The sequence below is a fragment of the Bacillus gaemokensis genome (assembly GCF_001590835.1).
Classification (GTDB): Bacteria; Bacillota; Bacilli; order Bacillales; family Bacillaceae_G; genus Bacillus_A; species Bacillus_A gaemokensis.
This window is the reverse complement of sequence record NZ_LTAQ01000056.1, coordinates 239,833-297,503: the sequence shown is the minus strand read 5'-3', so window position 1 is coordinate 297,503 and position 57,671 is coordinate 239,833. Positions and strand designations below refer to the sequence as shown.

Genomic DNA, 57,671 nt, shown 5'->3' with positions numbered 1-57,671 from the left:
TCTTTAACTTTGCAATATACAGTAATTGTTCTTTTACATTTAAATAGGGAACAAGATTTGCAAACTGAAAAATGAATCCAACCTTTTTTAAACGAATATCTGTCATTTCCTTTTCTGATAAATGGGTAATATTTTGTTCACGGATGTAAATGTTTCCCTTTGACGGTGATAATAATGCACCAGCAATCGATAATAAAGTACTCTTCCCTGATCCAGAAGGACCAACAATGCCGATAAATTCTCCCGCCTTCACATCAAGTGAAATCGGATGAAGGGCAGTTACTTCCGTATTTCCTTCTCCATACACTTTACTTACTTCCTCTAATTTTAATAATGAAGTCATTACATGCCACCTCCAATTGCTTCTAGTGCATCAACTTTTAATACTTGATATAAGGAAATAAGTGTTCCTAGTATACTAATGACAATAAAGATTCCTGCATATTGGCCAATCATTGTCGTCGTTAATAAGAATGGCATACTCTCTGGTAAAACTCTTTGTAAACCTTGTACTAACACAATGCTTATAACCATTGCGACAACAGATAAGAATAATGCTTGCACAACTAAACTATTTGCTAAATACGAATTTTTTGTTCCAATTGCTTTTAATACGCCTAATTGCTGCGTTTTTTGTAATGTAATGACGTAGAAGAACACACCAATTAATAAAGCAGCAATCACAAGCAAGAACGCAATAATCATTGTTAACGTTCCTTGTTCTTCTTTATATCCTGGAATACTTTGAAGAACTTCTTTTTTCTCTATGACATGTGCATTTTTCACTTCTTTATCAGTGCGAAGTGCGATTGCGCTATAATCCTTTTGATTTGGCTGCGCAATTTCTCCCCATACATCTTGGTTAACGTAGACGACAGGTGTATGACTAAACATTTGATCTTTCGTAAATCCAACGATTTTAAATTCTTTTTTAGAAACTGGATCGATAATTGTATCTCCAATGTCTATCCCTTTTTCTTTCATTGATTCGTCAGCAACCATTTCATCTTGTGCTGTTCCTAATGCATTCCCTTTCACAATCTTTGGTTCCAAGAACGTATCATGTTCGCTTGCAAAAATTGCAATATCAACCTTTTTTGAACTATCCTTCTTCTCATACGTTGCAACTTTCACATGGAATGGTACGGCATCTTTTGCATCCACTTGCCCTACTACATCATCCACATCCTCTTTCTTCATTTGTGAACGAAGTAATTTATTCTCCGCATCATTTGCTAATACAAATTTTGTTGCATCCATATTTTGAATTGATGATGCATTATCATACGATAAGCCATTTGCTAATCCAGAAATCACAAGGACTAAAAATGATAATAAAATCATGATAAGTCCGATTAATCCATATCTTAATTTTGATTGTTTTAATTCACGCAGAGCTAAAAACATTTCGCTCGCTCCCTCCTATTTCTTTCTATGCCCTAATCTTAAAAAAGAAATATGAACGGAATATGAACAGAACATTACAGAAAAAAATGGAATTGTTCAAAAATTTTATCAATCTGTAGCAAGAGGATTTACTCCTGCTGCAGAATTGCTCCCCCATCTAGATGTTGTAAGTGAATCATCTAGACAAATCTTCCTGCAAATGGCTGAAAGAACAAAAAGTCATATTCTCGCTGCACCAGAAGAGGCCTTTACACTTCAACAAGCAAGTGAAGATCCGTCTGATTGGAATTACGTTTCATCTATGTGGGAATTTTCCGCTACGCCAGAGCAATTTCAGATATGGATAAAAAAATTCTATAAACTGATGGGAGAATTACACGAAATAACAGAAGGTGCAGACGAAAATCCAAATAGTAAATCCTATTACATTTCAACTACTGCCCTACAAATTGATGAACCCGCTATGCAGCGCTTTATAGAAAAAGAAGAAAAAAATCGTAACACGATTTTTTTTATGATAACAGTCAATTTTTTTTGACTGATTAAATTTATTCTAAAGGAGTGGAGAAAATGGACATATTAAAAAACCGAAATTTTTTACTGTTATTTTTAGGGAGAATCTTAACGAACATTGGAGATAGCTTATATTACGTAGCAGCAATGTGGCTCGTATATAAACTAGGCAGCAATGCCTTTTATTCAGGACTAGCAGGATTTGTTACATTACTTCCTTCTGCATTTCAATTTCTTACTGGGCCATTCGTTGATAGGTGGTCAATAAAAAACACCCTCATCATTACACAAGTTTTGCAATGTATTTTAATCCTAATCATCCCTATTACATACCACTTCGACATGTTAACCATCCAACTTGTACTCATCATTATGCCTATCGTATCCTTTATTGAACAATTCACATATCCCGCACAAACAAAGGCTTTACCTCTTCTATTGAATAAAACACAATTATTAAAAGGAAATTCTCTTTTCTCATTTGCCTATCAAGGAATAGATTTACTATGTAATACAATTTCAGGAATCTTAGTAGCAGTGTTAGGTGCTATCACTTTATACATGATAGACTCTTTCACGTTCGCCATTACTGCACTTTTATTCAGTTTATTAAAAATCCCAGTCCATAAAAAAAATAGTGAGGAATCTACTTTCGAACGAAGTAATTCGCTATCAATCAAACAATATTTTTCAGATTTAGCAGAAGGATTTTCAATTGTTTTTCGTTCTTTAATGGTTATTTTTTTAATTGGTTCTATCGTAGCAAATTTTGCTATCGGTATGACAATGGCGATTTTGCCCTCCTTTTCAGATACTTTAGGCGGAGTAAAGTTGTATGGATTCTTTCTAGCTGCAATATCTGCTGGCTCTTTCATCGGGGCGTTATTGGGATCTTGGTTTGGAAAATTTAAAGTTGGTTATGTAGCTATTATTAGCTTTACTGCTGGAGCTTTCTTCTGGTTCTTATCTGCCTGGATACCATTTAAGTGGATGGCGATTTGTTTATTCGGTTTAGCCTGGATACCGATTGGTGCGATCAACGTATTATTTGCAACTATTAGTCAGCTCGTAATACCTAATAGATTTCTTGGAAGAATTAATTCAGTCACACGTAGCATAAGTACAATTGCCATGCCATTCGGCTCTTTAATCGGAGGATATGCAGCCACTCTTGTTAGCAGTCAAATTATCTTTGCATGTGCTAGCATTGGAATCCTTTTTATTTCGATGTTGTGGCTCCTTCATCCAAAGTTACGTTCATTACCAAAAGCAAATAGCATAACTTCAGAAACATTTCAGTTGTATTTTAAAGAGGAGCGTAGAAAAGAAGACAAATTCCTTGTTATGAATTTGCCTTCTTTTTTCATCTATTTTATTTAATCATTCTATTGAATCATACGGTAATGAAATTCGAATCGTCGTACCCTCCCCTTTCCTACTCTCCACCGAAATGTTCCCGTGATGTAATTCAACAATTTTCTTCACAATAGATAACCCTAAGCCACTTCCTTCCACATTACGAGACCTTGCTGTATCCACCTTATAAAATCTATCGAAAATCCGATCCACTTCTTCTTGTCCCATACCGATTCCACTGTCCGAAATAGAAATCATTACGCCAGTTTCTAATTCCCTTGCAGCAAATGCAATATTTCCACCACTATCTGTAAACTTAATACTATTTGTAAATATATTTGTCCACACTTGATGAAGTAAATTCTCATCACCTGTTATAGATATGTTAGGAACGTCAAATTCAACTGCTATGTCTTTTTCACGCCATTTCCACTCCAGCATAAAAATGGCATCTTTCATTTGTTTTTGCAAATCAAATTCTTTTATTTGAAGAACTTTTTCCTCTTTATCTAGAGAGGCAAGCGTAAGTAACTGTTTGCACAAACTAGACATTCGCTTACTTTCACCCTCAATAATTTGCAAATAATGTTTTCTCTCATCTTCTGTCATCTTCTCTGACTGTAATGTTTTCGAAAAACCTTGAATCGAAGATAGTGGAGATTGAAACTCATGAGAAACATTAGAAACGAACTCTTGTCTCATTTGATCTAACTCTTTTATACTTTTTGTCATTTTTTTGAAACTAGTAGATAATATCCCGATTTCATCTTTTCGTCTTTCTTCTAATTCAATATCGTATTCACCATTTGCAATTTTTTGAGTGGCCTTTGTAAATGTCTGAATCGGACGAACAATATAACGCGCCGCAATCGCAATAAAAATGATACTTAATCCGATGATAAAACCAAGTAATACCGCTAAGAAAATTCTCATCTCACCGAATTGTTGCTGAATATCAGGACGAATAAATAAAGCATATTGTTTATCCCCATTTCGCACCGGAACCCCTACACTATTGATTAATTCATTATCAAAAAATCCAGTTATAAAAAGACGGGTTGGATAGGTAGAAACACCATTGTATGTTTTCCCTTGCAATACTTCTTCAATTATACCATCGCTAATTTTCGTATTACGAAAGGCATTTCCAATACGTTTCCCATGTCTTTGATCATCTACTACATAAATCTCATAGCCTAATTTCGCAATGGAATGTAAATATGCCTCTCTATTTTCCTCGTTCTGTTTTTCATATAAGTGCTTTACTTCATCCGCATAACTTAAAATCTTTTCACTATTATACGGCTTTAACTTCACCTGATAATACACATTTGTCAGCAAAAATCCAATTACACTACTAAGCAACATAATTCCAATTGAGACTAGTACAAACCTAGAATATAATGACTTCATCCTATTTCAACTCCAACTTATAGCCAAGTCCGCGCACTGTTTTAATTTGAAAATCATCCGTTCGTTTTGAAAAACGATCTCGAAGACGCTTAATATGAACGTCAACTGTACGCTCATCCCCTTCAAAATCCATACCCCAAACAAGTTCAATCAACTCTTCCCTTGAAAATGTTCTACCAGGGTAACTTGCAAGCTGTGATAATAATTCAAATTCCTTTAACGGGAGTAAAATCGTTTGTTCCTTACATTTTACCTCAAAGCTTTTTCTATCAATCGTTGTCCCATGTAATGTGATAACATCCGCACTAAGCATCCGGTAACGACGTAGTAAAGCTTTCATACGAAAGATAACTTCTGCTGGTTCAAATGGCTTTACAATATAATCATCCGTTCCTGAGATAAACCCTTTCTCTTTATCCACCAATTGATCTTTGGCAGTTAATAAAATAACAGGTATATCATGATACTTTCTAATTTCTTCACATAATGTATACCCGTCAACAAACGGCATCATGATATCGACAATAGCAAGGTGAATATTTTCTTTTTCTAATATAGACTGTGCTACCTTTCCATCCTCGGCTTCAAAAACTTTATAGCCTTCCTTTTGTAAGTGGTATTGCAGTAATTCTCTAATGTGCCCGTCATCATCTGCTAATAAAATATGTATCATATTCATTAAATCCTTCCTTGTTCATCCTTCTACACCATTACATTAAGAAACATTTGTGTTTTTTGCAAGACAAAAGACAGCACGTAATATGCTGTCTTTTTCTATTCTAAAGAATGTATAATCAGTCCGCTCCGAAGTTTTGGTTCAAACCAAGTTGACTTCGGCGGCATAACTTCTCCCGCATCCGCAATGGCTAATAAATCTTCCATTGATGTCGGATATAAGGCAAAGGCTACTTTATAATCTCCACGATTTACAAGGCGCTCTAATTCTTCTAAACCACGAATACCACCAACAAAATCAATGCGGCTATCTGCACGTGGGTCGTGAATTTGTAGTACTTGACTCAATAAATGATCTTGTAAAATAGATACATCTAAACGTTTTACAACATCATGGGCATCGAATGTTTCTTCTTTCACAGTTAATTTGTACCATAGATGATTCAAATACATACCAAATGAATGTGGCTCAGTTGGTTTATATGGAGATACACCTTCCTTTTCCACATAAAAGTATCGTGAAATTTGCTGTAAAAATTGTTCTTCAGATAAACCATTTAAATCTTTCACAACACGATTATAATCCCAAATGGATAATTCATCATGAGGGAATAAAACAGATAAAAAGAAATTAAACTCTTCGTCCCCGGTATAGTTCGGATATTGTTCTCTGCGCATCAGTCCTACTTTTACAGCCGATGCTGAACGATGATGTCCGTCCGCAATATAGAGAGAAGGAATCTCTTCAAATGCTGTTACCAATGCAGCAATCACATCGCGTTCTGCAATCTTCCATATAACATGCTCTATACCATCATCCGTAGCAAATTGATAAATGGACGCATGATTTTCTTGCCAAGTTTCTATTAACTTTGTTACTTCTTCTTTCGTGCGATACGTTGAGAAAATTGGCCCAGTATTGGCATTACATACATCCACATGACGAATGCGATCTTGTTCTTTCTCGTGACGAGTCCGTTCATGCTTTTTGATTGTATTATCTGTATACTCATCAATTGATGTACAAACAACAAGTCCAGACTGCGTTCGCCCTTGCATCGTTAGTTGATAAATATAAAAACAGGGCTCTTCATCTTGAATCAATATTTCTTCGGTTATTAAGTTTTGTAAGTTTTCTCTTGCCTTTTCATATACACGATTATCGTATGGAGAAATAGCTGGATCTAAATCAATTTCTGCTTTATCAACATGTAAAAAAGAATACGGATTCCCTTTTACAACCGCTCTTGCTTCTTCACTATTTAACACATCATACGGCAGTGCTGCAACTTGCGCAGCTTTATCTGATACTGGACGAATGGCCCGAAATGGTCGAATTGTTGCCAAATTCCTCTCCCCTTTATACAATCATTCGAACGGCTACAACACCTGTGATTTGTTTTATATTTTCAACAATATTTTCTTTTATTATATCATCAATCCCGTTATCAATATCAATCATTGTATAGGCCCAAGAGTTTTTACTGCGGTTTATCATATCAGCAATATTAATATGATGCTCTGCCAAGCATCCTGTAATCTGTCCCACCATATTCGGAATATTTTGATGCATAATGGTAATCCGCTTCTTTCCTATATAAGGAAGTTCTACATTTGGATAGTTAACTGAATTACGGATATTACCTGTTTCCAAATAATCTCGTAATTGGCGCGCTGCCATAATAGCGCAATTTTCTTCAGACTCATACGTAGAAGCTCCAAGATGTGGTGTTGCCGTTACATTCTTCATTCTAATTACATTTTCATTTGGAAAATCCGTCACATAATGATTAATGATTCCTTCTTCTAAAGCTTTTTCTAAAACTGACTCATCTACAAGCTCTCCCCTTGAGAAATTAAATAGACGAACACCTTTTTTCATTGTTTGTGCAGCATGTTCTCCAATAATTCCTCTCGTTTGATCTGTAAGTGGAATATGTAACGTAATATAATCACATGTTGCAAAGATTTCATCTAAACTAAACGCGCGCTGTACATGCGTTGAAAGACGCCATGCTGTTTCAACTGAAATGTATGGATCATAACCAACGACATCCATCCCAAGGGATAAGGCATCATTTGCGACAAGTGCTCCTATTGCCCCAAGCCCAATAATCCCTAAACGCTTCCCAGCAATTTCTGAACCTACAAACTGTTTTTTTCCTGCTTCTACAAGCTGCGGAACTTCTTCACCTTCTAATTCTTTTGTCCATCCAACTCCATTTATAATATTACGAGAGGACATAATTAGACTTGCGATAATCAATTCCTTTACGGCATTTGCATTTGCACCCGGTGTATTAAATACAACAATTCCTTTTTCCGTACAACGGTCTACCGGAATATTATTTACCCCAGCTCCAGCTCTTGCAATTGCTTTTAAAGCTTTTGAAAACTCTTCTTGATGTAAAGAATAGCTACGCAGTAAAATACCGTCCGGGTGCTCTATTCCCTCAGCAACTTTATACTGATCTTCCCCAAAAATTTGCAAGCCTTTCTCGGCAATTTGATTTAATGTTTGAACGTGAAACATTTCCCCATCTCCCTATCTATTCTCTAGCTCAAATTCCTTCATAAACTCTACTAATTTTTGAACACCTTCTACTGGCATTGCGTTATAAATACTAGCGCGCATACCACCGACAGAACGATGACCTTTTAATGTGACAAGCCCTATTGCTTTTGCCTTTTGTAAAAACTGCTCATTTAACTCTTTCGATGGCGTGGTAAATGGGATATTCATAAGAGAACGACACGCAGGATTAACTGGTGAAGTAAATAATTTTGATTCATCTAAGAAATGATAAAGAAGTGCTGCTTTCTTTCTATTTTGTTCTTCAATTGCAGCTACTCCGCCTTGTTCCTTCACCCACTCTAGTACAAGCTTCGTCACATAAATACTAAAGGATGGTGGTGTATTATATAGAGAATTATTTTTACTATAAGTTTCATAGTTTAACATCGATGGACAAGAAGCATCTGCCTTACCTATTAAGTCTTTTTTTATAATCACAATCGTTAACCCTGCTGGTCCTAAATTCTTTTGCGCACCCGCATAGATTAAGCCAAACTTCTTCACATCATATTCTTCCGATAAAATATTCGAAGACATATCAGCGACAAGTGGAATATTTTCTGACTGTGGCAACTCAACATATTTTGTTCCTTCAATTGTATTATTCGTTGTAATATGTACATAATCTAGTTCGGAATGAATCAGAGAAGCATCTACATGAGGAATGGTTGCAAACTTTTCTTGTTCAGAAGAAGCGATGACTTCGACTTCTCCTACTTTTCTTGCTTCTTGCAATGCCTTCTTAGACCAAGAACCCGTAATGACGTATCCAGCTCTTCTATGTTCCTTCATTAGATTTAACGGAACCATTGAAAACTGTAACGATGCTCCTCCTTGTAAAAATAAAACTTCATAATTCTCAGGAATGTGCATCAATTCACGAAGCAAACTACTTGCTTCCTCAATAATATTTTGAAAATGCGAAGATCGGTGACTCATTTCAATTACAGACATACCTGTCCCGTTATAATTCAAAAGCTCCTTTTGCACTTTCTCTAAAACTGGCAAAGGGAGTATAGATGGTCCTGCTGAAAAATTGTAAACCCTCTCCATCACCCTTACAACCTCCCTGTTTCTACACTCTTTATTTTTTAAACTTTCTGAATTATAACCTATATAAAATATACGGTCAATTTGTTTTGTTCTATTACAGCTCAAGACGCAATGGAACCGTTTGCAGATGCATTTCTATTTATAAACATAGAAAAGAGTGTTAAGCACCTTATCTCGCTTAACACTCCATTCATAAATTTATAAGAGCTAATTGTCCGTAAAGAACCGATCGTAAATTTGATAAATAGCAGCAATACCAAAAAGCCAATAAATGGTATCAACAAGAGCCGGTGTTGAGCCAAACCATTTCTCAACTACATTATAATCGAGTGCCACAAACAACCAATTCAAACCGCCAAGAATCACCAAAACTACTGTAAGGTAAGACAAAAATTTCATTATGATTGCCCCCTAGGTGATAAGATGGTGAAAGGCCTTTCACTAGAATATATGTAACAAATTTCAAAACTTGCTTATTTTTTAATTAAATTTATTTCTTATACCAATCCTTAATAACTGTCTCTGCTTCCTTACTATGAATCTGATATGCATGATTTTCATCAGCGGAGCCAATAAACCATATTGAAAATCCTTTAAAGTATGATTTCGGCTCTAAAACATCTCGAAATACACGCCATCCATTATATTGAACCTCTGTAGAAAATACTTTTGAAACATCTGGATTCCATGGATTTTGTAATCCAAACTCTCGCGCTGGAATATTAAAACCTCCAAAATAAATCGGCTTTCCGGTCGTTTGATGTAATTGTTCCAACTGTTGAATCACATTTTGACCACGATTGTAAACTGTCGTTGCATATAAGCTTTTCTTTATTTCTTCATATGTTGGATTTTTCTTATCCGAAACTTCAAACCAACTATCAATACTCACAATATCCACTTTTTTTAAATACGGACGATTTATTTTCTCGATAAATTTCGCTTCATAAGATGGATCCCAATTTGCAGTTAACCACCAATTCATTTGATACAGAACATTTCCTTTATACTGCTTACGAACATAATCAATCGTATCATCCCAATACCCTTCTGCATATTCCATATTGACGAAATTAGAAGCTATCTTCAAACCATAAACCTTATACTTACTTGTGATTGTTTCAAAAATATCCTGTAGCACTACTGTTTTCCAATTCCAAAAGAAGTCATTGATATCACTTGGATTCCATTCCGTTTCCCCAACATTACCTTGCTGAATAAACGGAAACGGTTCGACTATAACTTGAATATTACGTTTTATTAATTCTCGAATTAACAAAATAGCTTGTTTCTTTTGATTTTGGTTTATTACCATACTAGTAGCATTTACATGAGGAATATCCACTTGAATCGGTACATTCACCGTATTTAAATCCAAACGTTTCACATCTTCTAATACTTTTGCTATATTCTGCACTTCCCAGACTGTTACATTTCCCGCTTTTATTTTCCCAGGCTGTACGCTGGAAACATCCGCCTGTACAGACCCTTGGAAACAAAAAGAAAATAACATGATGAACACTCCTAAACTACTTAATAATCTTTTGCTTTTCTTCATAAATCTCCTCCTATAAAACTTGACTTATATTTACCATTTTATACAACAATACCTATATATTCCAAAATAAAGATAATTCCGAATAAAAATAATAATCATTCTCCAACAAAAAAGGTATCTCCAAAATAACTTAATAGCTACTTTAGAAGACACCCTCTAATAAACCTTATTTAGGTTTTAAAGTTAACCTTTTATCCCCTATTCGATCTGCACTAAGTGTCGTAACATGATAATTCCCATTCACCCAATCTTCTATTTGATCATGATACCACCCGCTTTTAGAATGACCTGATTGACCTGGTCCCACTATATGATAGCCATTAAACATATCCTTTGTGTCTATAACAAATCTCCAGGATGCTCCGTGATTAACAATGCCATTATCTGCATAACTTGCTGCTTGAACCGTAATATTACTTCCCCCAACTGGGACAGGTTTTTCACGATTGAAAAAGAATGCAAGCAAATTAGATGATTTTGAAATAGGATGAGTAAAGGAAAGTTGATGGTAGTCCCCCCACTTCCATTTCGTTACATCTGAGCCATATTGACTTTTTAGCTTCTTCATTACCTTTGAATAGGATGTATGTAAAACCTCTGTGAAGCCTCCATGTTTAGAAAACCACGCACTATTTTCCCCATTCATTTGTTTACGTATCAATTCATCAACAACTTGTTGTTTGCCTTCAAATAATTCCATTACATCCTTCGGTATTTCCTTTGAAAATAGAGTATTGGATATTTCCTTCATCATTAAATGAAATATCAGCGGAGCAGCTTTATCTTTATTATCGTAAAAACCCCAATTCGTTAATTCTTTTACTCCCTGTCTCTCCACGTTTGATAAGTTTACTTTATTAAATTCTTTCAAAAATACCGGAACAAACTCTTTTGCGTAGAGGTTCTTTTGATCCATTTGCAAATCTTGTAAATCCTTTACAGTAAATTTATCCTTTTCCTGCAAAAACTCTTGAATACGCATTTGACGATACGGCTGCGCCCAAACGTGACTAATATGATACGGATAGTCATCATTTATAATTTTATTATTGGCTGTCGAAATAAATCCCTGTTCTGGATTTATAACCTTTGGAAGTTTATCAAATGGAATGTAGCCTTCCCATTCATATTCATCTGTCCATCCAGGAACAGGTAAACTCCCATCCCCTTTTTTACGTATCGGTATGTTTCCATTTGCTTTATAAGCAATCGTGCCATCTGTTGATGCAAATAAAAAGTTTTGAGTAGGAGTATGAAAATTTTCCAGTGCCGATTCAAATTCATTCCAATTTGTTGCTTTGTTCATATTCAATACAGCCTTTAATTCAGCTGAAGGTTCCAATGCCGTCCATTTAAGAGCAAAAACAGCCTCATCTTTATTTTTATAAGCAAATTCCGAAATGACCGGACCATGTCTCGTAATCGTCACTTCGTAAGGAATTGTTTTTCCATCTTTCACTTTTATAGATTCCTTCACAATCGTAGCTTTTTCCCATCTGTCGTTATACAAAAATTCATTTGGATTATCAGGGTTTCTTTTTTCAATATATAAATCTTGCACATCCGGATCTGTATTCGTAACACCCCAAGCAATTTGTTTGTTATGCCCTAACATAATACCAGGAACACCCGCAAAAATAACTCCACTCACATTTATATCTTTCATTTCTAAATGTGTTTGATACCATATAGATGGTGTCGCCAAAGAAAGATGAGGGTCATCTGCTAATATAGGCATTCCAGATGCACTTTTTTCCCCACTTACAACCCAATTATTACTACCATTAAACTCTGGTGGAATCACCGTTTTTGAAAAGCTTTTTGCTACATTCACATTCATATTATTTAACTGTGCTAATAATCTAGGTGCATCCTTTGGATAAGTTGGAAATAACTCATAGGCCTTTTCTTTTGAAAGGTTCTGTAGTGCCCAGAATCGAAATGCTTGCCCATGCCAATGACCACCTAAGTCAAAGGCCATATACTTTCCAATCGTTAAAGAATCAATAGTGGTCCATTCAGCAGGCTCATACCCTAGTAAATGAAACTCTACTGGTAGTTTCCCATCCTTTTTTGCTTCATGTATAAATGCATTTACTCCATCTGCAAAAGATTGCAAAGCATCTTTCGCTTCGCCTGTATATTGATTAACAGATGCTTCTGCTGCTCGCCTAAGCCCAAGAGTTCGGAATAATTTATCTTTGTCTAGCGCCGCTTCCCCAACAACTTCACTTAATGTTCCAGATGCTTGTCTTCTACTTAAGTCCATTTGAAACAGGCGATCTTGCGCCTGAACATATCCTTGTGAAAAATATAAATCATGCGTATTCTCAGCCTTAATATGAGGCACTCCTTTTGCATCTCGCGTTACTTGAACAGACTTTTGCAGACCGCTCACTTGAACATTTCCTTCTACCTTTGGCATTGATTTCATCACGAATGTGTTTACAAAAATCGCCACGGCAACAAGTAAAAAAAGAATGATACTACCAGACCAAATGACAATTCTTTTTCCCTTACGCCTTTTCCTCCTCTGCTTCACAACAACTTCCATACAAGCTCCCTCCTTTTTCAATTTATTCGCTCATATTAGGAGAGAACCCTTTCAGATTATAGAGAGTTATAAAGCACCATCTATTAATATAACTTTATCTTTAAATAGATTAATTAAATTATTTTTATAAACCATGAATTCCTCTCCTGTATATGTTGCTCGATTATGTAATTAGGCTCATCCTACCTCTATTAGATAATCGATGTACTAGCATTACCAATTTCCAATCCTTATTTTTCTATATCCATAAAGAAATCGTCAAATCGTCTGTCATATTTTCAAGTTGATTCTTCGTATAATCACTCATGACTGCCACCCTTGTTCCTGAAAGAACTTCTGTAATTCTTCCTCAGACGGTACGTTTTTCTCCCATTCTTCACATTCCTCCAAAAACTTCTTAGTCTCACAAATAACAGACGGTTCCTTCTTCCAGAATTTCGCTGCCGCTTCCTCCACTTCACTAGGTTTCGTATATCCCTTTTTATGCCAATCTCGTAAAATCCCCTTCACATAAGCAAGCGTTCGCTTATTATTTTCAGAGGCAATCTGAAATGCCTTTAGTACAAGTTCCTCCGACAAATCCGCAATCCATTCACTTAATTTCTCCACTACATAAGACGACAAACTACCGAAGTTTTGTTCATAAAACGTGAATACATTGCTTCCTGAATCCACTTCTTCTACTTCATAACTTGCAATAGGTTCTTGAGGAATAATATCAGACACTTCCACCGGCATGCCAAAATGCTCTAGCAATAGCGGAATATTTAGCTCTTCCTCCAAACATTTTCGAAGAAACATATGTACAAACTCTTTGTTTTTCACAGTCTTTAACTCACGTAACACGCACTTCTCCATGTTCGTATTCGTAACTGGATTATAGCGTAACCAATTTTGTATGTATAACTCCTTCGTTTCTGCATCATATAATATCTTTCCATACTCAATAAATCGATGCAGTAATTTCTCAACAGTCTCCCTGTTGTAACCTGTTTCCATCTCCGCCAAACGCTTCGGCAACGGATAAATCCCGCATTGCGTCGTTTTCGAGCATGTCAGCAAATAAATATAAAAGTATCGCTCCTCCGGCGTTAAATCCAAAACAAAATCATCTTGCCAAAAGTTCACCTGTACATTCCGGTATACTGCCATGTTTATTCCTCCCATCCTTTAATGACAAATATGGAATCGATGGTTCCATAATGTATATAGGGATGTGGGAAGAAATGTGGCGGATTTATTTTATATTTTTTAAAATTACTACAATGTTATTTTTTGAAATGATTCTTGTAGTAGTTTTTTGTTTTGTTTTTGTAATGATTTATTAGTTGGAAGGGGCTTAGGTTGGGCTTATAAGGGGCTTAAAAAGAGCTTAGAAGGACATATATAGAATAAAGAATTTCATCATTTCACAAACATAGTTTACAGAGTTCCTATTTCTCTCAAAAATTTAATTGAGCGGGCAATAAAAAATACACCACTGCCATTACGTGATGTACTTTTTATTCTATATAAGGAAGGAAGATCCCCCTCCTCTTATTTCAACTTTCCTTCAAAAATAATTTTTCTCCCGCACGGTTCTACTACTGTTTTCCCATCCTTTTTCACTTCATGAAAAATTGGTTCTTCCATACGACGAGAAGGTGCATATCCTTCTTTCTCCATACGCGCTAAACAATCTGTAATTGCTTCGTTCTCCTGTACTTCAAATTTTTTCTTATTAGGTTGTTTTGTCATACTCTAACCTACTTTCTATTTTTCTTGATGCTAATTGACTTTTCATATATGTGATATATAGAAGTGCAATGATTGCCATTATAATCATAACCGCTATAAAAAAGCTTGTATACTGTATTTTTTCTATAAATATGCCTCCTAATACAGGCCCCATAATACTTCCTATACTAAAAGCAATTCCAGACAATATATTTCCAGCTGGCAGTAAATGTCTTGGTAATAGATCTGTCATAAATCCAAGCCCTAAGGAGAAACATGAACCGATTACCATCCCAGCTAAAAGCATACATCCAAATACAATCCAATAATATTGATCAAACATCGCAGCAAGTAAGAAGACTATTGTACTTACACTAAATGTCCACGTTAAAATGCGGTCTCTTCCATATTTATCACTTAATATACCAAGTGGAATTTGTGTAATGATTCCCCCGATTGCAAATGCAGGTAATAAGAAAGATACATCAGAGACAGACCATCCTTTACGAAGGGCATATACTGGCAAATTACTATTTAACATCGCTTCTAATACACCGTACGCTAAAGGTCCCATAAGCGCAATCCATGCAAGAACAACCACTTGTTTATAGCGAGAAAATGAAGATTCATTTTCCTTCCCTGTGTTATCTTCCTCTGGAAAAGCGTTTTTAGTTGGAAGTAATAGTAACCAACCTACTAGACAAAGAATCGTAGATACGATAAATGGCGTTGCAAGTCCATACTGGACCATACTAGCTAAATATGGGCCTACCGCAAAACCAATACCAAAAAACACTCCATATATAGAGACTTGTCTCCCTATTTTACTAGGGTCAGATGTCGTTGTAATCCACGTCTGTGTTCCAACATGTAACATATGGTCTCCTATTCCAACTAGAAAGCGAAGTAGAAACCATACCCAAAATGAAAATGTTTGTGTAAAAAAGAATAATGAAATGATCACAAGAAATCCACCAATTACGATAATCGGTTTCATCCCAAACCGTTGCATCGGTTTTTCAAGCCATGGTGAAACAAATAAAATCCCCATATATAACGCCGTTGCATGAATTCCATTAATACTAGAACGAATTCCTTCTTGCTCAAAAATCATTGCGATAGCTGGCAGAAGCATCCCTTGTGATAATCCAGAAATCGCAACAATTCCAACCATAATCCAAAATGTAAAACGCATTGACATTCTGTTCCCTCTCCCTCTTCAAAGTCACCAATTTTCATTATAAACTGTTTTAAAGAATGAGTGTGTAAATACCAATATAAAAAGGAGTTAGAAGATTAGCCTTCTAACTCCTTAGCCATCGCAAACTTAAGACTTTACATGCTTTAAATCAAAAAACTTTCACATAAGAAATTACATATCATACTTGCTATATCATATACGCTTGAAGATGATTGCAAAGATTTCGTATAGAGCGAATGTACAAATACTATAAAATTTATCCCCTTAGGAAATCACTATTTATTTTCCAACCAATTTGTAACATGCTGTGTAAACTCATCTAAGCAATCAATAAACGGTGAATGCCCACAATCCTCTAATATGACTAACTTAGCGTTCGGAAGATGTTTTGCTAATTCTTCCCCCACCACTTGTGGAACAACATAATCACGATCTCCTTGTAAGACAAGTGTCGGTACCCTAAGACGATGAATGTGTCCATTCCCAAGTACAACTCCATTATGTTCATCTGAAATATTAAATGTAATTAAAGCATAGTTTACGTCTACAAAATTACGCTGCGTTAACATATCATCTAAATATTTTTCATAGCGCTCTGGATCTGGTTTATTATGTGTATAAATGAGTAGGTTCCAGACTGTTCGATAATATAGCTTGTTCATATTTTTGATTGCATCTAATACAGGAACAATTTGAACAGGGTCTTGCGCTACTTCTTCTTTTGTTTTTAATAAAGTAGATACAATTGGCTGTCCATTCATATCCTTTTTGAACATCGGATATCCTTTCATGCCAACTGATTCAACCAAGATCAGTTTTTCTACATGATCTGGATAACAAGCCGTAAACTCCATTGCGACACCACCACCCATTGACCAACCCATCAATGTAAACTTCTTTAATTGAAGTTCATCTATAAATAGCTTCAAATCATCTGCAAAGTCTTGTAATGAATCTATTGGCTTATGATAGGATGACTGACCAAATCCCCTTAAATCAATTGCATAAATATGATATTGGTCTTGGAATTTCTCAATAGCTAAATCCCAATGCTGCGAGGACGTCATATTCCCATGAATCAGTACAAGTATTTCTCTATTCTTCCTTCCAACTTCTTGGTATGCAATCGTTTCTCCATTCGACAATGAAACCGAATCCATTGTTGTAGGCTTAATCATCACACACTCCCCCATTCTTTTAAATAGAAAGAAAATTCCAAATCTAATTTTAGAATAACATACAGAATGTATGTTCTCAACACAAAACTTACACGAATTTTTTACATAAAACAACATGTCTCTCACTAGACAATTCTGACAAAAAGGTATATAGTTAGCTAGGTAACTAATTTGAAAGGAATAAATAAATGGACGAAAAACAACATTTTTTTCACATTGTCAGCCAAACTTCTCGGAAGTTTACAAAGAAATTCAATGAACGCGTGTCACCAACTGGTTTATTTAGCGCACAATGGGCTGTCATTTTCCGAATCAATCAAACCGGATCTTGTACACAAACTGAATTATGTCAATATTTAAATGTTGAATCTCCTACAATGACTCGTACGTTAACACGTATGGAAGCAATGGGATGGATTATTCGCACAGAAGGAAAAGACCGCCGTGAAAAACTAATTTCATTATCAGAAACAGCAGTGAAAATGATTCCAGTATGGCAAGAAGAAGTAGATTCATTTGAAGAAAAAACGTTGCAAAATATAAACGAAGAAGACTTGCAACGTGCATTTCAAGTTTTAAAAAATATCATTAAAAATCTAGATGATTAATTGGAGGGATGACGATGCAAAGTGAGAAACTTTGGACGAAGGACTTCCTTGGAACTTGTTTTAGTAGTCTGTTTCTCTTTTTAACGTTTTACATGCTTATGACCACTTTACCTGTCTATGTAATAGATGGCTTGAAAGGAAAACCTGAAGAAATCGGTTTAGTCGCAACAGTCTTTCTTATTTCTTCTGTCCTATGTAGGCCGTTTACTGGAAAGTGGCTTGACGACTTAGGAAGAAAAAAAATATTATTTATTTCTCTTTCTTTATTCTTAGCAGCTACCGTGATGTATTTCGGAGCGCAGAGCTTATTCTTATTACTTGCCCTTCGCTTCCTTCATGGTATTGGATTTGGAATGGCAACTACAGCAACAGGTACGATTGTAACAGATGTCGCACCACCACATCGCCGCGGTGAAGCACTCGCTTATTTTGGTGTATTTATGAGTCTACCGATGGTAATCGGTCCTTTTTTAGGTTTAACGATTATTTCACACTACTCATTTACTGTTCTATTTATGGTTTGTTCTGTATTTTCATTACTAGCATTTCTATTAGGTTTACTCGTAAATATTCCACATGAAAAGCCGGTAAGCAAACCAAAACGTGAACGAATGAAATGGAAAGATTTAATTGAACCTTCTTCTGTTCCAATCGCTCTTACAGGATTTGTTCTTGCATTTTCTTATAGTGGTATTTTATCCTTTATTCCTATTTATGCGAAAGAACTTGGTTTAGGAGAGATTGCAAGTTACTTCTTTATTGTATATGCACTTGTTGTTGTCCTTTCTCGTCCATTTACAGGGAAGATATTTGATCGATTCGGTGAAAATGTACTTATTTATCCTTCTATTATCGTGTTTACCATCGGGATGTTTATATTAAGTCAGGCACAAACGTCATTTTGGTTCTTAGGAGCTGGTGTATTAATCGGTTTAGGATACGGAACATTAATTCCAAGCTTCCAAACGATTGCCGTTTCAGCTGCCCCTAACCATCGTCGTGGCACAGCAACAGCTACTTATTTTTCATTCTTTGATAGCGGTATTGGTTTCGGTTCTTTCATATTGGGTATAGTAGCCGCACAAACAAGCTATCATAATATGTATTTCATTGCAGCCATTATCGTTGCATTCACATTACTTATTTATTACGGCTTACACGGCAGAAAACAAAAGTTCAAAAAGCAACGTACAGCTGGAAAAGTATCTGCTTAACGTTAATAAGGAAAGTAAACTTCTCTGTTTACTTTCCTTATTTTGTATTTCTAAGAAAACGAGCGTATACTTACTGTAGAAATAAAGTGAAACTATAATTAGTTGGGATTTTACGGATAGTTCATCTCCCCTTCGTGTCTTTTGCTTTCGCTGAATTTTTAAGAATATTACTGCCCGTAAATAGCGGGATAACAAGGAGGTACATATATGAATTTAAAAAGGTCTCCCCTTTTATTGCTCATGCTTACACTATTATTTGTTATTACGGGACTTGGATTTACGTTTTTCAAACAGAGTAAAATCACCCCATCTAAAGAAAACGTAACAAAGGCAAATTGGTTACAAGATCCATACTTACGTTGGTCATACACACATATGAAAGAATTAGCTTTAACAACTGACGTAAAAAACGATCCTAAACACGTATCAATCTTCCCTACTGCATTACAAAATTTAGATGATTACTCTGTTAAACAGACAAATGGAAGAACTATTCCTTTAAATAAACTATTAAATCAAAACAAAACAGATGCCTTTGTCGTTGTACATAATGGGAAACTTGTTTATGAACAATATTTTAATGGATATAAACAAAATACACCGCATGGAATGGCCTCTTTAGCTAAAGTATTTACTGGTTCACTTGTGCAATCTTTAGCTGAAGAAAAGCTTATTGATGTAAATGAGTCTGCTGAAACGTATGTCAAAGAATTACGGAACACTCCATTTGGGAAAGCAACCATCCAGCAATTAATGGACATGCAAGTTTCTGCCGAATACCCTACACATGGATATATACAGCGAGGACTAGAAAATCAAGATGCACAACTATATTTAGCTAGTAACATTCTTCCTCGTTCTAAAAATTATGACGGTCCAATGAAAATTTATGATATGTTACGAGAAGCAAAAGAAACTGCACCACCTGGTACACATTTTTCGTACAATAACGGTTCAGCTGAAACACTTGGCTGGATTATACGAACAGTAACTGGTAAATCATTAGCTGAAAATGTAAGTGAAAGAATTTGGTCCCAAATAGGTATGGAAGAAAATGCTTATTATGTTACTGATGAAACAGGAGTTGAACAAGCCAGCGCCGGTTTAAATGCAACTGCAAGAGACATGGCCAGGTTTGGTCAATTACTTTTAAATAACGGTCATTACAATGGAATACAAGTTCTTCCTTCCTCTATTTCAGAAGAGGTAAAAAACATACAAGAAGGAGAGCTAGCAATTGGACATGGTGCATCAACCTCTTACCATAATCAATGGTGGATTCCTCATAATGAACACGGTGCCTTTGAAGTGCTAGGTAGTTATGGGCAATGTCTCTATATAGACCCAAAAGCGAATATGGTAATCGTACATTTTTCATCTAATGCTGAGCCGAGCGGTGACGTTCATTCTACTTATTCAAATATGTATGTAGATATCGCCAAATACTTAGAACAGCTTTCACATAAGTGAGGGCTATTCTCTTTTTTAATTATCTGAATTTCCTGTTTAGTGGGGGTTATCACTAAAACTTTATCGAATATTTTAAAGAAATACAGTTAAGGAGGTTGATTCATTTGTTCCGCTCTTTTACAAATGGTTGTGTTGCTCTTGTACAACGATTTTTACCGGAACCCTTTATTTTATCCTGCTTGTTAACGATTTTCGTTATCTTCTTCGGAATGTTTGCAACGTACCAATCACCAGTAGAAATGATCGCCCATTGGGGAAATGGGATTTGGGGACTTTTAGCGTTCTCCATGCAAATGGCCCTTGTACTTGTTACAGGTTCCGCATTAGCTAACGCCCCTCTCATTCGAAAAGGCTTAGCAAAAGCTGCTCAATTGCCTAAAACAAGTGGACAAGGTATTATTGCAATTTCTATTATAAGCTTATTAGGTGCCTACATAAATTGGGGATTCGGCATTGTTGTTTCTGTTTTATATGCGAAAGAAGTTGCCAAGCATATAAAAGGATTAGACTATCGTCTTGCAATCGCATCTTCCTATTCTGGCTTTCTCATATGGCACGCAGGACTTTCTGCCTCCATTCCACTTACTTTAGCGTCTGGTGGCGAAACATTAATCAAAACCACTGCTGGGAGTATAAAGGAAGCAATTCCAATAACAGAAACATTATTTTCACCGTATGCGATTGTTCCTGTAATCATCTTCTTAATCACCATGCCACTTATCAATAGAGCGATGCATCCGGATGCAAAGCATACAATTACAGTGGATCCAAGCGTATTTCAAGAAGAAGCAGCTGCGCAAGAAGCTCAACCACATACATTTGCTGAAAAGATGGAAAATAGTATTTGGGTGACTGTTTGCATTGGTTTCTTAGGACTTATTTACATTATTCATTACTTTAGTACAAAAGGCTTCAATCTTACACTCGATATCGTTATTTTCATATTGTTAATCGCTGGTCTTATTTTCCATCGTACTCCTATCCAGTATATTCGTGCCTTTTCAGATTCCACGAAAAGTGCTTCCGGAATCTTATTGCAATTCCCATTTTACGCGGGAATTATGGGAATGATGATTGGCGCTAACAGCGAAGGACTTTCACTTGGGGGAGCTATTTCTAATTTCTTTATTAGTATTTCTAATGAAACTACTTTTCCTCTGTTCACATTTTTAAGTGCGGGAATTGTTAATATTTTCGTTCCATCTGGAGGCGGGCAATGGGCTGTCCAAGCTCCTATTATGATTCCAGCTGGCGCTGAACTTGGTGTGCCTGCTGCTAAAACAGCGATGGCGATTGCATGGGGCGATGCTTGGACTAACTTAATACAACCTTTTTGGGCTTTACCAGCATTAGCAATTGCTGGTTTAGGCGCTCGCGATATTATGGGTTTTTGTGTCATTAACTTACTTTATGCTGGTGCAATCATCGGTTTATGCTTCCTTTTGATTTGAATTTAAAACATACAAAAAGCTAGTTTTATACTAGCTTTTTTACATAATAATTATTAAAATAATAACTCTCTTTCAATACATATAATTACATTTCTCCATTCTCTGATAGTAAGGTTTAATCTTTCATATGCAAATAACTTCGTACAAACACTTTCTATAATTGAAGGATTTTTTCTTAGAAAGTCCCAGCGCAATGCTTTCGGCAAGTAATAACTCTTATAGTCTTTACTTTCCTTAATAATCCAATCAACTTCCCGTTCACAAATTCCCCTTACTAAAAAATCCGCTCTTAATTCTTGGTACATTTTTCGAAACAATTTATTATGATGTTTCAATTGAAGTAAACAGGCTATATAAGTACGGAACAATTCGTCTTTGCGATTACAGCATCTCATTATGTTTTCTATTTCACTCATAATTTTTTTGCCTTCTCTTGCATTTCTAACAACCACTTTTCCCGTTTTACTGCTTTACTTGTTTTTACAGATTGAAAGACAGAACGCTTTATATGACGAATACCACAAAATCGTAAGATGCCTTTTTTCATAATTACCCAATCAGCTGAGCGATACAGTAATGCCACATACCATAGTGGGGAATCTAATGTATTAATAACCCATGCCTTTTTCCCTACGAGTAATCCTTTTGGTAATGCTCCTTCATACTTATAAGCGAACCCTGTAACGAAAACACGATCAATAAACCCTTTTAAAATAGCAGGCATCCCCCACCACCATATAGGATAAATAAAAATAAACAAATCTGCTTCTTTTACTAATTCCCTATATTTTTCTGTTTCTTCTTCGTATACTAAATCATGTCTTCTCTTATCATCATTAAAAATAAGTACTGGGTTAAATTGTTCCTTATGTAAATCAAGTAATGTAACCGAATGATTCGTTTCTTGAAGTCCTTTTTGGATATGTTCTAAAATGGCTGCATTGAAACTAGATGGATTGGGATGTGCATATATGATTAGTATATTCACCTGTTCACAACACCTTTCCTTTAATTCCCTTTTGACTTTCCTCCAGCTTGCATGCTATTCTAATACATGTCAAGTAGCAAGTCTATTTGACAAATGACTGACACCTACTCGGCGAAGGTGTCTCTTTTCGTTTCTAGCCGAATGAAGTGCCTCTTTCAGGGCATATTCAACTTTTGACACTACACACTCAACACCATTCCCTTGTATCAGGCTGCATTAGCAGTCTTTTACTCTACATACATTTTTAATTTTCAAACAAATCGTAACATAAAAAAAGAGAGACTAACTCCCTTTTCGTGCCTTATAATATACCCCTTTCTCAGTATATAGATAATCATCATTAGCTAAAGTAATTTTCCCATCCAGTTTCAGTTCGTCTAATAATCGTGATAAATAAAATTGGTGTAACATTTTTTTTGTGAATTTTCCTTCATGATGCGAAACGATATGTTCTTGAATATCTAACAGTGATATAGGTTTATCTTGTTCCATCATATATTCATATACTGCATTACGCAATTTTACGTATTTTTCAAGTGTCACAGTACAATTGCAACCCCTTTCTTCTTATTCTGTTGTTTTCGTAATCGGTTTTTTTGCAATAAAAAAACCTCTTCGATAAGAAGAAGTTACGTATATATCTTCGTCTTATCTCCCAGAACAAATATGTTCTGCTGGAATTAGCACCTACATCGCGGTTGCTGGGTTTCATCGGGCCAGTCCCTCCACCTCTCTGGATAAGAAAATATTCACTTTATATCTTACTATATCCATTCTCATGATAATTGTCAAATAATATAAAACAATTACACTCAGTTATATTTTCTTTTCTAAGGCTCATACTAGAACTGTATGTACAAAAGGAGGAGTATATGATGAATAAAAACGCACGTGGATATGTTCAGGATTCGTTTCATTCGTTGCAGGAAGCAAAGCACTGTTTAGAAAGCGCCTTACAAACAGTTGAAAAAAGTGATAATCGAGAGAGAATCGAACAATCTCTACAAGCTGTGGACCACGCATTACAAAAATGTAATCATACTGTTCATATTTTAGAACAAGAATGAATGCTGCCCATCTCTTTATTAGATGGGTAGCATATCAAATGGCATACTGTAATAGTATTGCCGTCACAATTAAGAAATATACAGAATTAATGATTTCTAAGACCCCTACTTTTAAAATAGATATTTTCTTACCATATAATATAATTGCCCGAACTAAACTCGGTGCAAAAACAAGAGAGAGCCATGGATTTACTACAAACAACACAATTGTTAAGACAATATGATATCCCCATGATACAAAGCGATACATAGGATTATTCTTTTCACGTATCATCGTCTTCACATAGAATGTACTCCCTAAAAAATACAGAAAAGAAACGACCGCAATCGACAAAGCTGTCCTATCAATTGTTTTCATTGAAAAATAATAACTAATTAAACCACCAATGCAGAAAACAAGTATGGCACAAATATCATTTACTAATGCTCGTTCCTTTTTTTGACGGGCGAAATATATATTTACGATAAAGAGGGGCATCATTATAAGTGCAAATAAAAGAATTTTCCATTCATATAGTAAAGATACTATCCCGAAAATACATGCAATAATAAAATAAATGATTGCTGAATGTAAAAACTCTTTCTTCCGTGTCTGCTTTATGTACATCAGAAATGGATACGTTGCTAAATAGATAAACAACCAAGCAATAAAGAGTAGTATATGATATAAAGTAGGTTTACCAAGTAATACACTAAGTACAAATGGAATCAGCAACATCCCCCATGCACCATGTTGCTTCGGAACAACTAACTTCATGAATATTACATCTCCTCGTTGAAAACTTTTATCATTTACTATTATATAAAAAGTCGATAGAAAAATCGAAATATATTAAGTCGATCTCTTAACATTTTTCTTATTATCAAAAAAAAATGCTTCTTACCATTGGTAAGAAGCATGAAAGAGGCAAACGAATATGTAAGTCGCGACCCTTACTTTATATGATTATGCTTTTTGGTATATGCTTATGCTTTGTTTCCTTAAGATAATAACTCTCTATCATCTAAAATTCCATATTTCTTTTTAAATCTTGTAATAATTGTAATCCATGATGAGCTAAATAAAGTAAGAAAGGTTACGTTAGAAATAGCATGAGCTAAATCAAAATAAAAGCTCGCGGCATAATACGCAAGAAATGTTTTCCACGTTACGTCTTGTAAAAAACCAAGAAGTCCCCACAAATTCATAATCCACCCAAAAATAAAACCAACTATAAATCCGTAAATGATTCTCCCCCACAACTTCTTCATTATAAATGTGTTTCGAAGTAAACCAGCTATAAATCCGATCATTCCCCAAGCAAACATTTGCCACGGCGTCCATGGCCCTTGTCCTAAAAATATATTAGATACAAGTGCTGCTGTTGCCCCAATCATAAATCCTGTCTCACTTCCAAAAACAATTGCAGACACAATAATAACAAAAGAAGTTGGCTGTACACTTGGCATAATTGAAAATGGTACACGGCTCACGGCTGCTATCGCTGCTAATACAGCTACCAGGACAATTTCACGTGAAACAAATGCTTTTTTCTCAAACCGTATATAGAAAGGTAACATGATAATAGCTAACAGGAATAAACTGCACCAAATATAATATTCATCTGTTACAAAAGAAGTAAACAGAAGCATACTTACTGCAATAATAAGAATAAGTATTATGAAAGCAAAATATCGTCTGGACACGCTTTATACACATCCTCCCACGTTAACGCATAAGGCAATTGTTTACGAATGAACCGATTAATAGATGTTGTATAAAAGAAATTGTTACTAAAGAATTGCTTCGGTACATCATCCGTGATCACGTTTCCATCAAATAGCATCATACAATAATCCACATATTTTGCTGCAAATTCAATGTCATGCGTCGCCATCACAATTGTTGTCCCTTCTTTTTGTAATTCTTGAAACAATTGACCTAATCGCTCTTTTTTCTCTGGATCCAACCCTTTCGTCGGTTCATCTAATAACAATAGACTCGGTTTTGATAATAAAGCTGTACATAGTGCAATCAATTGTTGCTCTCCCCCACTACAATCATGCGGATGACGATTACGAATAGAATGGAGCCAAAATCGTTTCAACATATCTTCTGTAACTTGCTTCCCTCTATCACCATATAATTCATTTGCTCTTTCAAACACTTCATCCCACACTGTATCAAATGTAAAATGATAGTATGGGTGTTGCGATACATATCCTATTCTTTTAAATCGTTCTTTTGAATCGATTTTATGAATCACATTTCCGTTCCATCGTACTTTTCCTCTTCTAGCTTTTTGTAACCCTGCTAAAATCGTCAAGAGTGTAGATTTTCCAGTACCATTTTTCCCAACAAGGGCAGTCCACTTCCCTTGTTCAATCGATAATGTTAAATCTCGTAAAATAAATGGACTATGCTTTTCATATTGAAATGATATATGTTCCGCTTGTAAAATCACTTCTTTTGTTTCTATTTTTGATATATGTTGCACTTCATCTTTTATGGGTAATTCAGAACGAATTTGTAATTGTGCTTCTCGCACTGTAAAGGGGATCTGCTCTATATTCCACTCTAAAAACAATCTTGGAATTTGCGGTATAAAGGGCCGGAACTCTTCTAATTCCCACATTTTCGATATAACAGTTTGCGGATTTCCATCGTATATAATTTCTCCATTATTCATAAACAAAACCCGAGTTGCCAATGGAATTACCTCGTCTAAACGATGCTCACTTATTATAATTGTAATTCCAAGTTCTTCGTTGATTCGTTTTAATAGCCCTAAAAAGTCTTTAGCAGCAATTGGATCCAGCTGAGCTGTTGGTTCATCCAGTAACAGTAATTTGGGTTGCAAAACCAATATTGCAGCTAAGTTAACAAGCTGTTTTTGTCCACCTGATAAAGTATGAACAGATTGATGCAATAAATCTTGAAAGCCTAAAAAACTAATTAACTCGGCAATTCTTTTTTGAATGACATGTGATGCTAAACCAATATTCTCTAATGAAAATGCCAATTCTTGAATCACTGTATCCATTACCAGTTGATTTTCTGGATTTTGAAACACCATTCCGACTTCTTGTGCTGACAATAAGTTTGGCATATCTTGTAAAGAAGTTCCATCATAATACACATTACCTACACGATTTCCAAGCGGCAGTACTTCTTTTTTGAAATGCTTCAAAAGCGTCGTCTTACCACATCCTGATGGACCAGCCAATACAATAAATTCACCTTGTGAAACTGACAAAGAAATATTCGTTAATGCTTGTCCACTTTCATCGGCATACGTAAATGATAGATCTTCTATTTCTGCATGCGCCACCATAGCCATTCCCTCCCTTCCATTATGATTGGTAAACTAATAAACATACTAAATAAAACGAATAGCACACCATCATATTGCTGAAATACAAGCGATTCTACTCTTGGATAGATCAATAATTTCCCAGCACCATAATAATTAAGCGCGAAACAACTTAGTAATAAAATCACCAAACACGTAAATATATAGTAATCTTGTTTTCCCATCCGATATCGAATATATGTGCTACGCTTTGTCACTCCAAATCCACGTGCTTGCATCGAATCTGCTGTTTGTAATGCATCTTCTAAAGAACAAACGAGTAACACTTGTAATAATTTCATCCCGTTTTTTATTCTATCTATTAGCGATCCCGAATCTAATTGAACACCTTTCGTTTTTTGAACGAGAGTAATTTGTCTTAAGCGCCGAATAAATAACGGTACAAAACGCACTGTTATCATTGTCAACAATACAACTTTGGGCGAGATTCGTGAAAATAAATACAAAAATTTATGACTTGAAATAATATCATTATAGGAAGTAAATGTAAACATAATAGCAAGTAACGATAACCCCATTATTAGTCCGTACATACATGCTTCTAATGTAATTCGATTATCACCCAAACGAAATAAAGTAGTCGCTCCTCTATGTGTTAACAACGGATTTAACACGATAACCATCAAAAAGAAAACCAAGGTGCTTGGCAACATTTTTCTTATTTTCTCACCATTTCCTTGCATGATGTTTACCAGCACGATCATAATAATTGCGCCCATTAAAAAAAGAGGGTGAAGACACACCATACATAGTATCATCACCCCGATATAATAGAAAAAATTCACAAAAGGATGTAACGCAGAAAAGTTAATTTTCATAATCCTTTACCAAAGACCCTTTCCTAATTTAACACATATACCCATTCAATTTTGTCTCCTGGTTTTACTTCGTACGCACCTGCACTTCGATTTGGGAAAGTACCATTCACACGATACTTCCAACCGCTTTTCGGCCCTCTATCAAATTCATATAAGTCATTGATTCCTTTTACATATTTACTATTTCCCGATCCTGTTGAATCAATATCTAACCCTGTACTTGTTAATATATTAAAAACAGTATCTCCATCTTTTACATCCACTTTCTTCGCACCAAATAAATAACCTTGATCTCCACGTACAGAAATGGTAACTTGTTTAACCTCTGGTTTTGGTGGTACTGATTTTGGATCTGGTGGTGGCACTGAATCCGGTACTGGTACTACGTCAACCGTTGGTTTCGGCTGTGGATTTACTTTATTTTGCTCTACCTTTTGTTCCTGCTTTGGTGTTTCTTTCGGCTGATTAACTACTTTAGCCTCTTCTTTTACTTCTGGTGCTTTCTTTGGCTCAGCATTTTCTTGCGGTGCTTTTGGTTGTTCTGGCTCTTTTGGCTGAACAACTGGTTCTTGTTGTTTTTTCTCTTCTTGTTTTATTTCAGGTTTTTCCTGCTGCTTTTGTTCCTCGTTATCCTTTTGCTGCTCTTCTGGTTGCTTTTTCTCTACCTGTTCTTGTGGTTCTTCTTGTTTATTTTCGTCTTTCTTCTCTTCTTGTTTTGGTTCTTCTTGTTTCGGTTCCTCTTTTTGTTCTGTTTGCTTTGATATTGCTTTTTGTTCAGACTCTGATCCATTTTGGCTACATCCAACAAGCAATCCAAATGAAATGACAAATGAGATTAACCATTTCATCATACTCATGTTTTCCTCACCTTTCTTAATAAAATTAGGAGCAAATCATTGCTCCTAATTTTTGTTAAGCTGCTTTTCGTCTCCATAAAACATATGCTGAAGCAATACATAATACGCCCATTCCTACAGGCATAGCAGTATCCCAAGCGGATGTTCCCGTCTTTGGTAATTGAAGATTTTTCGCAGTTTTTTCATTATTTACTTTTTCATTCTCTGTAACAACACGATAGTTCTCATCGTTTGTTTGTTTCCCAGGTTTTTGAATAACGCCTTGTTTATCAATAATATTTTGTTCATCCACTATAGGTTCTTTCGATTCTTTCGGCTCTTCTACTGGCTCTTTTTCATTTTTAATTGATAAATTTGTCCAATCATATATAGAACCTTTACCATTTACAAATGCTTTATATTGAACAAGTGCTAGGAGGGCTTGTTCAGTAGCCATACTATTACCCTCTGTATCGCTTGGTAACCATTTAAATTCACCATTTGTAAGTTGATATGATATTAAATTTTGAACTGCACTTACATTATTTTTAGTAAACATTTTACTTGTTGGATCAATTCCTATAATAGAAGTTCCAATAATTGCTTGTGCAACACTATTGGAATTTTCTTGACCATCAGCTTCAAATCCACCTGTATTCAATTGTTTATTTGATAAATATTGTACTGCTTTATCTACAACTTCCTTTACCTCTGGTTGTTTCTGATACGGCGCTAATGCAGATAAAACCATACCTGTTACATCGATGTTACTAGCTGCTGTTTTACTACTTTCAACATCATATGTCCAGCCACCATCTGTATGCTGCGCATGTAAAATCTCTTTTACCAAAGCAGCTCGATTCCATTTTGCTCCAGCTGGCACTTCATATTTTTTTGTATCAAGTGCAAGTAACGCAAATGTATAACCGGTAACAGAATTTAATTTTTCAGATTGATATAGTTGTTGTACTAAATTATTTCCTGCAACATTCGTTGGATTTCCATTTACCGCTGATACAGCTAAAATAGTTCTGGCTATATCTGTAGCGCTAAATCTTTTCAGTCGCTTTTCTACTTTTTGTGTTAAAGATTGTAAATAACTAATTTTCATTTCTACTGGTATATTATTTCCAGAACGAGCAAGTGCAATTGCTACCCAATCACTATCAATTCCATCTTTCATCATCTTTTGTGATGTTTTGTTAATTGCTTGATCTAATCGCTTCATCAATAAATCATTTTTAATTGGTTCTTCCGAAGCATTATCATTTTGGTTTTGTCCATCCAGTTTTTGCTCTTCTGGATTTTGTCCATCTGGTTTCTGCTCTTCTGGGTTTTGTCCATCTGGCTTCTGCTCTTCTGGATTTTGTCCATCCGGTTTCTGCTCTTCTGGGTTTTGTCCATCTGGCTTCTGCTCTTCTGGATTTTGTCCATCTGGCTTTTGCTCTTCTGGGTTTTGTCCATCTGGCTTTTGCTCTTCTGGATTTTGTCCATCCGGCTTCTGCTCTTCTGGATTTTGTCCATCCGGCTTCTGCTCTTCTGGATTTTGTCCATCCGGCTTCTGCTCTTCTGGGTTTTGTCCATCTGGCTTTTGCTCTTCTGGCTTGGTCGCATCTGGATCTATCTTACAAGTCCCAATTTTATCAAGTACTTGTTGTAGCTTTTCTGTACTCATATTGGTCCAATCTGTAATAAAACGAAATGCAACAACATCTCCAGACTCTAATTTGTAACTATCTGCTCCCACCATTGCAGCTTTATCATTCACATCATATGTCCAGCCACTTGTGTCGCCGGCCATTAAACCGTCAATACCTTTTACATAGATACCATATTTCGTATCCTCAGCTGTTACTTTAGTCCCCATTACTTTTTGTAACAAACTATAGGCTGTTTCCCCATCTTTAATCGACACTTCTTTTGGACATAAAATAACTCCCTTTTGCGATTCCCCAACAATCGCTAGTGTTGCTGTTTTCCCCGCAGCAAACGTAATATGTACTGTATTTGTAAATGATACAAATACTAATGTAAATGCCATTAATGACGTAAGCATCCACTTTTTTATCATTGCCATTCTCACTTATTCCTCCCTTTGCTTACTTATACACAAAAATGCCCTTCCAGGGGCATACTTTAGCACTCACTACTTATAGTGCTAGCCCGAGTACATAACACCTCCCATTCACATAGGTAGCAATTTTATTTGTATAGGAAAGTAATCTGGCTAATGAGCGTATCATTGTGATACTATTCACTTACAGTAGCGAAACTACATCAGATTTTCATCAATTCCCTCTTTAAAGTGATTAAAAGAACGACGTACCTATGCATTCACTAAATTATAAATTTCTGTATTATTTTACTATTGACACAAGATTTTGTCTATGCTTTCTCTGATTTATTTTCTAAGAATAATAGTCCGTTATATACAGTATACGCCTTCTATTACTAGAAACTATCGATGATTATGAATCGGTTGTTCACTTACAATAACACCATCTTCATCAACGTAGACATATTGATTAGGAATCCACTTAATTTCTCCAAAGTTCAAAGGAATTTCCGTTTCTCCTTTTCCTACTTTTTTACTTCTTTTCGGCATTGTACCTAATGCTAAAATACCAATCTCTATGTTTCTCAATTCCCTAGAATCACGAACATATCCATAGACAATGATACCAGCTATATTTCGTTCCTTTGCTATATTCGCCAAGTTGTCTCCAAGTAACGCACAATTTGTAGAAGCCCCACCATCAACTACTAACACTGTACCTTCTGGTAAGGTTTGTAGCGCCTTCTTTACTAATACATTATCATCTTTCACTTTTACCGTTGCAATTTTCCCATAGAACTGCTCATTCATTCCATACGAATGAAAAATCGGTTGACATACTTGTACTTCTCCTTCAAACGCATCACTAAGATCTGTCGTTTTCCACATCTTTCTTCCTCTTTTCTTTTACGTTATATGTTACATATTCTTGTACTTTTACATTTCCCCTGTCTTATATTGCAAAATTTTGTATACTAATAAAAAGAAATACATTTAAGGAAGTGTAATATATGAGCACAAAAACAAACGCTTGTCGTCTACTTGATAAACATAAAATCCCGTACACTGTACACGAATACGCATGGGACGAAGAAAATTTAAATGCAAAGCATGTTGCAGAGCAAATTGATTTACAATTAGAACAAGTTTTCAAAACCCTTGTCCTTCGTGGCGATAAAACAGGAGTAATTATGGCCTGTGTTCCGGCTCATAGAGAACTTAATTTAAAATCTTTAGCTTCCGCAAGTCATAATAAAAAGGTAGAAATGGTTCACTTAAAAGAAGTATTAGGGCTTACAGGCTACATTCGTGGTGGTGTTTCGCCACTTGGCGTAAAAAAAAATTATCCATTGTATGTTGATGAGTCTGTAGTTAATCTTAATCCAATCAGTATCAGTGCCGGTAAAAGAGGATTGCAAATTTTTATGTCCGGAAAAGATTTAATTGCAGTAACAAATGCTACTACCGCTACAATTACATTATAGATCTTATTTTTTTTCAAAAAACATTGATATTTCCATGCTCTTTTTGTTATAATTTTAAAAAAACTTAAGGAGAGATTGACTATGTTAAATTTCAATACTTCTTTCCAACTTCATCATCATACATAACGCCGTGTATCCGAAGAATTTTTTCTTCGTGGGTACAGGGCTTTTCCTGTTGACCCACGAAGCATTCATAAAGCTATGTGGGTATTTTTATACCTGCATAGCTTTTTTTAATTTAAAAAGGAGTGATTAAAATGGAAGTAAGAAATGTAAAAGGAACGAAAGATTATTTACCACAAGAACAATTGTTACGAAATAAAATTAAACGTACTTGTGAAGAAACCTTTGAACGATATGGCTGTAAACCACTTGAAACACCGACATTAAATATGTATGAACTTATGTCTTACAAATATGGTGGTGGTTCAGAGATTTTAAAGGAAATGTATACACTAGGTGATCAAGGGAAACGTGAACTCGCACTTCGTTATGATTTAACAATTCCATTTGCAAAATTCGTGGCAATGAATCCGGACATTCGCCTTCCTTTTAAACGCTATGAAATTGGGAAAGTATTTCGTGATGGTCCAATTAAACAAGGGAGATTTCGTGAATTTATCCAGTGCGACGTTGACATAGTTGGCGTAGAATCTGTTATTGCTGAAGCTGAATTAATAGCCATGGCCTTTGATCTTTTTCAAAGTTTGAACTTGGATATTACGATTCAATATAACAATCGCAAGCTATTAACAGGCATTCTTAAATCAATTAATATTCCAGATGAACTAACAAACGATGTTATTTTATCATTAGATAAAATTGAAAAGATCGGAATTGATGGTATACGAAAGGACTTGCAGAATCGTGGAATATCAAAAGAAACGATAGAGAGTATTTGTAATACAGTGGAATCTTGTATGACACTAACTCTCGATGAATTTAAACAAACTTTCCCAAATTCATTTGTTGTAGATGGTATCAATGAACTACAACAATTACAGCAATACTTACTAGCACTTGGCACCCAAAACAAGACTGTTTTTAACCCTTTCTTAGCTAGAGGCCTTACAATGTATACAGGTACAATTTATGAGATTTTTTTAACAGATGGAAGTATTACTTCAAGTATTGGTAGTGGTGGACGTTATGATAATATTATTGGAGCATTTCGTAATGATAATTTACCCTATCCAACCGTAGGAATTTCCTTTGGTTTAGACGTCATTTATACCGCTCTTATGCAAAAAGAAAACAAATCTACTTCTACTGATATTTTCATCATTCCTCTTGGAACAGAAGTATACTGTTTACAAATCGCCCAACAATTACGTTCTAATAGTGCAATGAGAATTGAACTTGAACTTGCCGGCCGTAAATTAAAGCGAGCTCTTAATTACGCAAATAAGGAGAATATTCCTTACGTGCTTATTATCGGTGAAAATGAAATCTCTACGGAAACCATTGTTTTACGTAATATGAAGGAAGGTACCGAACTAAACCTCCCCCTATCTCGCATTGAAGATGGAAGTTTAAAGGACTATTTATAAAAAAAGTGGCCCACAAAAAGGTTCAGCCGTTCTCTTTTGAAGTACCCACAACTATAAAAGTAGGTATAATAGCAGAGCAATTCGCATTATTTGATAAGATCATTATACACCTCAACAAACATACGCTCTATAAAAAGAGACGTTTTCTTTAAAAAAGAAAAAAAACGATTCATCCCCCACCTTCACTTCGTTTAGAGGAGGGGGTCTTCTCGGTTAAAATGATAAAAAAGTAGTCGGTTCGAGAAATTTTATTAACTTTTAATGTTCGACATAGGCTAATGCCCCAAAAATTGTTATTCATCTCGGAGCGTTCTTCATTTATTAGGATTTATTGTTATGTTCCACATTTATAACGACATTTCCCTTTTTATGTCCTTCCTCGACATATCTATGAGCTTCCACAATCTCTTCAAATGCATAGCACCTGTCAATGACCGCTTTTATCCTCCCCGTCTCAACAAGTTCTTTAAGGAAGCCTAATGCTTCGGAAGTTTCAGGTGAATTTTGACCTAATATTAGTTTCTTGCTGCTTGTCAATTTAGTCCATAGCATTCGAACACTTGGCAACGGTTCAACGACATTTATATAGGTACCGTCCTTCTTTAACAATTTTATACAATCTGAAAATGAGCTCTTGTTTACCGCTTCAAAAATAACATCATAAGTCTCGTCTGTAGTAGAAAAATCTTTTGCGGTGTAATCAATTACCTTGTCAGCTCCCAAAGATTTTACCAATTCTAAATTTGCGTTACTGCACACCCCTGTAACTTTTGCTCCGAAATACTTGGAAATCTGTACTGCATAACTTCCTACACTTCCAGAAGCCCCATAGACAAGAACATTTTGACCGCTCTGAACGTTAGCTTTTCTAAGGAAAAACAAGGCTGTACGTGCCCCAATTGGAATGGCAGCGGCTTCCTCATAGGTTATATTAGAGGGTTTAATAGAGACTGCTCCATCTTCAGGCAAACAAATATACTCGGCATAAGAACCAAAATCCACTTGGGTAGCCGCAAAAATCTGGTCTCCTTCCTTAAACCGCTGGACATCTTTCCCTACTGACTCAACTTCTCCAGCTAACTCCATTCCCAATATTTGTTTTTTAGGTTGACTAAAACCAAGTATTATTCGAGCAGGTAGCCAAACAGAACGAGGAACCGTAAAACTCCGTGATCGAATATCTCCTGCTGTTACGGTTGTCGCTTTTATTTTGACCAGTATTTCATTTTGCTTAGGAACAGGCTTCTCTACCTCTTTCAGTTGAAGAACGTCGGGGGGACCGTACTTTGTGTATACAATTGCTTTCATTAACCTTCCTCCAATTTGTTCTATTTATTAATATCATACGAGTAACACGAATAAATAGAACAATGGTTCACTCTTCAATAATTGGTCTAAACTAGACTATCCTGTTAATAAAAAAATGTATTTTAATCCTACATATTTCTCTTCAACAAAATGCTAAAAGCAGTGTGATTTCACTTGTGAACTCCACTGCTTTTATACTTGTTTTTCTATATGCTTTTTCCAATACAGGTACCTTAAAAGAGAACGGCTTACTAAAAGGTGGACCACTTTTTTATACATAGTCTTTTACCTATAATCATAAATCAAGTTTACATAACATGTTTATGATATGCTATTTTCTTAATCTAAATAGCAAGTACGCTCTTTACCTGTTAAAAATTGAAACCAGCTCTGTCTAAACTTAATTTGTGCTGCATCTGCGTATACATGTGCTTCCATTTTTAAAGCTTCTGGAATCGGCCTTGGATGTTGACTTTCTACTACAATTTGATCTTCTTGAAGAACTTTCAAACTATACCGACTAAAAATGTTATGTAAAAATGGAATTTTTCTCGCGAAATTTCTACCTGCTAATCCAAAAACTATTGTTTCTTCTTCATCTACCGGCGTAAAAGTAACAAAATTAATAAACCTCTTCTTTTTCTCCTCTGCTGGCTTTAGCAACCATTGCTGAGGAAATTTGTAACATAAATAGGCTTCACCATTTTTTAAAGAAAATGCATCTAAATCCCCTTCAATTTTTAGTTCTTCTAACTCAGGATTTGAATGTTTCCCAATCGTATTTTTATGGACAAAACTTAGATGAACAACATCTAATACACTTTCGACAACTCTTGTAAAGTGAGCATTCCAACTTGCTTCATATGGAGAAAATACAAAATTTATATCTTCAACTTCCTCAAATAGTTCTAATACAGGTGGCTCCTCATCACTCATCTGATCTTCTGGATAAACCCAAACCAATCCAGCCTTTTCAATTACAGGATAAGGCCGTGTATGTGCAAACTTTGGGATTGGCTTTGAAGGTTGGGAGGGGATATATACACAAACTCCTTTCCCATCATATTCCCAGCCATGATATGCACATGTTAGTCTCCCTTTTCTAATAGTCCCAAGAGATAAATCTGCCCCTCTGTGCGGACAATACGCATTTACTACTTGTATCTCATCATTCTCGTTTCGAAATAAAACTATTTCCTTACCTACTATCTTCTTCTTTATGGGACGCTTCATAACATCTTTTGAAAAACAGACGGCATACCATGTACATGGAAACATACGGTTTATATTTCCTTCCATATATGTCCCCCCCCCTTACTCAGAAATCGTCATTTCCATAGTGTATGTCCATTTCAATTTATGGTAATTTTATTTTCAATAGAAATAAAAGAAGAAACCTATATTGTTTCTCCTTTTCTATCAAACATTCTATTTTGTATGCAATTGCTGCTATGAAAGCTTGTTTAATAATTGGTTTAAATCTTGTTTTGTTTTTGTCGTTAATGATTTTATTTTTTTAACGTCTATTTTTTGTTTCTCAGCCCCAACAATTAATGGATACATACTCTGACCAATTACCTTATAATCAGTCGGATGTGATGCCTCCAATTCTTTTTCAACTAAATCCCATTTCTCATTTATTTGTTTTCCAAGCTTATTTACTGTGTCTATTTTAGGATTAGCTGCTAACTGTTTATCTAAACTTTCAATCAACTGAACAACTTCTTTCACATTTGTTTTCACAGCACCACTTTGCTTCGTATCTTTCGTTGAAGTTTTCCCGTTAGTGGCTTGATCTGTAGCTTTTGTATCCGTCTCTTTTTCTGTAGTTTTCCCACTTGTCGCTTGATCGTTAGTTTTCGCATTTGTTTCTTTTTCTGTAGTTGTCGCATTACTATCCGTTCCAGATGTTTCTTTTGAATTCTTTTGATCTTTCTCTGATTTTTCATTAGAAGATGTGTTTGTTGCTTTCTCGTCATTTTTCGTTGTACTTGTCTCATCAGCATTTGTCATCTTTGATTCTTCTTGTGCATTCGTTTGTTCTTTTTTCACTTGATCTTTTTCTGCGGAGGGACTACAAGCTGTAATAGAGAGCATTGTACCAATTGCTAACGATGCAATTGTTATCTTTTTCATTTTCATAAAAATCCTCCTATATTTACAATTTTTATCCTCCCTCTTACGATTCTATTTATCCATAAAAATCCCTTTTTGTTCTAATCATCATCTTTCCGACAGGAATCTTCATATTCATATGTCATGTAGTTATAAGTTTCATGTTACTATTCGAGATTTTTCTGCTTGTTTTATACTAATTTTAAAGAACATATTGTCGTATAATGAATATTACTCTTTATTAACCCATCTTTAAAGCCATGTCTCTCTATCAAAAGTCCTTATTTTTTGACAATCTACTTATTTCATACAAAAAATAACCCGATAAAATATTTCTTATTTTTATTATTTCTCAACTGTTTGTTTACATAACAATATTATAAACTATCAGTAAAACCCACCATTAGAATGAATTACTTGTCCAGTCACCCAGTTCGCCTCTTCACTTACTAAAAATGAAATGAGACGTGCTGCATCTACCGATTCACCTATCCTACCAGCTGGAAATCTGTTTATAAGAGTACTTTTTAGCTCTTCATTCATCCACCCTGTATTGGTCGGCCCTGGATCAACAGCATTTACAGTAATCCCTTTTGCAGCTGCAGTCGGTGCAACTGATGTTGTAAATGCTTCAATTGCTCCTTTCGTTGCGATATAAGCAAGTTCATTTGGCATTGGTCCTAACGATTGTCCGGAAGTAAGATTAACTATACTTCCTTTTGTTTCATGTGCGTAATTTTTAATAAATAATGAGCTTAATAACATAGTCGCACGTACATTCACTGTATAATGTCTGTCTAACTGCTCCACATCTAATTCTTCCACATTTGTATCCGTAGAATATGCTGCGTTGTTTATAAGAATAGACGGTTCTCCTAAGCGCTCCGATACCATATATAATAAACGGTTTGGAGCATAAGATTGCGCTAAATTCACCTCGGCCATTTCACAGCGTACACCAAAATTTTCGATTTCTCTTTTCAATACAAATGGCTCTTGATCATTCATGCCCCATGGCATCGCCTTATCATACCGAGACCAATACGTGAAAAAAATATCTGTTCCTTTTTGAGCAAGCTCTCTACAAACTGCTGCACCAATCCCATTTAAACGTGTTGCACCTGTAACAATCGCAATTTTCGTCACTTGTTTCTTCCTCCTATTTAGTAAAATGAAAACATAAATCATGCCTGCTTACAGATAAATCCCCTGCATAAATACAGAGGATTTACTATGTTATTTAATATTTGCTAATATACGTTCTGCACCTAATTGTAAGCTTCGCGTAACAATTACATTTATAATTGCAAATACAATTAATAGAATAATAAACATGCCCCATAGACCAACTTCTAACAAGAAGTATAATGCACATACACCAGCTACAATAACTAAGTCCATTAAAATATTAGCAAAGAAATTCCATAAGGTTGTGTACCTACTTTTAAACAACTTTTGTTCTGAATCCCAATGTATATCCGCTGTTTGAGCATCCCAGCGCGTACCGATTAAGTTTGTTAACCATAAACCGTTTGCACTTAGTAAAAACCATAGCAACATAAAGAGTGGTGAAACACCCGCGACAATGGTCATGATCAGACCAAATACAGCTAAAATTGATATATTAACAAACCATGCTGTAAATACTTTTGCAAAAAAGATATCTGATGCCTTTACAGGTAAATAACGATTAACAAACCATGAGCTTCCGTCTCTAGAAAATGATGTTGTTGCAATGACATTGCTTCCCATTAAGAATAATCCTGCACAAAAACCAATGCCAAGAGCTAACCCAGACCATTCTGGATTTGTTATAAACTTAGTTAACCACTTTAAGTTACCATCCTGTACGAACAGAATAAAGAACAGCATAATTGGCATCACGAAAGTTTGCACGATACAATTTATAAAAAATTGTGGTGTTCGGAATAAAATTTTGAACTCTTTTTTCACATAAGCTTTTATGTGCGAGCTTTGTACCGTTGATTTTTTTAAGTTTTCTGCTGAAATAACCTCTTTTTTTGCTGTACTTGTTGAAAGTCCGATAACTCCCTTTAAATATGTACGCTGTGCGACATAGAAAAACAACCCGAAAAATGCTAAGGAAATTACTGCAAAAATTACTACATATATAATCCCCTTCCAAGAAGCATTTTCTATTAATCCCATTGCACCAAAGTATGTTGTTGGAAAATAATTTGTCATCTGAACAAGAAGAGACGATTGGTTATCAGCAAAGTAATTCGCAACCACATCTCCTGATGCTGCACTTTTGTTTCTCCATTGCATAAACACGTTAATGCCTACGATAAACAGTAAACTTAGTATCCCAATAAATATATTACTACGATCTTTATTTTTTGCGATATTCGTATAACGCATAATTACTGTCATTAATAATGATGCTAGCACTAGTGGAATAATAGGGAAAAACATGTAAATGATTAATGCATATAAATAATATGTAATAAAAGCACCACTTTGCATACCGTACACAATAAATATTGGAAATAAAATAAACGATCCCATTATATATTGTGTAATTAGTACGGTAATAAATTTCGCTGTAATAATTTGTGCTGGCTGCAGTGGTAATGGTAGTAGCGTTTCAACATCATTATTATAGTAAAAGACAGTTAAAATATTCGTAATACTAATTACAAATACCCATATGCTCCCAACAGCTAATCCCATGCCAATTATCGATGTTTCCTGTCCAATGGGTTTCATTGCAACATACATTCCATATGTAAGTGGGCCAATAAATATAAATCCGGCAAATAGTAATGCTAAAAATGAAAATGCATACGCCCACCGCTTCTTTTTATCCGTTATAATATCTGCATAATTTAATTTCAATAATACTTTTGTTAATGTCCAAATTTTATTCATTTCCTGTCATCTCCAAGAACATTTTTTCAAGTGATTCATTGGATTTAAAATGATCTCTCATTTCATTTAAATTCCCTTGGAACTGTAAATTCCCCTTATTAATAATGGCTACGCGATCACACAATTTCTCAGCTACGTCTAATACATGCGTAGAGAAAAATACCGTTTTCCCTTTATCTGCATGCTCTCTCATCATTTGCTTTAAAATAAACGCTGATTTTGGATCAAGTCCTGTCATTGGCTCATCTAAAATCCATACATCCGGGTCATGAAGAAGAACACCAATAATAATAATTTTTTGTCTCATTCCATGTGAATAACTTTGGATCTGGTCGTTCAAGGCATTATAAAGGTCAAATCTCTCTGCCAATGATTGAATTTTTTCCTGCCTGATCGCATTCGGCACCTCATACATATCCGCCATAAAGTTTAAATATTCTATCCCTTTTAATCGCAAGAACATATCAGGACTATCCGGAACATAACCGAATGTTTTCTTTGCCTCCATAGGCTCTTTCATCACATCTTTTCCGTTAATCGAGATTGTCCCTGTACCTATTGCATGAATACCTGTTACCATCTTGATTGTTGTTGATTTCCCAGCACCATTCGGACCTAAAAATCCAAAAATTTCTCCGCTAGGCACTGTTAAGCTTAAATCTTTTACTGCAAACGAAGAACCATTATAACTTTTTGACACATTCACAATTTCAATCATTTTATCCAATCCTTCCCTTAATTACCAATAAACTATATTACCATTATATCACAATTATATTTTTTGATTTTCATATTTTTTTCAGATTATAAATCTCCTTTCTAACCATTAAAATAAATGTACAAACCTACACCAACTATTAAAATAATCGCTAACACAATATAAATCATTGTAAGTCTTGTAATATTCCCTTTCGTTGACTTACTATAATTTTCATCCCCATTTCGCCCCACGATGATTGTTCCTACTACAGTTATTGCTACAAGCAATAATGTAATCACGATCCAATTTGTCATCCTTTCTTCCTCCTCCCTTTGCTACCATTCTACGCTATTTTTACTCTATATAACTTATAAATAGTATCATTTTTCTGAATTTTAACCTGGAATTAACTCTTTTCATTTGAAAACCTACCATTTTTTCAAAGTCATATCTATGAAAGATTATCAATCACTACATTTTGTGATATATTTATAACAATAAGTTATATATTTCTAACATTGAAAGGAGATACTTTAATGAAAACAACTTGGATTAAGTATGTTGGCTTCCTTGGCTTCTTTGGTTTTCTTGGTTTTCATGAAAAAGGAATGTTTACAATGTTTATGTTCTTTTCTTTTTTTACAACATACCGAAAAGTTCGTCATGATGAACTCTTTGAACAAATTGTAAACAAAGCTTGTCGAAACGCTTTTATTGTTACCGCACTCGTCACTACAATTTTTGTATTTACAGAAATACTATTTCCAAACCCTACTCTACAAGAACTGGACATCGCCATCATTTTCGGCTTACTCATTCTTACATTTTGTTTCTCTATCTATTTTTACGATAAACCAATTGATGAAATGGAAGATGCACCGTGGCATTCATAACGAAAATAAAAGAATACCGTGCCCATTTACATATGACTCAAGACGATTTAGCAAAACTCGTTGGCGTCCGTCGCGAAACGATTAGTCATTTAGAAAAAGGAAAATATAATCCTTCCTTACAGCTTGCTCATGACATTGCGAAAGCATTGAATGCTTCCATTAATGAAATTTTTATTTTTGACGAAACATAGTCTACAAAAATCCCTCCTACATTATGTAGAGAGGGATTTTGTAGACTTGCACGTATATCTCCATATAGCAAAAAAACAGAAAAATAATTTATTCAAAACTTCTCAGTTCCCTGTCTTTCCTACAATCCTTATAATATCGGTTAGCTCACGGATTTCATACGTCGGTTTAATTCCTATATTATTTTCCTTACAATACGGATTAAACCAGCAAGTATCAATCCCGCAATTTATTCCACCTTGAATATCAGAGGTTAAAGAATCACCCACAATCAACACTTTAGCTTTATCAGTAATCTGCAGCTTGGAAAATGCATATTCGAAAATCCTCTGTTCAGGCTTCTGAAACCCAGTTTCTTCAGAAATAATAATATGCTCAAAAGTATTGCGGAGAGGAGATCCCTCGATTCTAGATTTCTGTACATCCGTGAATCCATTTGTTATAATAGCCAACCTACAATCGGCAAGATCGTTACACACTTCTACAGCTCCAGGTATAAGATGTATCTCTTTTCCTAAATATCCAAGATAAACACTGTTAAATGTATTCGCATCGATTTCAAGCTTATGCGCAAGGAATAACTTTCTAAATCTTTCTACGCCTAATTCTGATAGAGTAATAATCCCCTGCTCCAAGTCCCTCCATAATAGCTTACTAATCTCCTTGTAGCTCACTTCATAATCACCCAATCCCAGTGGAGATCCGAACTCTACAAAAGCTTTATATAGTGCATTTTTTTCCGAAATACTGAAGTCGAACAACGTGTCGTCAACATCGAATAATATGATTTTGTATTTCATAGGTACCTCCATTGCTCATTACCAATCCATATTGAACACTTATTCCAAATTTTGTTCATACTAACATCCATGAATTCTCTTGAATCTTTTCTACTATATAATATGTAACCTAGATCTAACCTTGAAAATCCAACTATTTGAGGGAATTGTGCAACTTCCCTATCCCATTTAGAAGCTTAATAAAACAATCCTGTATCAGATACATAATATAGGATTGTTCATCAAACCTTCTACAAATAAGCAAACTTAATTGCAAAAAAGCGCTATTTATATATTACTTTTCTTCTAATAACATTGTTTTCATATTTTCTAACTGCTCTTTTGTAAAACCGAGGCCCTTTTCAGCATACATTTCTATACTTCCATATTTGTGGATGATTTCATCAATTGCTGCCTGTAAATACTCCGCGCGAGCTTCAAACATAGCTCCTAGTATTTCTTTACTTTCCTCATTTTGTAGTTTCGCCCCTAAAAAGGCCATCATTTTTTGATTTAGCTTTTCACGGAAGCCATTACTTAATAAATAGTCCTCCATGATTGTTTCTTCCGAGACACCAAGAAGTAGTAATAACAGAGCAGAACCAAATCCTGTTCGATCTTTCCCAGCTGTACAATGATTAACAAGCGGTAAATTCTCTGGATCTTGAGCGAGCTGTAAAAAGCGTACAAACGCTTCATTTCCTGTTACAAAATCTCTATTCATGTTAACTAAATATTCACCTGGTTTTCCAAGCATTGATAAATCACCAACTTGGAAAAACTCATTAATATTTAAATCTTTTGCAAGATCTTGCATGACTGGTAAACAAACTTGACGAGCACCATCAATGCTCGGGTTTGGTTTATGCTTTACTTCAAAGTCCGTTCGGTAATCACATATCAGTTTCAAACCCGTTTGTTGTAAATAATCAACATCCCATTCTGTAAGTCCTGCTAATTCCTCGGAACGATATAGTTTCCCCCACTTTACTCTACGACCATCTGTTGTTTCGTAACCACCTAGATCTCGGAAATTAAACGCACCTTGTAATGGCAACTTTCTTTCTGCTACTGTAACTACTTGTCCATTACTTCCTACTAATCGAAAATAAGGACGTACATTCACGCTTGGATTTTCTATTGTACATGACGATTCCCCTGATACTTTTAATAGAAACGTACCATTTTCCTCAATATGCTCTGAAGATATGCTCCAATAAATACTGACTTCCTCTACTCCATCTTCCCACTGTATATGTAACATATGATCTGGCGTTTGTTCCACACTTGCTTGTAGCCAAATTCTTTGTTGCTCCATTTTTCCACCAACACTTCCTCTATATTGTCCGCATATATGTACGATGACCTTTTTATTGTATTACAATTCAGCTGTTTATGTCGTTACTATATTTATTTCGTTACTGACGAAAATCCTTATCATTCTTAACATCTTCACTTCATGACGTTCTCTTATCCACTCTTTAAAACTAAGAGAACATCTTTCTGACCTGAGCAAATGTTGTACATGGATTCCCACGAAACACATAAGCTACTTGTTCATCTCCCAAATCTTGATATACGACTGTTCCTCTTTGAGGATGCGAATAATACTCTAACCCATTGATTATTTGTTTCGTACTATAGTTTCTAGTCCATGAAGATGAGGGATAGTAGGCATTTCTGGTATGACGACAGGCCCAAATTGTATATAAATGCTCTTTTTCATCCCAATACACATATTGTATTTCATTATTTCCAAAACCAACCGATTCAAGCTTCCAAGCCGCTATTATGTCAATTGGCAAATCAGGAAATTCTATTTCATTTGAGGAATACCACTGACTGCATCTACTGATTTCACCGCCACTTTGTACTCTCGTTTGAAAGCTTAGCTGATGAAATGGTGTATTGATTTGTTGCTTTGCTTTCTCTACATCCAGTGGTTGCAATCCTTCTAAAAACTGCTCCATTTCTTGTTGGCCTATGAATCCTTCATCAATTGAAATCTCAACTTGTGTCTTCCATTTAGACATAACAAAGTTATCTTTCCCTTTATAATTTAACCCTCTCCAGTATATAAGTCCATTATATTGAAAACAGTCCCCTTGCGCATGGTGAATACAACTGTCTGAAAATGTCGGCTCCATTATATCTAGAAAAAATTCTTTTACTCGAAACCTTCCTGTTGGCGTAATTACCTGAAACCAAAGCGTCTCCCATTTTTCTCCCTCTTGACGATTTGAAACACTTTCAACATGCCATTCATCAAATAATAATGATGGATAAAGCCGTATCAACTGGCTGAACTTTTGTTTCAACATACTCCTCCCCTCCCTCTTACATATTTCGAGGGATCTTCATATTTATCCTTGCTTTACAGCTTTTGTATATCGTTCAATACAACTTAATTGTTGGTATGCATTCTGTTCAAAAATGGATTTCATCCATTCGTTTTCCCTATCTGTCGTACCTATATAATAAGCAGCTCCTATTTCTTTTAAGATATACATTGCTTTCTCAAGTAATTTCGATTCATATCCTTTTCCTCGCATACTTGGGACGATTCCAAAGTGAAATAGTTTTCCTTCTTCAAGCGTTCCAGGTTCTATATATGGGATTATAATTCCTATTGGTTCTTTATCTAACAGTGCAATTAAGCAATGTTCCTTCCATCGATCTCCCATCTCTTTCTGCATCATGGATTTGCACACTTCAAATGGCATAGAACCTTTTATCTCAGTTGCGTTTTTTATTGTTTCATTCCAAACTTCTCTGAAGCTCTCTTCTCCTATTTCTTCTATCGTTGTCAAATCAAACAAATCATCTGTTTCAACTACAGAAAATATGTCCTTAAATACTACTATCCTTTCACTGCTATATATAAATCCGTTTTCCTGAAAACAAGTTTGATAAGTATTATAGTTTGGACTTTGTGACGAAATTTCAAAATATAGATTTTCCAAACCTCTTTTTCTTGCTTCCTTTATGAAGTATTCTACGATATCTCTAATTTGCTGCGGTTTGAGTAAAATCGCGTTATTTTCTTCTATTGTTATAGAAGATGACGCTCCTCTTTGAATTTTAAAATTATTTTCTAATCGCCTTATCATATTCATATTTTCCCCTTATCTATCTCAACTGTTTTAATACTTCAAATTCAATATGAACTCCTTGCACAAGCAGGATTGCCCTTGAATATATAGAATACTAGAAAATATCGTATGATTAAAGTACAGAGGAGGTACACCTTTGGATATCATTACCTTGCAACAAGAATTAGAGCTCATTCAGCAAAATGATTATACGCAAATGCAGCATATCGATATAAATGAGTTAACACTTAACATGCTCCAACATATCGGGACGACAGATAGCTATGTTCGTAATCAACTCATATATGAATGTTTTTCACATTTTATTCATAATGAATTCATTTCCTATGATCAGCTAGAATTATTGTTAACTACTTGCCTAAGTAATGAGTACTTATATTTTGACATTGCTTCTTCACAGACAGACGGGGTTTTTATCCGTTCCGGTACAGCGTCATTAATTGCTTTAATCATTCAATTCGATAACTCTCACTCCTTTTTGTCACCAGAAACAATTCAGGAAACGAAAGAAAAACTCATTAAATATATGAACTTAGAAGTGGATTTTCGGGGACATGTTGAAAATACAGGCTGGGCTCATAGTGTTGTACATGTTTCCGATGCCTTTAATGAGCTCGTTCACAATCCAAAAGTTACCTGTATTTGCTATGAAGAAATCACTCATTGCTTATTAAATAAAATATTCATTTATTCTACTGTATATCACAATAATGAAGATGAAAGAATTATCACTCCCCTTTTATCTATGCTGTATCATGATTTTCCAAAAGAGCGATTCTTTTCGATTCTTTATAAAAAAATGCAACGATTACCACAATTTAGAAAAAAACTTTCTCTTCATGAATATTGTATTTTATGTGCAAATATAAAAACTTTTTTACGCACATTATTTTTTAGAACAAAAGAAGATCCTAATCTTACCACCATCTCAAATCGAACCGAAAGACTGTTAAGAGAATTACCAAAATATTACTAACCCAAAAGGAGTTCCCAGCAAATGACTGACCAATTTATAAAAAATGCAATTGAATCGCATCATTGGGATTATCCCATACAAGCTATTCCAAAAGATGTAGAGTATGTCAACAATAAAGATGTGATCATGATTAAAAATAAAAATGTACCAAACATACAAACAAATAAAGTCATTCGTTTTACCAACCATGCTTCTTTAGAATCTGTACTTTCATTTTTTGAAGACCTTCCATTCTCTTAGTGGGTTCCCCTTCAGCAACTAAATTTAATAGAAATGATTAAAAAGAATGGTTTTAAAGAATATGAAACGTATTTACAATTCGCTCAAAATATAGATTCATAAGGAGAAAAGAAAATGGGATATATCGAAGACATGCGGGAACTCGTAGGTAATCGTCCACTTATACTAATTGGTTCACACGTTATTATTTTAAATAACTATAATGAAATACTACTTCAACTGCGCGCAGATTTTAATATTTGGGGAATTATTGGTGGGGCTCTTGAATATAACGAAACTTTAGAAGACGCTGCAAAACGAGAGGTGTTTGAAGAAACTGGACTGATTGTAAAAGACTTAGAACTCTTTCATACCTTTTCTGGACCAGATTTGTTTCAAGTATATCCAAATGGTGATCAAGTATATGGTGTCATGGTTGTTTATATTTGCCGAAATTATGAAGGAGCCTTGCAAGGTGACCCTAACGAATCAAAAGAATTACGTTTCTTCCCATTACATACACTACCATATAATGTTGGCACCGTACCTAAAATGATTATTAATCAATTTCAACAGGTAGAGGCAATGAAAATAAGTAAATAGCAGATAAAAGACTTCTTGATAAAACAGGGCGCCGAAAATGGTGTTCTATGAAAATATGTGGCAATCGAAATAAAGTCACGAAGCATGTTAAAAACAGAAAAATAAGGGAACACTTATCGTTCCCTCTCATATCCAACCCGCTTTTTAATTGTCGCTAAATTCACCTTCGCAATTTCTCTAGCGCGCTCCGCACCTTTTTCTAATGCCTCATACAATAAGTGTGGTTCATTTATATACCTTTTATACTTTTCTCTCGGTCCTTCTAATTCACGGTTCACAACACGAAATAGTTCCTTTTTCACTTCCCCCCAACCGATTCCTTCTTCATACTGTTTCCGCATTATTCGCACTTCTTCCTCTACTGCAAATTCTTTATAGATCATAAATAATGTTTCAGGTTCTTTTGGCTCATCGGGTAATGAAGAATTAGTTTTAATTTTAAATATTAGCTTTTTCAGCTTTTCAGGTTCTGCAAATAGCGGAATTTCATTTCCATAACTTTTGCTCATCTTTCGTCCATCAAGACCAAGTAAAATGGCTCCCTCTTCTTGTATGACATACTCAGGAAGTGTAAAGGTTTCTCCAAATGTGTTATTAAAGTACGTTGCAATGTCACGAGCAATTTCAATATGTTGAATTTGATCTTTCCCAACAGGAACATGGCTAGACTGGAATAATAATATATCAGCCGCCATTAAAATCGGATACGTATATAATCCCATATTCACACCCGTATCAATTTCAGCTCCAACTTCTTTATTTAGCTCTACTTTCGCTTTATATGCATGAGCACGATTCATAAGCCCTTTCGGAGTCAGACAAGCTAAAATCCATGCTAATTCTAGAATTTCTGGAACTTCCGTTTGTCTATAAAAGATAACATCTTCTCCAAGCTCTAACGATAACCACGTTGCAGCTACCTCTTTTGTATACGCACAAAACAGCTTAGGATCTTGCACAGCGTTTAATGCATGATAGTCAGCTATAAAATATAGTGCTTTTCCGTCTTTATGTTTAGACATTTTTAATGCCGGTTTGATTGCTCCAATATAGTTTCCTAAATGCGGATAACCAGTTGGCTTAATTCCTGTTAACATTATTTTCTCACTCACACTAATTCCTCCTTTCTAAAAACAAAAGAGCCCCTCATCCTAAAAAAGGACGAGGGGCTCCCGCGGTACCACCTTTATTAGCTACAATTATAGCTCACTTAACACTTCTTTAACGTGAAGTAAAACGTCTTAGCCTACTTATTTCAGCTAGAAGCTCCAGAGTCCATTCCATATTTATCCCTTACTGATTCCCACCAACCATCAGCTCTCTGTAAAGTTCTAAATATGTACTCTTCTCTATCATCACTTTTTGTTTATTTCTTACATTTTATCACATTTATTTTTCTGATAAACATAAATTTTCTGTTTTATGAAACAGGCAGGAATTTCACTTTTTTTGTCTAATTCTATATAGGTTTGCAGAAATAATAATACATCTTTGGAGGATTTTTTATGGTAAAGTATATTTCAATTTTAGGTTCAACTGGTTCAATTGGTACATCTGCATTAGATGTAGTCGCTAGTTATCCTGAACATTTCAAAATTATTGGTTTAACAGCAAATCATAATATCGATCTTCTTGAAAAACAAATACAAACATTTCAGCCTCGCATTGTAAGCGTGGGTACAAAAGAATTAGCAGCTATCCTTCGAAAACGAATTTCTACTGATACAAAAATTACATATGGAAAAGACGGTTTAATTGAAGTCGCTACTCATCCTGATTCTAATCTTGTATTAACTTCTGTTGTCGGCGTTTCCGGTCTCCTTCCGACAATTGAAGCATTAAAAGCGAAAAAAGATATCGCCATCGCCAACAAAGAAACGTTAGTTGCTGCTGGACACATTGTGACGGAACTTGCTAAACAAAACGGCTGTCGCTTAATTCCAGTGGATAGTGAGCACTCTGCTATTTTTCAATGTTTAAACGGAGAAAATAATAAAGAAATTGAAAAACTTATCGTTACAGCTTCCGGCGGTGCATTTCGAGATATGACGCGCGAAGAAATGGCTATTTTACAAGCTAAAGATGCTTTGAAACATCCAAATTGGTTAATGGGAGCAAAGTTAACCATTGATTCTGCTACACTAATGAATAAAGGTTTTGAAGTGATGGAAGCACGTTGGTTATTTGATATCCCTTACGAAAAAATTGATGTTCTGATTCATAAAGAAAGCATTATTCATTCTTTAGTTGAATTTATAGATGGATCAATTATGGCACAACTTGGCGCTCCTGACATGAGAATGCCCATTCAATATGCATTCCATTATCCAACTAGATTACCATCCAACTATAAAAAATTAAATCTATTAGAAGTCGGTAGCTTACATTTTGAAAAACCAGATTTAAAGAAATTCCCTTGTTTACATTATGCTTATGAGTCTGGAAAGATTGGTGGCACAGCGCCTGCAGTCTTAAATGCAGCAAATGAAATTGCTAATGCGTTATATTTACAAAATGAAATTTCATTCTTTGATATTGAAAAAACAATTTATTCTACACTTGAAGCACATCATAACATCACGAATCCATCTTTAGAAACAGTGTTAGAAGTCGATCGTTGGGCTCGTGAATATGCAAACGAATTATTAATTAGAAAATAAAAAAGAGCTAAAATAGAAAAATTCTGTTTTAGCTCTCCTTTTCACGTGTTCAGTTTAATAAATCTATAGCTATGTGTAACAAGTACTTTTAATATCGCATATCCTGGAATCGCTAAGATGATACCCATAATTCCAAATAAATTTCCTGCTGTTAAAATAATAAAGATAATTGTAATTGGGTGAATATCTAATTTTTTTCCCATTACTTGCGGTGAAATAAATTTACCTTCCGCTAATTGTACAATCACCATCACAATAATTACCTTTAAGATCATTGCTGGTGAGTCAACAAATGCAATAATTAAAGCAGGTAGAATGGCGATAATTGGTCCAACATACGGTACAACATTTACAATCATTGCTAAAATAGCAAGCAATACAGCATATTTAATTCCAATTATGACATAACCGATTAATAGCATAATGCCGATAAACAAGCTGACAATAATCTGTCCTCTAATATACGAACTAATTGCATAGTGCATATCATCTAATATAAGTTTAGCAGAAGGCTGGCGTTGCTCTGAAATAAATCTCAAAAAGTGTTTCGGTAATTGTTCGCCATCTTTTAAAAGATAGAATAATATAAAAGGAACCATTACAAATGTAAGTACTACCTCTGTAAGTGTACTTAAAAATCCAGTTACATTCCCTGTCACTGATGACAATGAGTTAGTAAAATTCATTGTGTAATCTTTTACAATACTACCTACATCAATATTTAAACTCTCTTGAATTTTTCCAATGATATTACTTTCCCCAAACCTACGCGCTGCCCTTTCAATCTCATGACCGAAATACGGTAAGTTATCTATTAAGGCGTTTACTTGATCTTTAATAACTGGAATAACAGTTACAACAAGAAAAACAAACAAGCCAATTACAAGTATATATATAGAAGCAATTGAAACGATTCGCGAAACACCTTTTCTTTCTAAAAGCAAAACGAATGGATGTAAAATATAAAATAGGACACCTGCTAATAAAACTGGAAAAAAGATTGTTTTTAAAAAGACAATAAATGGCGTGAATACAAAGGATATTTTCGTTAATAATAATATATTCACAAATAGCAAAGTAAATCCGAGTAACACCGCTAAATAATTTTGTTCTTTAAAAAACTTTTTAAATTTGTCTCTTTTTCTTAAATTTCCTTTCTCCAAAAACATCACCTCTCTAAGGATAAAAAGCCCTCTAAAAGGGCTTTTGTTAAACAATTAGTAATCATCTCTATTTACATGCAGCTTTTACTACAAAAGATACAATTAGAACCTATACAATTTCCCCTAATAATGCTGGCACAATATGAATGCCACCAAACGCCGGTCCCCATACTCCAAATAACTTACCACCTAGCCAAGCACCTAGTAAACCAGCGATACTATTACCAAACATACCAGCAGAAAAATCTTCACCTGTGATAGCACCTATAATAGCACCAACTAAAAATGTGATAATCCATCCCATTTCTAGTCTTCTATTATTAAAAAGGAGATTTACTATATATCACGAAATTTATGTACATACATTGTATCCAAATAATCTAAAATTTGTCAAACTAAATAGGGATTATTGTATATTAAAATACCTTTTATCTAAGTTCATTATGTTCACAATACATACCCAATAATAAAATTTAACCTATCCCCTTTTGACGAAAGGAGTCCAGCTAATGATCTATAAAATTCCTCACACTTCTCTTGAAATAGCATCAGCTATTTTGGCTATCCAAATTCCAGCCTATCAAGTTGAAGCAACGTACATTAATAGTAAAGCAATCCCTCGCCTATATGATACTGCAGAAGATATTCAAAATTGTAATGAAATATTTTATGGCTATTTCTTTGAAAATAAACTACTAGGTTTTATTTCGTTTGTAAATGAGAAATCTATTATTGATATTCACCGACTCGTTATATCACCAGATTATTTTCATAAAGGAATTGCAACAAAATTACTAGCTTATTTATTTAACATATTTCCTGCCACGCAAAAATATATTGTACAAACAGGTAAAGCAAATACCCCTGCCCTTTCTTTATATAAAAAAAACGGGTTTATGGAAGTAAAAGATATTCTCTTACCTGATGGACTCATTCTTACACAATTAGAAAAGACAGAAAAAACAAAATAATTTGACTTATTTTCCAAGTTATGTTATCTTATTTTTTATAAAACCTTTTGCTGAATCCATTTTTTGGAACGGGGGAACCATTTATGTAGCCTATGCTACTTGGGGCGAATCTTTTTCAAGTAGGGAAACTCTCACTTCCCGAGTCCGACAGCTAACCTCGTAAGCGTAACGGGAGAGGAAGGTGCTTTTCACCTATGTTATACAATATCCCTCCTTAACTATAAAGTATATGGAATCGATATCACCAGAAACCTATATTTATAGAAAAGGAGACTTGTACAATGTTACGTTTATCAGATCATGAAGTAAAAATGATGGAACAACGCCTTCGATTAGAACAACAACGTACGTATCAAGCGAACAAAGTTGTAGATAGTTTACATCACAAATATTTTTTTCAGCATATTTTTCAGCCAAAAAGATGAAGTAAATTACGCATGTAAGATAATTTATACGTACAGTATGACTAAACATGAAAAAAGCTTTGCTATTACTGCAAAGCTTTTTTCTATTACATTTTTTCTTACCAACATTAAAAATAATTTTTCATTAATTCACCCATCCAACTTGGAACACGAACATTGTTCCTTACATCAAATTCAGCGATATACGGTTTTATATCTAAAATAGCTGTGTGATTATTCGCATCTAATCCTTTTACTGTAATAACATTACCTTCAATTGACAATATTTCAACAGTAGTGATTCCAAGTGGATTTGGACGATACTTTGTCCTTTGCGCAAAACATCCCTTTTCATCAAAGTCACTTAATCCTCTTGGTTTTCTAACCCATGATTTGCTACCCTCTTCTTTAAAATCATCCATAAAAAAAATAATAATAGCATGAGAATATTCCTCTAGACCAGTTAATCCCTCAATATATTCTGGATATACTCGAATATTAGAAATAACATTTCCCCAATTGCTATACACTTTTTCATGAATATCAGACTGTACCTCACCAATTGCTATCATATTAATATTACTCACTACTAACACCATCTTCTTTATATAGTAACTTATTTTCTTGCCTTAATAATTAAAGTTGTCAGCACTCTTCTTGCTTTATGCAGAGAATAATATTTTACAGAAGGTTCCGTTTGTTGTTCATTAAAGTCACTAGATGGTTCACCCTCTACTATTCTTTCAATTGTACATCCAGCCATTTATGTATGTGCTCAACTTTCTCTTATACAGCACCGCTTGTACATCTTCCCCCTTTTCTCTCACTTATTTTTCAAACTGCATTTCTTCATCTCACATGTTCCTCTGAAGGTTATATCATATACCCCGAACTCCCTTTTCTCTTCGCGCGATAATTTTTCACTTTTGCAATCGTACCACACGCTCTCCCTTCTTTACCTCCAGCATACATACCGCACCAACGTTTACTTCCATTACGAGAATGATCATAAAAGACCCAGCGGCAATCTGGACATGCTTTTAACCTTCCCCATTGTTTTTGATCAATAGCCACTAAAATAATTTGTAACATCATCGTATACAAATTCCGTTCTCCAATCGGTTCATATGTAACAGAATCCATACTTTCTGTAACACACACTCGAAATGGATACTTTTCCAGCCATTCTTGTAGTGTTCCTTGCTCTTCAACTGCGAAACGAATTTCATCTCTAAATCGTCTCAGCTTGTCCAACGTACCAAAAGAAACTTTCTCATCAAAATGTTCTCTCATAAATTGAAGTACATCATCTATCGTATTAAGCTCGTCTACCTGCTTTCTCGTGTCATTTGGAATTCTCCATGTATTTAAAAAATCTCTTATCGTTTCTAATTTTCCCGGTGCTTCCTGAGTGTGCTTCAAATACACCACCATCTTTCTAAAATTTACTTTTTTCTGACTTTATGTATAATTATAATATAAAATAGTTAACCAGTAAAAACTTTTAATGGTTACAATCTAGGGGGAAATTCTATGAACAACTTTTCAATGCCTATACGTTTTATACTTATTTCATCATTTTTTATGGCATTTGGATACTTTGCTGTCTATGCTTTTCTAGCTATTTATTTATCTAGTTTTTTACACTTTTCCGCTGTAAAAGTGGGAACAATTTTAACGATTATGACAATTACATCGCGAGTTATTCCTTTATTTTCTGGTATAATCGCAGACAAAGTAGGCTACATGATTATGATGACGTCTGGTTTGCTATTGAGAGGAATTGGTTTTATTGGTTTAGGAATATTTTCTGAGTTTCATACTATTTCAATTTCCGCTTCACTAATTGGATGTGGAACTGCCTTTTATGAACCAGCTGCTCGTGCTATATTTGGCTCGCAACCAGCTTCTATCCGAAAAGATTTATTTACATACTTAAATCTTGCTTTTAATGGTGGTGCTATTATTGGTCCAATTGCAGGCGGACTTTTACTTATGTGGAACCCCTTGTATCCATTCTTATTCACTGGATTACTTATGCTGATCTTTTCCATTTTTCTTTACCTTCTTAGATCTCACTTCCGTATTTCTACGGCCAATGTACAGCTCTTATCTGGATTAAAAGCCGTTTTTGAAAATAAGCAATTTTTCTCTTTCTCATTCATCATGATTTTCTTTTACATTATGTTTACTCAGCTTACTGTCGCGCTTCCTCTTCATATGACCAACATCAGTCATAGTTCTAAGTTAGGTGGACTTGTTATTACAATGAATGCTATTACAGGTGTTTTATTTATGATTGTATTTAGGAAAATCTTTCACAGATACAATACACTGTCGATTATAAAATTCGGGGTTCTATTAATGGGAATTTCCTTTTTACTAATCCCCGTATCTCAACATCCCTATTGGTTATTTGTGTGCGTTATTCTATTTACAATTGGCGAGACACTTGTATTACCGAATGCTGATATCGCAATTTCTGATTATAGTAACGAATCCTATACAGCCACATATTTTGGATGTTATCAATTATCTCTTGCAGCCGGATTTATGATTGGAAACTACACAGGAACTTGGTTTACAGCGTATATGCAAGGTATATATATACCTTGGTTCATTTTTGGTGCAATGGGTGTTACTGGTTTTGTTTTGCTTCATATTTTAAAAAATATGAAGCAAAAACAAGAAAAAGAAATGATTCATTCAGGATTATAAACGTATATAATGCAATGAAAAGCACCGTCCAGTCTATTAAACGGTGCTTTTCATAAACTAAACAACGCCATTTTAGTTATAGATGGTGTTATTTATGTTCTCTTTAGCAATTATTCATTACAAAATGCAAATGATTGTTTACATTTTGTTGGCAATATTTCACAATGATAGTGATTGAAAATGAGAGAAGGGAAATTATGATGCTTGAAAACAGAGTTAGAGAATTACGGGCACGATTTAGGTGGACTCAGCAAGACTTGGCCGATGCGATTGGAGTGACAAGGCAGACAATCGGATTAATTGAAAAAGGTGATTATTCTCCATCTGTCACTATGGCATTAAAAATAGCTGCTGCGTTTCATGTTACCGTAGAAGATGTTTTTTATTTAAAAGGAAAGGAATGAATGATTATGATGAAACATATTTTGAAGCCTCCGCTTATAGGAGCGAGCTCATTTGTATTGATCATTGCATTTTTACTGTTTTCTCTTATGAACACACAGGTCGTTCTGGCTAGATTGTGTTTTGGGATTTTGGTAATGTTTACTTTTTTGTGGTTCATTCTCGCAAAGCTTTATAACCGAAAGAATCCTGATGATAAGATTAGATTATTTAGATTTACACCATCCGAATTTCGTGAAATAGATGAAGGTCAACAATGGGTACCTATAAGGCTTGCAGAAACGTGTATATTTACTATAGCTTTGCACTTCCAGTAACGGCAGGAATTTGCTTCCTCTTTTCTCATAATATTTTCGCTCCATTAATGTGCATTGGTGTACTAGGTGTAGGTCAATACATTGTCTATTGGTTAACTACTATTCGTGTTTTAAATCGTATTTAATCTGAACAAAAAAAGGAGGTGAAACAGTATGTTGGAATGGGCTCAAAATGCAGGTGTATTATGGCAATATTTCGTTTTGTTTCTGTTAGCCTTTGCTCCATGGATGGATGTATCAATCGTTGTACCACTCGGTATCGCATGGGGGTTACAACCATTTACAGTAGGAGTGACGGCATTTGCAGGGAATCTTATCTTGGTTCTATTACTGGGCTTCTTCTTTAAGCAGTATGCGAACTGGCAAGCAGCAAGAAAGTTAAAAAAAGGTATAACAACACCTTCTAAAAAAGAGACCAGATCAAGACGAATATGGGAACGATACGGTATTCCAGGTTTGGCTCTGCTAGCTCCAATTCTCGTAGGAACTGACTGATATTGCAGCCGTATTAGCTTTAACATTTGGATCTAACCGGACACACGTCATAAGTTGGATGACGGTCAGTCTAGCAGTATGGACAGTCATTTTTGCAGTTGCTTCGATGTATGGATTTAGCTTTTTAAATATTATTTAGGATAACAGGAAGATTTTATGTAATATAAAAGGTAGTGTAGTGCTTTGAGAAAAAAGACCAATTCCTTTACGAAAAATAATCCCTACTTTTTAAAGAAAAGTAGGGAAGTATTTATTCTTAATAGACCTAGAAAAATGAATAAATATTTATTGCTTAAACTTTTTCATTAAATATCTTTGTTTCTACATCCAAAGAATTAACTATAAACCAGTTCTTTTTCGCTTAGATCCAGTGCCTGCGCTGTTGAAGTATAAATTTCTTGGAAAAGCTCTCGGTTTTCCACTAGTGACACGCCATAAGAAGGAATCATTTCTTTTATTTTCGGTTCCCACTCTTTCATATGTTGTGGGAAGCATTTTTCTAATACCTCAAGCATAACGTGAACAGCGGTAGAAGCACCCGGAGAAGCGCCTAGCAATGCAGCTATCGAGCCATCAGTAGCACTAACAACTTCTGTACCAAATTGAAGTGTTCCTTTACCGCCGGCATCAGTATCTTTGATAACTTGCACACGTTGACCC

Annotated in this window: 59 protein-coding genes, 5 pseudogenes, 2 riboswitches and 1 other annotated feature (2 of these 67 only partly in view); of the genes and pseudogenes, 22 read left to right on the top strand and 42 right to left on the bottom strand. The window is 35.0% G+C overall.

The window, feature by feature from the left end; genetic code table 11:
• Positions 1-343, bottom strand: the 5' portion of a protein-coding gene (locus AZF08_RS24675; protein ID WP_033675835.1) for an ABC transporter ATP-binding protein. The gene continues 329 nt to the left of window position 1, outside the view; 343 of the gene's 672 nt are visible here — the first part of the coding sequence; it begins with the start codon at positions 341-343; its stop codon lies off the left edge, out of view.
• Positions 343-1,407 (bottom strand): ABC transporter permease, encoded by a 1,065-nt coding sequence (locus AZF08_RS24670; RefSeq protein WP_033675837.1) that lies wholly within the window; start codon positions 1,405-1,407, stop codon positions 343-345. The genes AZF08_RS24675 and AZF08_RS24670 overlap by 1 nt, the downstream gene beginning before the upstream one ends.
• Before the next feature lie 79 nt (positions 1,408-1,486).
• On the opposite strand from AZF08_RS24670, the pseudogene AZF08_RS24665 reads away from it, so the two are divergent.
• Positions 1,487-1,945, top strand: a pseudogene (locus AZF08_RS24665) (hypothetical protein); the annotation flags it as partial.
• A gap of 32 nt (positions 1,946-1,977) precedes the next feature.
• Positions 1,978-3,300 (top strand): MFS transporter, encoded by a 1,323-nt coding sequence (locus tag AZF08_RS24660; protein WP_051725826.1) that lies wholly within the window; start codon positions 1,978-1,980, stop codon positions 3,298-3,300.
• Here AZF08_RS24660 and AZF08_RS24655 read toward each other — a convergent pair whose 3' ends face one another.
• The 12 genes from AZF08_RS24655 to phaZ form a co-directional block, all read right to left on the bottom strand.
• Positions 3,301-4,689, bottom strand: coding sequence for a sensor histidine kinase (locus AZF08_RS24655; protein ID WP_033675838.1), 1,389 nt, complete (start codon positions 4,687-4,689; stop codon positions 3,301-3,303).
• Position 4,690: 1 nt separating this feature from the next.
• Positions 4,691-5,368, bottom strand: coding sequence for a response regulator transcription factor (locus tag AZF08_RS24650; protein WP_200875225.1), 678 nt, complete (start codon positions 5,366-5,368; stop codon positions 4,691-4,693).
• A gap of 95 nt (positions 5,369-5,463) precedes the next feature.
• Positions 5,464-6,711 (bottom strand): DUF1015 domain-containing protein, encoded by a 1,248-nt coding sequence (locus AZF08_RS24645; RefSeq protein WP_033675839.1) that lies wholly within the window; start codon positions 6,709-6,711, stop codon positions 5,464-5,466.
• Between the two features lie 13 nt (positions 6,712-6,724).
• On the bottom strand, positions 6,725-7,897 hold the full coding sequence (locus AZF08_RS24640) for a 3-phosphoglycerate dehydrogenase family protein (RefSeq protein ID WP_033675840.1): 1,173 nt from the start codon (positions 7,895-7,897) through the stop codon (positions 6,725-6,727).
• 12 nt (positions 7,898-7,909) lie between these two features.
• A complete protein-coding gene (gene serC / locus AZF08_RS24635; protein WP_033675841.1) occupies positions 7,910-8,992 on the bottom strand; it encodes a 3-phosphoserine/phosphohydroxythreonine transaminase in 1,083 nt (360 codons plus the stop codon).
• A gap of 207 nt (positions 8,993-9,199) precedes the next feature.
• Positions 9,200-9,391 (bottom strand): DUF378 domain-containing protein, encoded by a 192-nt coding sequence (locus AZF08_RS24630; RefSeq protein WP_033675842.1) that lies wholly within the window; start codon positions 9,389-9,391, stop codon positions 9,200-9,202.
• 91 nt (positions 9,392-9,482) lie between these two features.
• The gene (locus tag AZF08_RS24625) at positions 9,483-10,550 is read right to left on the bottom strand and encodes a glycoside hydrolase family 113 (protein WP_033675843.1); all 1,068 of its coding nucleotides are present in this window, start codon (positions 10,548-10,550) and stop codon (positions 9,483-9,485) included.
• Positions 10,551-10,716: 166 nt separating this feature from the next.
• Complete coding sequence (locus AZF08_RS24620; protein ID WP_033675845.1) at positions 10,717-13,104, bottom strand: penicillin acylase family protein; 2,388 nt, start codon at positions 13,102-13,104, stop codon at positions 10,717-10,719.
• Positions 13,105-13,407: 303 nt separating this feature from the next.
• Positions 13,408-14,256: a DnaD domain-containing protein gene (locus AZF08_RS24615; protein ID WP_033675847.1), complete on the bottom strand. Its 849-nt coding sequence runs from the start codon at positions 14,254-14,256 to the stop codon at positions 13,408-13,410.
• Between the two features lie 384 nt (positions 14,257-14,640).
• Positions 14,641-14,841 (bottom strand): NETI motif-containing protein, encoded by a 201-nt coding sequence (locus AZF08_RS24610; protein WP_033675848.1) that lies wholly within the window; start codon positions 14,839-14,841, stop codon positions 14,641-14,643.
• Positions 14,825-16,021 (bottom strand): MFS transporter, encoded by a 1,197-nt coding sequence (locus AZF08_RS24605; RefSeq protein WP_033675850.1) that lies wholly within the window; start codon positions 16,019-16,021, stop codon positions 14,825-14,827. The genes AZF08_RS24610 and AZF08_RS24605 overlap by 17 nt, the downstream gene beginning before the upstream one ends.
• 275 nt (positions 16,022-16,296) lie before the next feature.
• Positions 16,297-17,214, bottom strand: coding sequence for an intracellular short-chain-length polyhydroxyalkanoate depolymerase (phaZ, locus tag AZF08_RS24600; protein ID WP_200875226.1), 918 nt, complete (start codon positions 17,212-17,214; stop codon positions 16,297-16,299).
• Positions 17,215-17,387: 173 nt separating this feature from the next.
• Between phaZ and AZF08_RS24595 the strand changes: the two genes are divergently transcribed.
• The 4 genes from AZF08_RS24595 (at position 17,388) to AZF08_RS24580 (ending at position 21,942) form a co-directional block, all read left to right on the top strand.
• Entirely contained in the window at positions 17,388-17,807 is a 420-nt protein-coding gene (locus AZF08_RS24595; protein WP_033675854.1) for a MarR family winged helix-turn-helix transcriptional regulator, read from the top strand.
• Between the two features lie 14 nt (positions 17,808-17,821).
• Entirely contained in the window at positions 17,822-19,021 is a 1,200-nt protein-coding gene (locus AZF08_RS24590; protein WP_033675855.1) for an MFS transporter, read from the top strand.
• A gap of 207 nt (positions 19,022-19,228) precedes the next feature.
• On the top strand, positions 19,229-20,491 hold the full coding sequence (locus tag AZF08_RS24585) for a serine hydrolase domain-containing protein (protein ID WP_033675857.1): 1,263 nt from the start codon (positions 19,229-19,231) through the stop codon (positions 20,489-20,491).
• Positions 20,492-20,595: 104 nt separating this feature from the next.
• Entirely contained in the window at positions 20,596-21,942 is a 1,347-nt protein-coding gene (locus AZF08_RS24580; RefSeq protein ID WP_033675858.1) for a short-chain fatty acid transporter, read from the top strand.
• A 53-nt stretch (positions 21,943-21,995) separates the two neighbouring features.
• On the opposite strand, the gene AZF08_RS24575 is transcribed toward AZF08_RS24580, so the two are convergent.
• The 3 genes from AZF08_RS24575 to AZF08_RS24565 form a co-directional block, all read right to left on the bottom strand.
• Complete coding sequence (locus tag AZF08_RS24575) at positions 21,996-22,358, bottom strand: hypothetical protein (protein WP_033675860.1); 363 nt, start codon at positions 22,356-22,358, stop codon at positions 21,996-21,998.
• The gene (locus tag AZF08_RS24570) at positions 22,355-22,930 is read right to left on the bottom strand and encodes an NAD(P)H-dependent oxidoreductase (protein WP_033675861.1); all 576 of its coding nucleotides are present in this window, start codon (positions 22,928-22,930) and stop codon (positions 22,355-22,357) included. The genes AZF08_RS24575 and AZF08_RS24570 overlap by 4 nt, the downstream gene beginning before the upstream one ends.
• A 282-nt stretch (positions 22,931-23,212) precedes the next feature.
• Positions 23,213-23,473 carry a hypothetical protein gene (locus AZF08_RS24565; RefSeq protein ID WP_033675862.1) on the bottom strand — a complete coding sequence of 87 codons (261 nt, stop codon included), beginning with the start codon at positions 23,471-23,473 and terminating at the stop codon, positions 23,213-23,215.
• 102 nt (positions 23,474-23,575) lie between these two features.
• Positions 23,576-23,674, bottom strand: a riboswitch (SAM riboswitch).
• 131 nt (positions 23,675-23,805) lie between these two features.
• Between AZF08_RS24565 and AZF08_RS24560 the strand changes: the two genes are divergently transcribed.
• On the top strand, positions 23,806-23,997 hold the full coding sequence (locus tag AZF08_RS24560) for a hypothetical protein (protein WP_033675863.1): 192 nt from the start codon (positions 23,806-23,808) through the stop codon (positions 23,995-23,997).
• A gap of 34 nt (positions 23,998-24,031) precedes the next feature.
• Here the strand turns inward: AZF08_RS24560 and AZF08_RS24555 are convergent, their stop codons facing one another.
• From AZF08_RS24555 to rraA, 7 genes are all read right to left on the bottom strand, one after another.
• The gene (locus AZF08_RS24555) at positions 24,032-24,754 is read right to left on the bottom strand and encodes a YwiC-like family protein (RefSeq protein WP_033675865.1); all 723 of its coding nucleotides are present in this window, start codon (positions 24,752-24,754) and stop codon (positions 24,032-24,034) included.
• Positions 24,755-24,978: 224 nt separating this feature from the next.
• Positions 24,979-25,683, bottom strand: coding sequence for an ECF transporter S component (locus AZF08_RS24550; RefSeq protein WP_033675866.1), 705 nt, complete (start codon positions 25,681-25,683; stop codon positions 24,979-24,981).
• Positions 25,656-27,317 carry an ABC transporter ATP-binding protein gene (locus tag AZF08_RS24545; RefSeq protein WP_200875227.1) on the bottom strand — a complete coding sequence of 554 codons (1,662 nt, stop codon included), beginning with the start codon at positions 27,315-27,317 and terminating at the stop codon, positions 25,656-25,658. Before AZF08_RS24545 ends, AZF08_RS24550 begins: the two co-directional genes overlap by 28 nt.
• Entirely contained in the window at positions 27,290-28,168 is an 879-nt protein-coding gene (locus AZF08_RS24540) for an energy-coupling factor transporter transmembrane component T (RefSeq protein WP_033675870.1), read from the bottom strand. The genes AZF08_RS24545 and AZF08_RS24540 overlap by 28 nt, the downstream gene beginning before the upstream one ends.
• A gap of 23 nt (positions 28,169-28,191) precedes the next feature.
• Positions 28,192-29,025: a DUF4430 domain-containing protein gene (locus AZF08_RS24535; protein WP_033675871.1), complete on the bottom strand. Its 834-nt coding sequence runs from the start codon at positions 29,023-29,025 to the stop codon at positions 28,192-28,194.
• A 55-nt stretch (positions 29,026-29,080) separates the two neighbouring features.
• The gene (locus tag AZF08_RS24530; RefSeq protein WP_063177395.1) at positions 29,081-31,081 is read right to left on the bottom strand and encodes a DUF4430 domain-containing protein; all 2,001 of its coding nucleotides are present in this window, start codon (positions 31,079-31,081) and stop codon (positions 29,081-29,083) included.
• Between the two features lie 381 nt (positions 31,082-31,462).
• Entirely contained in the window at positions 31,463-31,948 is a 486-nt protein-coding gene (rraA, locus tag AZF08_RS24525; protein WP_033675873.1) for a ribonuclease E activity regulator RraA, read from the bottom strand.
• Between the two features lie 122 nt (positions 31,949-32,070).
• On the opposite strand from rraA, the gene ybaK reads away from it, so the two are divergent.
• Complete coding sequence (ybaK, locus tag AZF08_RS24520; RefSeq protein ID WP_033675875.1) at positions 32,071-32,544, top strand: Cys-tRNA(Pro) deacylase; 474 nt, start codon at positions 32,071-32,073, stop codon at positions 32,542-32,544.
• A 257-nt stretch (positions 32,545-32,801) separates the two neighbouring features.
• On the top strand, positions 32,802-34,094 hold the full coding sequence (locus AZF08_RS24515) for a histidine--tRNA ligase (RefSeq protein ID WP_033675877.1): 1,293 nt from the start codon (positions 32,802-32,804) through the stop codon (positions 34,092-34,094).
• 321 nt (positions 34,095-34,415) lie between these two features.
• Here the strand turns inward: AZF08_RS24515 and AZF08_RS24510 are convergent, their stop codons facing one another.
• The 7 genes from AZF08_RS24510 to AZF08_RS24480 form a co-directional block, all read right to left on the bottom strand.
• Positions 34,416-35,402 carry an NAD(P)-dependent alcohol dehydrogenase gene (locus AZF08_RS24510; RefSeq protein WP_033675879.1) on the bottom strand — a complete coding sequence of 329 codons (987 nt, stop codon included), beginning with the start codon at positions 35,400-35,402 and terminating at the stop codon, positions 34,416-34,418.
• A gap of 339 nt (positions 35,403-35,741) precedes the next feature.
• Positions 35,742-36,701 (bottom strand): aromatic ring-hydroxylating oxygenase subunit alpha, encoded by a 960-nt coding sequence (locus AZF08_RS24505; RefSeq protein ID WP_033675881.1) that lies wholly within the window; start codon positions 36,699-36,701, stop codon positions 35,742-35,744.
• 150 nt (positions 36,702-36,851) lie between these two features.
• Complete coding sequence (locus AZF08_RS24500; protein WP_033675883.1) at positions 36,852-37,544, bottom strand: hypothetical protein; 693 nt, start codon at positions 37,542-37,544, stop codon at positions 36,852-36,854.
• 360 nt (positions 37,545-37,904) lie between these two features.
• On the bottom strand, positions 37,905-38,663 hold the full coding sequence (locus tag AZF08_RS24495) for an SDR family oxidoreductase (protein ID WP_033675885.1): 759 nt from the start codon (positions 38,661-38,663) through the stop codon (positions 37,905-37,907).
• A gap of 90 nt (positions 38,664-38,753) precedes the next feature.
• Positions 38,754-40,409, bottom strand: coding sequence for a putative ABC transporter permease subunit (locus AZF08_RS24490; RefSeq protein ID WP_033675887.1), 1,656 nt, complete (start codon positions 40,407-40,409; stop codon positions 38,754-38,756).
• Positions 40,402-41,127 (bottom strand): ABC transporter ATP-binding protein, encoded by a 726-nt coding sequence (locus AZF08_RS24485; protein ID WP_033675889.1) that lies wholly within the window; start codon positions 41,125-41,127, stop codon positions 40,402-40,404. Before AZF08_RS24485 ends, AZF08_RS24490 begins: the two co-directional genes overlap by 8 nt.
• 101 nt (positions 41,128-41,228) lie before the next feature.
• Entirely contained in the window at positions 41,229-41,423 is a 195-nt protein-coding gene (locus AZF08_RS24480) for a hypothetical protein (RefSeq protein WP_033675891.1), read from the bottom strand.
• Between the two features lie 222 nt (positions 41,424-41,645).
• Here AZF08_RS24480 and AZF08_RS24475 point away from each other — a divergent pair, with 222 nt between their 5' ends.
• Positions 41,646-42,002 carry a DUF3796 domain-containing protein gene (locus AZF08_RS24475; RefSeq protein WP_033675894.1) on the top strand — a complete coding sequence of 119 codons (357 nt, stop codon included), beginning with the start codon at positions 41,646-41,648 and terminating at the stop codon, positions 42,000-42,002.
• On the top strand, positions 41,990-42,193 hold the full coding sequence (locus AZF08_RS24470) for a helix-turn-helix transcriptional regulator (protein WP_033675896.1): 204 nt from the start codon (positions 41,990-41,992) through the stop codon (positions 42,191-42,193). Before AZF08_RS24475 ends, AZF08_RS24470 begins: the two co-directional genes overlap by 13 nt.
• 102 nt (positions 42,194-42,295) lie before the next feature.
• On the opposite strand, the gene AZF08_RS24465 is transcribed toward AZF08_RS24470, so the two are convergent.
• The 4 genes from AZF08_RS24465 to AZF08_RS24450 all read right to left on the bottom strand — a co-directional run bounded on the left by AZF08_RS24465 (position 42,296) and on the right by AZF08_RS24450 (position 46,086).
• Positions 42,296-42,991: a YjjG family noncanonical pyrimidine nucleotidase gene (locus AZF08_RS24465; RefSeq protein WP_033675898.1), complete on the bottom strand. Its 696-nt coding sequence runs from the start codon at positions 42,989-42,991 to the stop codon at positions 42,296-42,298.
• Between the two features lie 274 nt (positions 42,992-43,265).
• Positions 43,266-44,288, bottom strand: coding sequence for a tyrosine-protein phosphatase (locus AZF08_RS24460; protein WP_033675900.1), 1,023 nt, complete (start codon positions 44,286-44,288; stop codon positions 43,266-43,268).
• Between the two features lie 169 nt (positions 44,289-44,457).
• Positions 44,458-45,291, bottom strand: coding sequence for a hypothetical protein (locus tag AZF08_RS24455; protein WP_033675902.1), 834 nt, complete (start codon positions 45,289-45,291; stop codon positions 44,458-44,460).
• 42 nt (positions 45,292-45,333) lie between these two features.
• On the bottom strand, positions 45,334-46,086 hold the full coding sequence (locus tag AZF08_RS24450) for a GNAT family N-acetyltransferase (protein ID WP_033675905.1): 753 nt from the start codon (positions 46,084-46,086) through the stop codon (positions 45,334-45,336).
• 133 nt (positions 46,087-46,219) lie between these two features.
• Here AZF08_RS24450 and AZF08_RS24445 point away from each other — a divergent pair, with 133 nt between their 5' ends.
• From AZF08_RS24445 to AZF08_RS29340, 4 genes and pseudogenes are all read left to right on the top strand, one after another.
• Complete coding sequence (locus AZF08_RS24445) at positions 46,220-47,059, top strand: DUF2785 domain-containing protein (protein ID WP_033675907.1); 840 nt, start codon at positions 46,220-46,222, stop codon at positions 47,057-47,059.
• Between the two features lie 21 nt (positions 47,060-47,080).
• The gene (locus tag AZF08_RS24440) at positions 47,081-47,299 is read left to right on the top strand and encodes a hypothetical protein (RefSeq protein ID WP_033675909.1); all 219 of its coding nucleotides are present in this window, start codon (positions 47,081-47,083) and stop codon (positions 47,297-47,299) included.
• A gap of 114 nt (positions 47,300-47,413) precedes the next feature.
• Positions 47,414-47,881, top strand: a complete 468-nt coding sequence (locus AZF08_RS24435) for an NUDIX hydrolase (protein WP_033675911.1) — start codon at positions 47,414-47,416, stop codon at positions 47,879-47,881.
• A gap of 14 nt (positions 47,882-47,895) precedes the next feature.
• Positions 47,896-48,039, top strand: a pseudogene (locus AZF08_RS29340) (CGNR zinc finger domain-containing protein); the annotation flags it as partial.
• On the opposite strand, the gene AZF08_RS24430 reads toward AZF08_RS29340, so the two are convergent.
• Positions 47,995-48,993 carry a tryptophan--tRNA ligase gene (locus tag AZF08_RS24430; RefSeq protein ID WP_033675913.1) on the bottom strand — a complete coding sequence of 333 codons (999 nt, stop codon included), beginning with the start codon at positions 48,991-48,993 and terminating at the stop codon, positions 47,995-47,997. The pseudogene AZF08_RS29340 and the gene AZF08_RS24430 overlap by 45 nt on opposite strands.
• 42 nt (positions 48,994-49,035) lie before the next feature.
• Positions 49,036-49,246: a binding site (T-box leader), on the bottom strand.
• Positions 49,247-49,386: 140 nt separating this feature from the next.
• Between AZF08_RS24430 and AZF08_RS24425 the strand changes: the two genes are divergently transcribed.
• Positions 49,387-50,541 carry a 1-deoxy-D-xylulose-5-phosphate reductoisomerase gene (locus tag AZF08_RS24425; RefSeq protein ID WP_033675914.1) on the top strand — a complete coding sequence of 385 codons (1,155 nt, stop codon included), beginning with the start codon at positions 49,387-49,389 and terminating at the stop codon, positions 50,539-50,541.
• A 41-nt stretch (positions 50,542-50,582) separates the two neighbouring features.
• Here the strand turns inward: AZF08_RS24425 and AZF08_RS24420 are convergent, their stop codons facing one another.
• Both AZF08_RS24420 and AZF08_RS24415 read right to left on the bottom strand, forming a co-directional pair.
• Positions 50,583-51,704, bottom strand: coding sequence for an AI-2E family transporter (locus tag AZF08_RS24420; protein ID WP_033675916.1), 1,122 nt, complete (start codon positions 51,702-51,704; stop codon positions 50,583-50,585).
• Positions 51,705-51,813: 109 nt separating this feature from the next.
• A complete protein-coding gene (locus AZF08_RS24415) occupies positions 51,814-52,008 on the bottom strand; it encodes a hypothetical protein (RefSeq protein WP_051725828.1) in 195 nt (64 codons plus the stop codon).
• A 205-nt stretch (positions 52,009-52,213) separates the two neighbouring features.
• Here AZF08_RS24415 and AZF08_RS24410 point away from each other — a divergent pair, with 205 nt between their 5' ends.
• Both AZF08_RS24410 and AZF08_RS30945 read left to right on the top strand, forming a co-directional pair.
• Positions 52,214-52,675 (top strand): GNAT family N-acetyltransferase, encoded by a 462-nt coding sequence (locus AZF08_RS24410; RefSeq protein ID WP_033675918.1) that lies wholly within the window; start codon positions 52,214-52,216, stop codon positions 52,673-52,675.
• Positions 52,676-52,713: 38 nt separating this feature from the next.
• Positions 52,714-52,857: riboswitch (cyclic di-AMP (ydaO/yuaA leader) on the top strand.
• Positions 52,858-52,956: 99 nt separating this feature from the next.
• Positions 52,957-53,100 carry a hypothetical protein gene (locus tag AZF08_RS30945; protein WP_063177394.1) on the top strand — a complete coding sequence of 48 codons (144 nt, stop codon included), beginning with the start codon at positions 52,957-52,959 and terminating at the stop codon, positions 53,098-53,100.
• A 107-nt stretch (positions 53,101-53,207) separates the two neighbouring features.
• Here AZF08_RS30945 and tsaA read toward each other — a convergent pair whose 3' ends face one another.
• The 3 genes and pseudogenes from tsaA to AZF08_RS24395 all read right to left on the bottom strand — a co-directional run bounded on the left by tsaA (position 53,208) and on the right by AZF08_RS24395 (position 54,513).
• Entirely contained in the window at positions 53,208-53,666 is a 459-nt protein-coding gene (tsaA, locus tag AZF08_RS24400; protein ID WP_033675920.1) for a tRNA (N6-threonylcarbamoyladenosine(37)-N6)-methyltransferase TrmO, read from the bottom strand.
• A gap of 29 nt (positions 53,667-53,695) precedes the next feature.
• Positions 53,696-53,897 (bottom strand): annotated as a pseudogene (locus AZF08_RS29335) (class I SAM-dependent methyltransferase); the annotation flags it as partial.
• 55 nt (positions 53,898-53,952) lie between these two features.
• Positions 53,953-54,513: a CGNR zinc finger domain-containing protein gene (locus tag AZF08_RS24395; protein ID WP_033675922.1), complete on the bottom strand. Its 561-nt coding sequence runs from the start codon at positions 54,511-54,513 to the stop codon at positions 53,953-53,955.
• 99 nt (positions 54,514-54,612) lie between these two features.
• On the opposite strand from AZF08_RS24395, the gene AZF08_RS24390 reads away from it, so the two are divergent.
• The 4 genes and pseudogenes from AZF08_RS24390 to AZF08_RS24375 all read left to right on the top strand — a co-directional run bounded on the left by AZF08_RS24390 (position 54,613) and on the right by AZF08_RS24375 (position 57,150).
• Positions 54,613-55,797 (top strand): MDR family MFS transporter, encoded by a 1,185-nt coding sequence (locus tag AZF08_RS24390; protein ID WP_033675925.1) that lies wholly within the window; start codon positions 54,613-54,615, stop codon positions 55,795-55,797.
• 197 nt (positions 55,798-55,994) lie between these two features.
• Entirely contained in the window at positions 55,995-56,201 is a 207-nt protein-coding gene (locus AZF08_RS24385; RefSeq protein WP_017151702.1) for a helix-turn-helix transcriptional regulator, read from the top strand.
• A gap of 6 nt (positions 56,202-56,207) precedes the next feature.
• Positions 56,208-56,641 (top strand): annotated as a pseudogene (locus AZF08_RS24380) (hypothetical protein).
• Positions 56,642-56,669: 28 nt separating this feature from the next.
• Positions 56,670-57,150: pseudogene (locus AZF08_RS24375) on the top strand (small multi-drug export protein).
• A 196-nt stretch (positions 57,151-57,346) separates the two neighbouring features.
• On the opposite strand, the gene AZF08_RS24370 reads toward AZF08_RS24375, so the two are convergent.
• Positions 57,347-57,671, bottom strand: the end of a protein-coding gene (locus AZF08_RS24370; protein ID WP_265182916.1) for a malate:quinone oxidoreductase. Its footprint extends 1,199 nt past the window's final position; only the last 325 of its 1,524 coding nucleotides appear in the window; the start codon falls outside the window, past its right edge — the gene reads right to left on this strand; the stop codon is at positions 57,347-57,349.

What these genes read in the sequence shown, in the direction of transcription:
- AZF08_RS24670 (WP_033675837.1), bottom strand. Translation starts at nt 1,407, where the DNA reads ATGTTTTTAGCTCTGCGTGAATTAAAACAATCAAAATTAAGATATGGA.
- AZF08_RS24660 (WP_051725826.1), top strand. Translation starts at nt 1,978, where the DNA reads ATGGACATATTAAAAAACCGAAATTTTTTACTGTTATTTTTAGGGAGA.
- AZF08_RS24655 (WP_033675838.1), bottom strand. Translation starts at nt 4,689, where the DNA reads ATGAAGTCATTATATTCTAGGTTTGTACTAGTCTCAATTGGAATTATG.
- AZF08_RS24650 (WP_200875225.1), bottom strand. Translation starts at nt 5,368, where the DNA reads ATGAATATGATACATATTTTATTAGCAGATGATGACGGGCACATTAGA.
- AZF08_RS24640 (WP_033675840.1), bottom strand. Translation starts at nt 7,897, where the DNA reads ATGTTTCACGTTCAAACATTAAATCAAATTGCCGAGAAAGGCTTGCAA.
- serC (WP_033675841.1), bottom strand. Translation starts at nt 8,992, where the DNA reads ATGGAGAGGGTTTACAATTTTTCAGCAGGACCATCTATACTCCCTTTG.
- AZF08_RS24630 (WP_033675842.1), bottom strand. Translation starts at nt 9,391, where the DNA reads ATGAAATTTTTGTCTTACCTTACAGTAGTTTTGGTGATTCTTGGCGGT.
- AZF08_RS24625 (WP_033675843.1), bottom strand. Translation starts at nt 10,550, where the DNA reads ATGAAGAAAAGCAAAAGATTATTAAGTAGTTTAGGAGTGTTCATCATG.
- AZF08_RS24620 (WP_033675845.1), bottom strand. Translation starts at nt 13,104, where the DNA reads ATGGAAGTTGTTGTGAAGCAGAGGAGGAAAAGGCGTAAGGGAAAAAGA.
- AZF08_RS24615 (WP_033675847.1), bottom strand. Translation starts at nt 14,256, where the DNA reads ATGGCAGTATACCGGAATGTACAGGTGAACTTTTGGCAAGATGATTTT.
- AZF08_RS24610 (WP_033675848.1), bottom strand. Translation starts at nt 14,841, where the DNA reads ATGACAAAACAACCTAATAAGAAAAAATTTGAAGTACAGGAGAACGAA.
- AZF08_RS24605 (WP_033675850.1), bottom strand. Translation starts at nt 16,021, where the DNA reads ATGTCAATGCGTTTTACATTTTGGATTATGGTTGGAATTGTTGCGATT.
- phaZ (WP_200875226.1), bottom strand. Translation starts at nt 17,214, where the DNA reads ATGGGGGAGTGTGTGATGATTAAGCCTACAACAATGGATTCGGTTTCA.
- AZF08_RS24595 (WP_033675854.1), top strand. Translation starts at nt 17,388, where the DNA reads ATGGACGAAAAACAACATTTTTTTCACATTGTCAGCCAAACTTCTCGG.
- AZF08_RS24590 (WP_033675855.1), top strand. Translation starts at nt 17,822, where the DNA reads ATGCAAAGTGAGAAACTTTGGACGAAGGACTTCCTTGGAACTTGTTTT.
- AZF08_RS24585 (WP_033675857.1), top strand. Translation starts at nt 19,229, where the DNA reads ATGAATTTAAAAAGGTCTCCCCTTTTATTGCTCATGCTTACACTATTA.
- AZF08_RS24575 (WP_033675860.1), bottom strand. Translation starts at nt 22,358, where the DNA reads ATGAGTGAAATAGAAAACATAATGAGATGCTGTAATCGCAAAGACGAA.
- AZF08_RS24560 (WP_033675863.1), top strand. Translation starts at nt 23,806, where the DNA reads ATGAATAAAAACGCACGTGGATATGTTCAGGATTCGTTTCATTCGTTG.
- AZF08_RS24555 (WP_033675865.1), bottom strand. Translation starts at nt 24,754, where the DNA reads ATGAAGTTAGTTGTTCCGAAGCAACATGGTGCATGGGGGATGTTGCTG.
- AZF08_RS24545 (WP_200875227.1), bottom strand. Translation starts at nt 27,317, where the DNA reads ATGGCTATGGTGGCGCATGCAGAAATAGAAGATCTATCATTTACGTAT.
- AZF08_RS24540 (WP_033675870.1), bottom strand. Translation starts at nt 28,168, where the DNA reads ATGAAAATTAACTTTTCTGCGTTACATCCTTTTGTGAATTTTTTCTAT.
- AZF08_RS24535 (WP_033675871.1), bottom strand. Translation starts at nt 29,025, where the DNA reads ATGAGTATGATGAAATGGTTAATCTCATTTGTCATTTCATTTGGATTG.
- AZF08_RS24530 (WP_063177395.1), bottom strand. Translation starts at nt 31,081, where the DNA reads ATGGCAATGATAAAAAAGTGGATGCTTACGTCATTAATGGCATTTACA.
- rraA (WP_033675873.1), bottom strand. Translation starts at nt 31,948, where the DNA reads ATGTGGAAAACGACAGATCTTAGTGATGCGTTTGAAGGAGAAGTACAA.
- ybaK (WP_033675875.1), top strand. Translation starts at nt 32,071, where the DNA reads ATGAGCACAAAAACAAACGCTTGTCGTCTACTTGATAAACATAAAATC.
- AZF08_RS24515 (WP_033675877.1), top strand. Translation starts at nt 32,802, where the DNA reads ATGGAAGTAAGAAATGTAAAAGGAACGAAAGATTATTTACCACAAGAA.
- AZF08_RS24510 (WP_033675879.1), bottom strand. Translation starts at nt 35,402, where the DNA reads ATGAAAGCAATTGTATACACAAAGTACGGTCCCCCCGACGTTCTTCAA.
- AZF08_RS24505 (WP_033675881.1), bottom strand. Translation starts at nt 36,701, where the DNA reads ATGGAAGGAAATATAAACCGTATGTTTCCATGTACATGGTATGCCGTC.
- AZF08_RS24500 (WP_033675883.1), bottom strand. Translation starts at nt 37,544, where the DNA reads ATGAAAATGAAAAAGATAACAATTGCATCGTTAGCAATTGGTACAATG.
- AZF08_RS24490 (WP_033675887.1), bottom strand. Translation starts at nt 40,409, where the DNA reads ATGAATAAAATTTGGACATTAACAAAAGTATTATTGAAATTAAATTAT.
- AZF08_RS24485 (WP_033675889.1), bottom strand. Translation starts at nt 41,127, where the DNA reads ATGATTGAAATTGTGAATGTGTCAAAAAGTTATAATGGTTCTTCGTTT.
- AZF08_RS24480 (WP_033675891.1), bottom strand. Translation starts at nt 41,423, where the DNA reads ATGACAAATTGGATCGTGATTACATTATTGCTTGTAGCAATAACTGTA.
- AZF08_RS24475 (WP_033675894.1), top strand. Translation starts at nt 41,646, where the DNA reads ATGAAAACAACTTGGATTAAGTATGTTGGCTTCCTTGGCTTCTTTGGT.
- AZF08_RS24465 (WP_033675898.1), bottom strand. Translation starts at nt 42,991, where the DNA reads ATGAAATACAAAATCATATTATTCGATGTTGACGACACGTTGTTCGAC.
- AZF08_RS24460 (WP_033675900.1), bottom strand. Translation starts at nt 44,288, where the DNA reads ATGGAGCAACAAAGAATTTGGCTACAAGCAAGTGTGGAACAAACGCCA.
- AZF08_RS24455 (WP_033675902.1), bottom strand. Translation starts at nt 45,291, where the DNA reads ATGTTGAAACAAAAGTTCAGCCAGTTGATACGGCTTTATCCATCATTA.
- AZF08_RS24450 (WP_033675905.1), bottom strand. Translation starts at nt 46,086, where the DNA reads ATGAATATGATAAGGCGATTAGAAAATAATTTTAAAATTCAAAGAGGA.
- AZF08_RS24440 (WP_033675909.1), top strand. Translation starts at nt 47,081, where the DNA reads ATGACTGACCAATTTATAAAAAATGCAATTGAATCGCATCATTGGGAT.
- AZF08_RS24435 (WP_033675911.1), top strand. Translation starts at nt 47,414, where the DNA reads ATGGGATATATCGAAGACATGCGGGAACTCGTAGGTAATCGTCCACTT.
- AZF08_RS24425 (WP_033675914.1), top strand. Translation starts at nt 49,387, where the DNA reads ATGGTAAAGTATATTTCAATTTTAGGTTCAACTGGTTCAATTGGTACA.
- AZF08_RS24415 (WP_051725828.1), bottom strand. Translation starts at nt 52,008, where the DNA reads ATGGGATGGATTATCACATTTTTAGTTGGTGCTATTATAGGTGCTATC.
- AZF08_RS24410 (WP_033675918.1), top strand. Translation starts at nt 52,214, where the DNA reads ATGATCTATAAAATTCCTCACACTTCTCTTGAAATAGCATCAGCTATT.
- AZF08_RS30945 (WP_063177394.1), top strand. Translation starts at nt 52,957, where the DNA reads ATGTTACGTTTATCAGATCATGAAGTAAAAATGATGGAACAACGCCTT.
- AZF08_RS24395 (WP_033675922.1), bottom strand. Translation starts at nt 54,513, where the DNA reads ATGGTGGTGTATTTGAAGCACACTCAGGAAGCACCGGGAAAATTAGAA.
- AZF08_RS24390 (WP_033675925.1), top strand. Translation starts at nt 54,613, where the DNA reads ATGAACAACTTTTCAATGCCTATACGTTTTATACTTATTTCATCATTT.
- AZF08_RS24385 (WP_017151702.1), top strand. Translation starts at nt 55,995, where the DNA reads ATGATGCTTGAAAACAGAGTTAGAGAATTACGGGCACGATTTAGGTGG.